This window comes from Streptomyces jeddahensis (assembly GCF_001642995.1).
Classification (GTDB): Bacteria; Actinomycetota; Actinomycetes; order Streptomycetales; family Streptomycetaceae; genus Streptomyces; species Streptomyces jeddahensis.
Map to the genome: position 1 here is coordinate 115343 of NZ_LOHS01000156.1, position 57671 is coordinate 173013.

At 69.3% G+C, this 57671-nt stretch carries 44 protein-coding genes and 14 pseudogenes (2 of these 58 running past the window's edge); 29 read left to right on the forward strand and 29 right to left on the reverse strand.

The genetic code is table 11. The features are described from left to right. The 4 genes and pseudogenes from STSP_RS31705 to STSP_RS38825 form a co-directional block, all read left to right on the forward strand. A pseudogene (locus tag STSP_RS31705) lies at positions 1-610 on the forward strand (transposase) (its annotated part extends 118 nt beyond the left edge of the window); the annotation flags it as partial. Beyond that, complete coding sequence (locus STSP_RS31710) at positions 607-996, forward strand: hypothetical protein (protein ID WP_067284455.1); 390 nt, start codon at positions 607-609, stop codon at positions 994-996. The pseudogene STSP_RS31705 and the gene STSP_RS31710, both read left to right, overlap by 4 nt. A gap of 144 nt (positions 997-1140) precedes the next feature. Next, a pseudogene (locus tag STSP_RS31715) lies at positions 1141-1884 on the forward strand (phosphotransferase family protein); the annotation flags it as partial. Next, positions 1873-2443 (forward strand): annotated as a pseudogene (locus STSP_RS38825) (IS5 family transposase); the annotation flags it as partial. The pseudogenes STSP_RS31715 and STSP_RS38825, both read left to right, overlap by 12 nt. Positions 2444-2507: 64 nt before the next feature. Here the strand turns inward: STSP_RS38825 and STSP_RS31725 are convergent. The 4 genes and pseudogenes from STSP_RS31725 to STSP_RS41055 all read right to left on the reverse strand — a co-directional run. Beyond that, positions 2508-3248, reverse strand: a complete 741-nt coding sequence (locus STSP_RS31725) for a class I SAM-dependent methyltransferase (protein WP_067284457.1) — start codon at positions 3246-3248, stop codon at positions 2508-2510. A gap of 934 nt (positions 3249-4182) precedes the next feature. Then, positions 4183-4374: pseudogene (locus tag STSP_RS31730) on the reverse strand (site-specific integrase); the annotation flags it as partial. 682 nt (positions 4375-5056) lie between these two features. After that, positions 5057-5890 (reverse strand): PIG-L family deacetylase, encoded by an 834-nt coding sequence (locus STSP_RS31735; protein WP_067284459.1) that lies wholly within the window; start codon positions 5888-5890, stop codon positions 5057-5059. Between the two features lie 322 nt (positions 5891-6212). Next, positions 6213-6446, reverse strand: a pseudogene (locus tag STSP_RS41055) (DIP1984 family protein); the annotation flags it as partial. Between the two features lie 220 nt (positions 6447-6666). Between STSP_RS41055 and STSP_RS31745 the strand changes: the two are divergent. The 4 genes and pseudogenes from STSP_RS31745 to STSP_RS31755 all read left to right on the forward strand — a co-directional run bounded on the left by STSP_RS31745 (position 6667) and on the right by STSP_RS31755 (position 8410). Beyond that, entirely contained in the window at positions 6667-7158 is a 492-nt protein-coding gene (locus STSP_RS31745; RefSeq protein WP_067284461.1) for a DUF2975 domain-containing protein, read from the forward strand. Further along, complete coding sequence (locus tag STSP_RS31750) at positions 7158-7379, forward strand: helix-turn-helix domain-containing protein (protein ID WP_067284462.1); 222 nt, start codon at positions 7158-7160, stop codon at positions 7377-7379. Before STSP_RS31745 ends, STSP_RS31750 begins: the two co-directional genes overlap by 1 nt. A gap of 111 nt (positions 7380-7490) precedes the next feature. Next, positions 7491-7559: pseudogene (locus STSP_RS40590) on the forward strand (hypothetical protein); the annotation flags it as partial. 41 nt (positions 7560-7600) lie between these two features. Then, positions 7601-8410: an ISAs1 family transposase gene (locus STSP_RS31755; RefSeq protein WP_067284463.1), complete on the forward strand. Its 810-nt coding sequence runs from the start codon at positions 7601-7603 to the stop codon at positions 8408-8410. Here the strand turns inward: STSP_RS31755 and STSP_RS31760 are convergent. From STSP_RS31760 to STSP_RS31770, 3 genes are all read right to left on the reverse strand, one after another. Continuing rightward, positions 8319-8735 (reverse strand): YeeE/YedE thiosulfate transporter family protein, encoded by a 417-nt coding sequence (locus STSP_RS31760; protein WP_067284464.1) that lies wholly within the window; start codon positions 8733-8735, stop codon positions 8319-8321. The genes STSP_RS31755 and STSP_RS31760 overlap by 92 nt on opposite strands. After that, positions 8735-9388: a YeeE/YedE family protein gene (locus STSP_RS31765; RefSeq protein ID WP_067284465.1), complete on the reverse strand. Its 654-nt coding sequence runs from the start codon at positions 9386-9388 to the stop codon at positions 8735-8737. Before STSP_RS31765 ends, STSP_RS31760 begins: the two co-directional genes overlap by 1 nt. A gap of 1496 nt (positions 9389-10884) precedes the next feature. Next, complete coding sequence (locus STSP_RS31770) at positions 10885-11094, reverse strand: hypothetical protein (RefSeq protein ID WP_067284466.1); 210 nt, start codon at positions 11092-11094, stop codon at positions 10885-10887. Between the two features lie 492 nt (positions 11095-11586). Between STSP_RS31770 and STSP_RS41450 the strand changes: the two are divergent. Further along, positions 11587-11763: pseudogene (locus STSP_RS41450) on the forward strand (transposase); the annotation flags it as partial. Between the two features lie 209 nt (positions 11764-11972). Here the strand turns inward: STSP_RS41450 and STSP_RS37785 are convergent. The 3 genes and pseudogenes from STSP_RS37785 to STSP_RS31780 all read right to left on the reverse strand — a co-directional run. After that, positions 11973-12173: pseudogene (locus tag STSP_RS37785) on the reverse strand (SpoIIE family protein phosphatase); the annotation flags it as partial. Between the two features lie 135 nt (positions 12174-12308). Next, entirely contained in the window at positions 12309-13796 is a 1488-nt protein-coding gene (locus STSP_RS31775) for a SulP family inorganic anion transporter (RefSeq protein ID WP_067284529.1), read from the reverse strand. 14 nt (positions 13797-13810) lie between these two features. Next, on the reverse strand, positions 13811-14392 hold the full coding sequence (locus STSP_RS31780) for a carbonic anhydrase (protein WP_067284530.1): 582 nt from the start codon (positions 14390-14392) through the stop codon (positions 13811-13813). 743 nt (positions 14393-15135) lie between these two features. Between STSP_RS31780 and STSP_RS31785 the strand changes: the two genes are divergently transcribed. Both STSP_RS31785 and STSP_RS31790 read left to right on the forward strand, forming a co-directional pair. Then, positions 15136-15351, forward strand: a complete 216-nt coding sequence (locus tag STSP_RS31785; RefSeq protein WP_067284467.1) for a hypothetical protein — start codon at positions 15136-15138, stop codon at positions 15349-15351. A 144-nt stretch (positions 15352-15495) separates the two neighbouring features. Beyond that, positions 15496-16169: pseudogene (locus tag STSP_RS31790) on the forward strand (LysR substrate-binding domain-containing protein); the annotation flags it as partial. An 18-nt stretch (positions 16170-16187) separates the two neighbouring features. On the opposite strand, the gene STSP_RS31795 reads toward STSP_RS31790, so the two are convergent. From STSP_RS31795 to STSP_RS31810, 4 genes are all read right to left on the reverse strand, one after another. Beyond that, entirely contained in the window at positions 16188-17489 is a 1302-nt protein-coding gene (locus STSP_RS31795; protein ID WP_067284468.1) for an amidohydrolase, read from the reverse strand. An 84-nt stretch (positions 17490-17573) separates the two neighbouring features. Beyond that, positions 17574-18869, reverse strand: a complete 1296-nt coding sequence (locus STSP_RS31800; protein ID WP_067284469.1) for an amidohydrolase family protein — start codon at positions 18867-18869, stop codon at positions 17574-17576. A gap of 267 nt (positions 18870-19136) precedes the next feature. Continuing rightward, on the reverse strand, positions 19137-19808 hold the full coding sequence (locus STSP_RS31805; protein WP_067284470.1) for a GntR family transcriptional regulator: 672 nt from the start codon (positions 19806-19808) through the stop codon (positions 19137-19139). A gap of 139 nt (positions 19809-19947) precedes the next feature. Continuing rightward, positions 19948-21087: an alkene reductase gene (locus tag STSP_RS31810; protein ID WP_067284471.1), complete on the reverse strand. Its 1140-nt coding sequence runs from the start codon at positions 21085-21087 to the stop codon at positions 19948-19950. 64 nt (positions 21088-21151) lie between these two features. On the opposite strand from STSP_RS31810, the gene STSP_RS31815 reads away from it, so the two are divergent. Beyond that, complete coding sequence (locus tag STSP_RS31815) at positions 21152-21544, forward strand: MerR family transcriptional regulator (protein ID WP_067284472.1); 393 nt, start codon at positions 21152-21154, stop codon at positions 21542-21544. A 332-nt stretch (positions 21545-21876) separates the two neighbouring features. Here the strand turns inward: STSP_RS31815 and STSP_RS31820 are convergent, their stop codons facing one another. Next, complete coding sequence (locus STSP_RS31820; protein WP_078067664.1) at positions 21877-23838, reverse strand: DUF2599 domain-containing protein; 1962 nt, start codon at positions 23836-23838, stop codon at positions 21877-21879. 295 nt (positions 23839-24133) lie between these two features. Between STSP_RS31820 and STSP_RS41370 the strand changes: the two genes are divergently transcribed. After that, the gene (locus STSP_RS41370; protein ID WP_408646391.1) at positions 24134-24682 is read left to right on the forward strand and encodes a DUF6093 family protein; all 549 of its coding nucleotides are present in this window, start codon (positions 24134-24136) and stop codon (positions 24680-24682) included. Positions 24683-24695: 13 nt separating this feature from the next. Here the strand turns inward: STSP_RS41370 and STSP_RS38845 are convergent, their stop codons facing one another. Next, a complete protein-coding gene (locus STSP_RS38845; RefSeq protein ID WP_067284474.1) occupies positions 24696-25211 on the reverse strand; it encodes a hypothetical protein in 516 nt (171 codons plus the stop codon). A gap of 388 nt (positions 25212-25599) precedes the next feature. Here STSP_RS38845 and STSP_RS39400 point away from each other — a divergent pair, with 388 nt between their 5' ends. Further along, on the forward strand, positions 25600-25812 hold the full coding sequence (locus tag STSP_RS39400; RefSeq protein ID WP_067284475.1) for a peptidoglycan-binding domain-containing protein: 213 nt from the start codon (positions 25600-25602) through the stop codon (positions 25810-25812). A gap of 306 nt (positions 25813-26118) precedes the next feature. Here STSP_RS39400 and STSP_RS31835 read toward each other — a convergent pair whose 3' ends face one another. Further along, a complete protein-coding gene (locus tag STSP_RS31835) occupies positions 26119-26826 on the reverse strand; it encodes an NAD(P)-dependent oxidoreductase (protein ID WP_067284476.1) in 708 nt (235 codons plus the stop codon). A gap of 121 nt (positions 26827-26947) precedes the next feature. On the opposite strand from STSP_RS31835, the gene STSP_RS31840 reads away from it, so the two are divergent. Further along, positions 26948-27685: a TetR/AcrR family transcriptional regulator gene (locus STSP_RS31840; RefSeq protein ID WP_067284477.1), complete on the forward strand. Its 738-nt coding sequence runs from the start codon at positions 26948-26950 to the stop codon at positions 27683-27685. Positions 27686-27752: 67 nt separating this feature from the next. On the opposite strand, the pseudogene STSP_RS31845 reads toward STSP_RS31840, so the two are convergent. The 4 genes and pseudogenes from STSP_RS31845 to STSP_RS40600 form a co-directional block, all read right to left on the reverse strand. Next, positions 27753-28573: pseudogene (locus STSP_RS31845) on the reverse strand (IS3 family transposase). Positions 28574-29014: 441 nt separating this feature from the next. Further along, on the reverse strand, positions 29015-31294 hold the full coding sequence (locus tag STSP_RS31855; protein WP_067284478.1) for a tetratricopeptide repeat protein: 2280 nt from the start codon (positions 31292-31294) through the stop codon (positions 29015-29017). A gap of 5 nt (positions 31295-31299) precedes the next feature. After that, entirely contained in the window at positions 31300-31749 is a 450-nt protein-coding gene (locus tag STSP_RS31860) for a hypothetical protein (RefSeq protein WP_067284479.1), read from the reverse strand. A gap of 133 nt (positions 31750-31882) precedes the next feature. Next, a complete protein-coding gene (locus tag STSP_RS40600) occupies positions 31883-32449 on the reverse strand; it encodes an ATP-binding protein (protein WP_232789868.1) in 567 nt (188 codons plus the stop codon). A 157-nt stretch (positions 32450-32606) separates the two neighbouring features. On the opposite strand from STSP_RS40600, the gene STSP_RS31870 reads away from it, so the two are divergent. The 4 genes from STSP_RS31870 to STSP_RS31885 all read left to right on the forward strand — a co-directional run bounded on the left by STSP_RS31870 (position 32607) and on the right by STSP_RS31885 (position 37486). Next, complete coding sequence (locus STSP_RS31870; RefSeq protein ID WP_067284532.1) at positions 32607-33431, forward strand: helix-turn-helix domain-containing protein; 825 nt, start codon at positions 32607-32609, stop codon at positions 33429-33431. Beyond that, positions 33428-33613: a DUF397 domain-containing protein gene (locus tag STSP_RS31875; RefSeq protein ID WP_067284480.1), complete on the forward strand. Its 186-nt coding sequence runs from the start codon at positions 33428-33430 to the stop codon at positions 33611-33613. Before STSP_RS31870 ends, STSP_RS31875 begins: the two co-directional genes overlap by 4 nt. Before the next feature lie 422 nt (positions 33614-34035). Then, complete coding sequence (locus STSP_RS31880) at positions 34036-34347, forward strand: trypco2 family protein (protein WP_078067666.1); 312 nt, start codon at positions 34036-34038, stop codon at positions 34345-34347. 7 nt (positions 34348-34354) lie between these two features. Beyond that, a complete protein-coding gene (locus STSP_RS31885; RefSeq protein WP_067284481.1) occupies positions 34355-37486 on the forward strand; it encodes a tetratricopeptide repeat protein in 3132 nt (1043 codons plus the stop codon). A gap of 153 nt (positions 37487-37639) precedes the next feature. On the opposite strand, the gene STSP_RS39405 is transcribed toward STSP_RS31885, so the two are convergent. After that, complete coding sequence (locus STSP_RS39405) at positions 37640-38566, reverse strand: hypothetical protein (RefSeq protein ID WP_067284482.1); 927 nt, start codon at positions 38564-38566, stop codon at positions 37640-37642. Between the two features lie 161 nt (positions 38567-38727). Here STSP_RS39405 and STSP_RS37795 point away from each other — a divergent pair, with 161 nt between their 5' ends. Continuing rightward, complete coding sequence (locus STSP_RS37795; protein WP_078067675.1) at positions 38728-38970, forward strand: helix-turn-helix domain-containing protein; 243 nt, start codon at positions 38728-38730, stop codon at positions 38968-38970. A gap of 192 nt (positions 38971-39162) precedes the next feature. On the opposite strand, the gene STSP_RS31895 is transcribed toward STSP_RS37795, so the two are convergent. Beyond that, the gene (locus tag STSP_RS31895; protein WP_232789869.1) at positions 39163-40485 is read right to left on the reverse strand and encodes a hypothetical protein; all 1323 of its coding nucleotides are present in this window, start codon (positions 40483-40485) and stop codon (positions 39163-39165) included. A gap of 374 nt (positions 40486-40859) precedes the next feature. On the opposite strand from STSP_RS31895, the pseudogene STSP_RS41375 reads away from it, so the two are divergent. Then, positions 40860-41276, forward strand: a pseudogene (locus tag STSP_RS41375) (AAA family ATPase); the annotation flags it as partial. Positions 41277-41836: 560 nt separating this feature from the next. Next, positions 41837-42028: pseudogene (locus tag STSP_RS41380) on the forward strand (hypothetical protein); the annotation flags it as partial. Positions 42029-42229: 201 nt separating this feature from the next. On the opposite strand, the gene STSP_RS31905 reads toward STSP_RS41380, so the two are convergent. After that, on the reverse strand, positions 42230-42979 hold the full coding sequence (locus STSP_RS31905) for a TioE family transcriptional regulator (protein WP_067284484.1): 750 nt from the start codon (positions 42977-42979) through the stop codon (positions 42230-42232). Positions 42980-43037: 58 nt separating this feature from the next. On the opposite strand from STSP_RS31905, the gene STSP_RS31910 reads away from it, so the two are divergent. Then, positions 43038-44240: an erythromycin esterase family protein gene (locus tag STSP_RS31910; protein WP_067284485.1), complete on the forward strand. Its 1203-nt coding sequence runs from the start codon at positions 43038-43040 to the stop codon at positions 44238-44240. Between the two features lie 411 nt (positions 44241-44651). On the opposite strand, the gene STSP_RS31915 is transcribed toward STSP_RS31910, so the two are convergent. After that, positions 44652-45275 (reverse strand): winged helix-turn-helix transcriptional regulator, encoded by a 624-nt coding sequence (locus STSP_RS31915; RefSeq protein ID WP_067284486.1) that lies wholly within the window; start codon positions 45273-45275, stop codon positions 44652-44654. An 81-nt stretch (positions 45276-45356) separates the two neighbouring features. Between STSP_RS31915 and STSP_RS31920 the strand changes: the two genes are divergently transcribed. Both STSP_RS31920 and STSP_RS37800 read left to right on the forward strand, forming a co-directional pair. Then, positions 45357-46271: an alpha/beta fold hydrolase gene (locus STSP_RS31920; RefSeq protein ID WP_067284487.1), complete on the forward strand. Its 915-nt coding sequence runs from the start codon at positions 45357-45359 to the stop codon at positions 46269-46271. 74 nt (positions 46272-46345) lie between these two features. Then, positions 46346-47365: pseudogene (locus tag STSP_RS37800) on the forward strand (IS5 family transposase). A 103-nt stretch (positions 47366-47468) separates the two neighbouring features. On the opposite strand, the gene STSP_RS31935 reads toward STSP_RS37800, so the two are convergent. After that, complete coding sequence (locus STSP_RS31935) at positions 47469-48644, reverse strand: CaiB/BaiF CoA transferase family protein (RefSeq protein ID WP_067284490.1); 1176 nt, start codon at positions 48642-48644, stop codon at positions 47469-47471. A gap of 162 nt (positions 48645-48806) precedes the next feature. Between STSP_RS31935 and STSP_RS31940 the strand changes: the two genes are divergently transcribed. Beyond that, entirely contained in the window at positions 48807-50687 is a 1881-nt protein-coding gene (locus STSP_RS31940) for a cellulase family glycosylhydrolase (RefSeq protein ID WP_107441467.1), read from the forward strand. Between the two features lie 26 nt (positions 50688-50713). Here STSP_RS31940 and STSP_RS31945 read toward each other — a convergent pair whose 3' ends face one another. Continuing rightward, on the reverse strand, positions 50714-51421 hold the full coding sequence (locus STSP_RS31945; protein WP_067284492.1) for a nucleotidyltransferase domain-containing protein: 708 nt from the start codon (positions 51419-51421) through the stop codon (positions 50714-50716). Positions 51422-51588: 167 nt separating this feature from the next. Here STSP_RS31945 and nhaA point away from each other — a divergent pair, with 167 nt between their 5' ends. Continuing rightward, positions 51589-53484 (forward strand): Na+/H+ antiporter NhaA, encoded by a 1896-nt coding sequence (gene nhaA, locus STSP_RS31950; RefSeq protein ID WP_067284534.1) that lies wholly within the window; start codon positions 51589-51591, stop codon positions 53482-53484. 46 nt (positions 53485-53530) lie between these two features. On the opposite strand, the pseudogene STSP_RS31955 reads toward nhaA, so the two are convergent. Both STSP_RS31955 and STSP_RS31960 read right to left on the reverse strand, forming a co-directional pair. Continuing rightward, positions 53531-54053: pseudogene (locus tag STSP_RS31955) on the reverse strand (DUF6250 domain-containing protein). Continuing rightward, complete coding sequence (locus tag STSP_RS31960) at positions 53980-57339, reverse strand: CHAT domain-containing protein (protein WP_067284494.1); 3360 nt, start codon at positions 57337-57339, stop codon at positions 53980-53982. The pseudogene STSP_RS31955 and the gene STSP_RS31960 overlap by 74 nt, the downstream one beginning before the upstream one ends. Positions 57340-57410: 71 nt before the next feature. Here STSP_RS31960 and STSP_RS31965 point away from each other — a divergent pair, with 71 nt between their 5' ends. Further along, complete coding sequence (locus STSP_RS31965; protein ID WP_157902952.1) at positions 57411-57572, forward strand: hypothetical protein; 162 nt, start codon at positions 57411-57413, stop codon at positions 57570-57572. Continuing rightward, positions 57569-57671, forward strand: partial view of a hypothetical protein gene (locus STSP_RS31970; RefSeq protein WP_067284496.1) — the 5' portion only. It continues 671 nt past the right edge of the window; the window shows 103 of its 774 coding nt (coding positions 1-103); the start codon lies at positions 57569-57571; the stop codon falls past the right edge of the window. The genes STSP_RS31965 and STSP_RS31970 overlap by 4 nt, the downstream gene beginning before the upstream one ends.

Genomic DNA, 57671 nt, shown 5'->3' on the forward strand with positions numbered 1-57671 from the left:
GGACGGACTTGACCAGCGGATCCAGGAACTCCTGCGCTGCCAGGTGCGGGAGAAGGCCCGCCGATTAGAGGACCCGTCCCTCGTGGTCATCGACACCCAGTGCGTGCGCGCGGCCGCGGGTGTGCCGAAGAGCACGACGGGGCTGGACGCGAACAAGAGGACGCCAGGCCGCAAGCGGGGACTGGCCGTCGACGTCATGGGACTGATTATCGGTGTGGTCGTCCTGGCCGCATCCGCCCACGACAACACCGCTGGCAGTGCCCTGCTCGAGCAAGCGGCCGAACGGTGCGGGTACCGACTGGAGAAGGCCCTGGTGGACCAGGGGTTCAAGGACGAGGTCATCATCCATGGTGCGATGCAGGACATCACCGTCGAGGTCGTCCGCCGCAACCGGGCCGGCCAGGACACCGGCTTCGTCCCGCACCCGGAAAGGTGGGTGGTTGAGCAGGTCAACGGCACCTTAATGCTGCACAGGCGCCTGGCCCGCGAGTACGACCACCGACCCGACAGCGCCGCCTCACGCGTCTACTGGGCCTCCACCGCGAACATGGCCCGCCGCCTCACCACGCCCGCACCTACCTGGCGCGATGACCTCCAGGTGACTGCGTGAACGTCATCGAACTCCTGGCGGACCTCCAGGCCCGCCACGACGAGGCCACCACTCGGGCCGGCGAACTGCGCGACCAGATCGAGCATCTGACTGCCGCCCTGGCCGAGACCGAGGCGCGTCTGGCCGAACTCACCACGACCCGGAAGGTCATCGCGGAACTCGCACCGACCCGGGCCGAACCCGAGCCGACTGCCGCTTACCAGGCCATCTTAAACGCCTTCAACCAGCACCCCGATCAGACATTCAGGGTCCGTGACCTGCATGAACTCCTCGGCATGCCCACCGACGACCCAGCCATGAACGTCACCCGCAGTCGCCTCGGGCGCCTCACCCGCCAGGGCTTCCCCACCCAACCCGGACGGGGCCTCTACCAGAAACGGACTTAGGACTCCTAACAGAAGTGGTGGGCTTGACCTGGTCAGAGTCTGTGTCGTTCACGAGGCCGCTGGGTAGCGGGACGCGGTCAGCCGCGTAATCGCACGCGATAAACCCGGCGACGTCGGCGAACGTCCCCGGGATACTGGTCGCCCATGGATGAGGTCAAAGTCGTCGTCGCCCATTCCGAGCGCGCGACTCTGCGCGTCGGCGACGTGTTCCTGAAGGTGGACGCCGATCAGGCGCGCATCGACGTCGAGGTCGAGACGATGTCTCTCGCGCCGGTCCCGACCCCGGAGGTCCTGTGGCGCAAGCCGCCCGTGCTCGCGATCGCCGCACTCCCGGGGACGACGCTTGGGCGCCTCGGCGGGCCGTCGACCGGGTCGCCGGCGGCGTGGGCCGCGGCGGGCGCCGCCATCCGGAAGCTGCACGAAGCGCCCCTGCCGCCCCGGCCGGGCCGGGCCGGCCGGAGCATCGTCGCGCTGGCGGCGGAACTCGACGACGAGTGCGAGTTGCTCGTGACGAACGGCGTCCTGCCCGCCGACCTGGTCACCCGCAACCGCCAGGTCGCCGAGGCCGCGCTCCGGCCGTGGACTCCGGCGTTCACGCACGGCGACCTGCAGATCGCGCATGTCTTCGTCGACGGCGACGAGGTCACCGGCATCATCGACTGGTCCGAGGCGGGCCAGGGTGATGCCCTGTACGACCTCGCCACCTTCACGCTCGGACACGAGGAGCACCTCGACGACGTCATCGCCGGCTATGGCATCGACATCGACCTCGACGTGATCCACGCGTGGTGGTCGTTGCGAAGCCTGCTGGCAGTTCGCTGGCTGATCGAGCACGGCTTCGACCCGTTCGCGCCGGGCTGTGAGGTCGACGTGCTGAGATCCCGGATGCATGCGGCGGGAGCGCGCAGGAGACCTCCGCGGGTGCCGGGAAAAGAAGCACGCCCCGGCACCACCGCCCAGACGAGGGACTCGGACGCTCCCGGGGCGGCCTGACCTGCAAGATCCACCTGGCCGGTGAGGCGGACGCCGTCCGCTGGCGCTGCTGATCACGCCGGGCCAGTGGGGCGACGCCCCGCAGCTCATCCCGGTCATGGAACGCATCCGTGTCCACCGCCCGGGTGGCGGGCATCCGCGCACCCGGCCCGACCACCTGGGCGGCGATAAGGCGTATTCCTCCCGGCGCAACCGCCGCTACCTGCGACGTCGCCAGATCAAGCACACCATTCCCGAGCCCCGAGATCAGCGGGCCCGCCGCAAAAGACGCGGCAGCAGGGGCGGACGGCCCGCCGGCTTCGACAAGACGATCTACAAACGCAGGAACGAAGTGGAGCGGACGATCAACGCGTTGAAGAACTTCCGGGCCGTGGCCACATGCTTCGACAGACGCGCCTACGTCTTCCACGGGGCCGTCACCCTCGCCTCGATCCGGCTCTGGCTCCGCCCATGATCAGCCGGACAGGCCCTAGGCCTGCCCGGCGAGGGGATGCCTTCACGTCTCGGCGCGTCGGAACTTACGGTTTGTGGGTTACCCAGAGCAGTTCCGCCGGCCAGCGGTGTGCCCAGTCGGGTGGGTCGGTTTCGTTGTAGCCGTTGGGCGTTCCGAGTTCGGGCCGCGGCTCGATGAGGTCGTCGATGATGAGACCCGCGCCGCGCAGGACCTTGACCCAGTCGCCGTAGGTGAGCTGATAGCTGGTCGCGCCGTCGTCTTCGGCGATGGTGTTCAGCCCGAAGTAGTCCTGCTGCAGCGTCGTGGTCACGCGGCTGGCGGCTTCGTCGTAGCAAACTTCGAACCATGGGCTGGCGACGTTGAACACCAGGCGCCCGCCTCGGCCCAAGACGCGTGCGGCCTGCGGGACGGCCAGGTGCGGGGGCGCCCAGCTGAGCCCACCGAAGTCGCAGAACACCAGGTCGAAGCTGTCGGCGGCGAAGGGGAGTTGTTCGGCGGCGCCTTGCACTAGCGGGTAGCGGGCCGCTCCCATCGCGCGGGCCGCTGCGGCGAGTTGGGCTTCGGACAGGTCGAGCCCGACCACGGTGGCGCCCTCGGCGGCGAGCGCCCTGGACCACTGGCCGGCGCCGCAGCCGAGTTCGAGGACGCGCTTGCCGGTGACGTCGCCCAGGGCGTGCAGGTGCGCGTCGGGGATGGAGTACATGCCCCACAGCCGGGGTGTGGCGCCGATTTGCGGGTCGTGCTCGTGCTGGTAGGCGCTGCTGATCTGGTTCCAAAGCCGCCGGTTGGCGGGGATGCTGTCCACGTGCCGACTCCAGCACTGCCTGCCGGGGGCGGTCAACACGATTAGGGCACTGGCCGGCCCTCGCCTCGGTCCGGCCCTGGCTCGGCCCATGATCCGCCGGACGAGCCCTAGTGCGGAGGACAAGGTGAGGGCGTTCAGGACCGTCTGGCGCGAGTGGCCCGCCTCGACGCCGTAGGCGGAAGGGGCGCAACGCTGAATGGCGGTTGGGTGATGAGCGAGTACACGGAAGGCGGAGACCCAACTGGGCGTTGCTCAGATGAATCCCGGTGGGGGTCATCACGGCCCCGGCGCCTATTGGAGGGTTGTAGGCCCTGAAGGGGACCTGGGAGGGATCATCCGGTGACCGGTGAAAATGCTAGCGGACTTTCGCCAGTGGAGTCTGGCCGTGTTGGGCCTGCTCGGCGCTACATCGGACCGTCAAGCGGCGTACTTGCAGGAATCGGGCGTAGGGGCGGATGAGCTTCTGCTCCAATTCGATGATGTGCTGCATGTGGCTCGCGCCAGGGCGGCCGATGGTTCACTCGCACAAGAGGACTTTCTCCTGCTTCTGGAAGTCAATGGACATCGACGGACCAGCAAACCTCGCCTGACCTGTGAAAGCGCAGGTAGGGAGGGGGTCGGCCGGCACACGTACTGTGTGCTGGCGGGCCTACGCCGGTTCTCGTTCACAACAGCAACTGCTCTCTCGGTCTGGACTGGGCTTCGCAGTCGGGTGCACGGATTGATCCGTCGGATAAGCAAGGGGAATACGCGACGGCATTGATGGCGGCGCTGATGGAGGTTTCCCGGGAGATGATCGAAGCAAAATAGGCAACAGCGAATCCGAAGCCCCGTCCTGGCGGGGCTTCGGCATGGGTAACGGCAGTAGTTGACGGCAACGTCAACGGACGAGGGCGGTGCAGGGCGGCGGTGCGGTTCGTCGCCGTCACTGTTGGCTGTCTCGGTGGTCGTGGAAGCGGAAGCGGCGGAGGTGGGCCTTGCGGAGGAGCGTGGTGAGGGCGCGGGTGAGGTTGGTCGGGTCGATCGGTCTGCCCTGCCCAGTGGTGAACCCGTGCCCGCTGTGCCGCCACGCGGTGCCTGCGGCCTCGCATTCGCGCTGTTGCTGTTCGTGGTGGTGCTTCACCGCCCACGTCACCGGTGGCAAGCTGGAGATCTCCGGACGAGTCCACCGAGCTTCGTGCCAGCGCGTGACCGTGTATCAGTTCCGCGGCATCTCTTCAGGGCCGGCGTCAGCAGCCATCCGCTCCGCCCACTCGCGCTGGGTCACGGCATGTTCTATGCGGCTGACGATGTCCTTCTTGATGATGGCGGAGGCGACTGACGGCGGTCGCGAGCTCGGAGTCTCACAACGGCGGTATAAGCGCCACCGTTGTGCCATCGCGGCTGAGACTGTGCCACGAAATCTGGGACCCCCCATGGCCTGTAGGGTCTCGCGGTTGGTGTCGGAGACCACCCTCGTGACCTGCTGCTTCTTCCGTTGCCTCACGGCTTGTCGGACATCGGAGCCTCAGCTTCGTGTCGCTTCCTCGGCGGTCTGTCTTGATCGGAGCAGACCGCCGGGCCGTGACCTGGGCTGTCGCGCACCTTCCGAGTCAGCAGCCCGCAGGGTCTCCCACCTTTGCGGCTGCCAGGTGGTTTGGGGACGAGCGCGGTGTCGGGTCGGAAGTGCGGGCACGCGTTGACGCCGCCGGCGAGGGTCTGGACGTGGGCTGCCGGAGCGGAACTCGTGTGGACAAGCCTCCGGGTGTGTGACCCGCTCGATAGCGCCGTGTGGTCGATGCGCTTTCCCGGCCGTTCGGACGGGCGGATCAGCGCAGTCCGGCGAAGAGATCGTTCTCGGGTATGGTCGCGCCGGTGGCGTCCTGGACACGTACGAAGGTCTCCATGCCCATCAACTCGCCGAACCTCTCCTTGCCCATCTTGAGGAAGAAGATGTTCTCGCCCTGACTGGCGTGCGCCGCCAACGCGTCGAACTTCTGACCGCTGAACCCGGTCGTGTCCACCCATGTGGTGATCTCATCGTCGGGGAGGCCGATCTCGGCCATCGCGGCGGCCTCGGCAGGATCCGGCTCCGGCATGTCCTCATGAAACTCGCGCATGATCTCGCCGAACCGCTGCATCATCGAGCGGGGCATCGTGGTCCAGTACACCTTCGGTGCCAGCGCGGTCATCTCCAGCGCCGCCATCGTGATGCGGTGGGCCTGGATGTGGTCGGGGTGGCCGTAGAAGCCGTTCTCGTCGTAGGTGACGACCACATCAGGTCGGTAGTGCCGCATGAGTTCCGCGAGTCGGGCCGCGCCTTCCTGCACGGGGGTCTGCCAGAAGGATCCGGGGGCGTCGTTGCTCGGCCAGCCCATCATCCCGGAGTCGGCATAGTCCAGCGTCTCCAGATCGCTGACCTTCAGGACGTCACAGCTCGCTTCGAGTTCTTGACGCCGCATCAAGGCGACCGCCGCCGGATCGTGGCTGGGATCGCCCGGCTTGACACCTCCTGGTCCGTCACCGCAACCGCCGTCGGTACACGTCACGAGAACCGTGCGGATGCCTTCCGCGGCATACCGCGCAAGGATCCCTCCGGTTCCGGTGGCCTCGTCGTCGGGGTGGGCGTGTACTGCCATGAGCGTCAAGGGCCGGTCAGTCATGAAACAGTCCTCCTGCAGAAATACGTCTTGGTCCGGGTGTGCGGCGGGCGTACCGCGATCCTGGGGGCCCGGATCCTGGTGGGGCGGACGACCTTGTGGTCTCCGTGTTCCCGCCCATGCGGCGCCGATCCCTCGGTCGATGCAACCGTGCCGCCGGACCGGCTGTTCCCGGCGCGGCCGCTTGGCCTTCCAGGCGTCGGCGTTCAACGCGAAATGAGGTACAGGCGCGAGCTGCATTGTCCTGTCGCAGTGCGTCTGGCGTGTGGTGGACTGCTGACCTGCGCGGCTGCCAGGTCGTTTGAGACCGTCGTGGCCAGCGTTCTCAAACGACCTGGCTTCGCGGAAGTCTCGTTCGCGATAGATGCAGGGGCGCCGCCAAAATCGCCAGCTGGATCCGCACATCGACCTCGCGGATCTCCCGGGCGAGTGCATCCGCCTGACCACGCAGTTCCGCGACCGGAAGCGCGGAAAGCATCATCAGCTCGGACCGAAGCTGCCGGCCGTATCCCCTCTCGCCCTTACCCGCCGCCGCGTCCGCCGCCGCGGTGACCGGTGACCACAGAGTCAAGGCTTCGGCGTAGTCGGATGGCGTCCGGTTTGTGGCCTAGCGAGGCCAACTTCGACGAGATCAAGAACCTTCGCGTGCACGCCATGCCATGGGAGGGGGCGGCGGTGTTCCGCCATGGCGCGAGACCGCCGTCCACCTCCGTACCGGCCCTTGCTTCACTTATCGAAAGTCGATAGATTCCCATCGCAAATCGATGGGAGGATGGATCATGGGAAAGCTGACAGTGGGTGCGCTGCGCGCCGTGCTCGTGGTGATCCTCGCCGGCACCGTGTTCGTACAGGCCGGGATGGTGTGGGCGTTGGTCACCGGGAGCGATCCGGAGGACGGGTCGCTTCCGCTGACCCCGCTGCGCGTGATCACGATCCTGGGCATGGTGTCGGTCCAGGTCGCCGTGGTCTGCGTATGGCGGCTGGTGTCGATGGTGCGACGCGGAACCGTGTTCTCCCATGCCGCCTTCCGGTACGTGGACATCGTGATCGGCGCGACCGTCGCGGCTGCCCTCGCGTGGTTCGCGGTCACGGCCCTCAATGCGCCGGGCCAGCGGGACGACCCGGGCGTCACGGTCATCATGGGCGGGGTCGGCGTGGCCATCCTGGGAGTCGCGCTCATCGTGCTCGTGCTGCGGATGCTGCTCGCCCAGGCCGTCGCGCGCGACGTCGAAGCGGCGCAGATGCAGGCCGAGTTGGACGAGGTGATCTGATGCCGATCGTCGTCGACATCGACGTGATGCTGGCCAGGCGGAAGATGTCCGTGGGCGACCTCGCGGACCGCGTAGGGATCACGCCCGCCAACCTGGCGGTACTCAAGAACGGCCGCGCCAAGGCGGTGCGCTTCGCGACGCTCGCCGCGCTCTGCGAGGTGCTCAAGTGCCAGCCAGGCGACCTGCTGCGCTGGGAGGCCGAGGACACCGCGGGCGAATGAACCGTGCCTACCGACGCGTCATCGCCGATCCCGCTTGCCTTTGACCAACTCCGCGAGCATCCCGGGGCCGTACCCGAGGAGATCCCGGGGCTGCTGGAGCGACTGGCCGAGGTGCCCGACCCTCGTGATCCGCGCGGCGTACGGCACGCTCTGGTCGTCGTGCTTGCGCTGACCGCGTGTGCGGTTCTGGCCGGAGCGACCTCCCTGCTGGCGGTGGGTGAGTGGATCACGACGCCCCGCCGTCCGTCCTGGAGCGCCTTGGCGTACGGCCCGATCCGCTGTCCCCGAAGCGGTGCCTGCCCGCGGAGGCGACGGTGCGGCGGCTGCTTGGCCGCATCGACGGCGACGCGCTGGACCGGGCGGTGGGCCGCTGGCTGGCCGACCGGCGCGCTGGGGCCGACGGTCAGCTGCACGCAGTGGCGGTCGACGGCAAGACCCTGCGCGGAGCCGCCAGGGCCACGGGCCGCAAGATTCATCTGCTCGCCGCCTGCGACCACCTCTCCGGTTTGGTCCTGGCCCAACTCGACGTTGGCGAGAAGACCAACGAGATCACCTGCTTCCAGCCTCTGCTGGAGAGCCTCGCCGACCTGGCGGGCGTGGTCGTGACCAGCGACGCCATGCACACCCAGCGTGAGCACGCCAGCTACCTGCTCGGCTGGGGCGCGCACTACGTCGTGATCGCGAAAGGGAACCAGAAGAAGCTCCACAAGCAGCTCAAATCCCTTCCCTGGAAACAGATCCCGCTGCAGGGCCGCACCCGCGACACCGGCCACGGCCGCGGCGAGACGAGGGCTCGACCGCCCAGCGGCGCTCCCTCGACCAGGCAGCCCGCCCAGGCCAGCGGCGACAACGCGGCCGTCCGCGAGTACATGCAGGGCGGGGGAGATCGCCAAAAAGGAGAGCTCCTGTTTGGTGGCCGTGTCGGTGGGGCGCCCTTGGTTATAGCCCGCAGGAGCCGCGGTCGAGGTGGAAGTACCGGGCGTTGGCCCAGCGGCACAGCCGGATACCGACGACGACGCCGGCGACGGTGACCAAGGCGGGCAGGTACCCGCTGGCGACCTGGATGATCGGGATTGCCGGGCACCCACCTGAGATCGCCCAGCCCGTACCGAACAACACCGCCCCGGGGATCACGCCGACGTGGATGCGCCCGGGGTTGCGGCGGACCCGCAGCAGAGCGAACACGCAGACGATGATCACGACGGCGCCGGCGAAGGCGAGAAGCATGCGCAGATCCTGGAAGGTGAACATGCGGTTCAGTTCGGCGTAGTCGCCGAACCCGATGTTGGTGACGGTGTAGCCAAGGGCCAGTCCGGTGATGATGTTGGTCAGCAGAACTGCGCCCCGGGTACGCATCAGATCACCTTCCACAGCAGGAACGACACCGCGACGGCGGTACCGAAGAACACGGCGGTCGCGACGATGCTGACCGGGCGTAGCCGGCCGCAGCCGCTGAGTCCGTGGCCGGAGCTGCACCCGCCGGCCAGTCGCGTGCCAAAGCCGACCAGTACACCTCCCACGAACAACAGGGCGATCATGACGGTCGGGTTGGCGGTGACCAGGTTCCGAAAACCCGGGCCCATATCGAAGCGGAGCTGGAACCGCCCGGAAGTGACCGCGGCGATCCATCCGCCGATGAAAATCGACACCAGCAGGGCAGCCTGGGTGACGACCGGGACCGGGCGCAGGCTCGTGACCGAGGGGCTCTCACCCGCCGTCTCCTCGACGTCCGGGCGCGGCTGTGTCTCCCCATACGGAACCTGCTGCGCGGTGGGTGCGCCCGGTTCCGTTCCGAAGTGCTCGGCGGTGGCTGCGGCGAGCGCGTCGGCGAGAGCCTGATCGTCGGTGAACTGCTCCTCCAGCCGCTCGAGGTGGCGTTCGCTGCGCCAGTGCAACACGCGATCCCACGCCGACGACACCCCGAAAGATCGATCGGTGGCGAGGGTGTAGGCGATGGTGATGAGAGCGAGCCCGATAGCGCCTGCCCACCAGGGCCAGTAGGTACTCATGCGGGGCCCTTCATCCATTCGACGAGCCGCGCCCACCAGCCGCGCTTCGAGCTGGGCGCGTGCCGTCTGTGTGGAGCGGGGTGATCTGGTGGCTGGCTCACGTGTGTGGGTGGTGACGGTTGGTGATGCCAGGCCGGTGGCGGGGGTGCCGTTTCAAACTGGGCTGTGCTCTCCGGTGCCGCGGTTCCAGGTCCATACGGCTCTGGTGGTCGGGCCGGGGCCGGTTGGGACCAAGACGCGGTCTCTGATGACCAGGGATGGGGCTGTGACGGCGGGGCCTGCGGGGGTGTCTGCCTTGGGTTGGCAGCGTCGGACCGGTTCTCGTCGGCCTCGCCTCTGAGGTGGTGCGCGTGGTGTCCGTTGGGCAGCAGGCTGATGGGCACGCGCTCACCTCTGAGTGAAACCTGGTAGCGGGCACACTCGCGCCACCGATCCTCGCTGTCGCAGTAGTAGTCGCGCCATCCCTGCAAGCTCGCCCTAAGTAGGGGGAAAAGGGGACATTCTACGGCGTGCGAGCAACCCACGTTGCTCCCTTCTGGCCGGCGCACACCGCCGGTCCGGGGTAGGCGGTTGCCGTTCTCGGTTCTCGTCCTTTGTTGCGCCGGGGCGACGATCTCCAAGTGTTGGCGATTACGGGCATGGCTCTATGTGGTGACTGACCGTCACCGCGTCGGCGCGATGCAATCATCATTCGGGCGTCGCAAGCAACATGGGAAGGCTTTTCCCATCGAAGTACAGGACGGTTGGCAGCACTTAGCGAGATGCGGGCGATGGATGTGACTGTCCACCCCCAATGTCTGGACATTTGCCAACCGACAGCAAACCTATCGATGGTGGCTCGATCTCTCGGTGGCAGCCTCAATTGGTGCGAGTCAGTTGATTGCGGAGACGTGTGAACTCCGCCGGGCGCCAGGTACAGGGCGTGAGTAATCGCAGTTCGTACCCGAGCGTTCTGTCCGATGCCCGTTGGGAGTTGATCGAGCCGATGATTCCGCCTGGCGGGCCGAGGTCGTTGACGCGGCATGAACATTGGCCGCCCACCCCGGCACGACCGGGCACCATCAGGGATGCGATCTGTATGCAGACGGGACTGGTGTGCTGTGGCGCTACCTGCCGCGCGACTTCCCGCCCTAGGGATGTTTACGGCTACTCCGCCAAATGCCAGAAGGATGGCGTGCTCGAGCAGCTCAGCGGCCTGCTGTGCAGCCTCTTACTTCAACAGGAAGGGTGCGACACGCAGCCGTCGGCCCATGTGATCGATGCCCAGAGCTGAAGACCTTCACCAGCGTGCCCGCCCCCGGCCAGGGCGCGGACGCGTCGAAGAAGACATCGTCGGCCAGAAGCGGAGCATCGCCATCGACACGCTCGGACTGCTGCGGGACGTGCTGGTCACCGTCGCCAACATGCCGCACTCCGTGGCGGCACCCGCCGCGCGCTTGCGCGCGGTAGGTGCCCTTGGGGGACAGTGCCCCCTGCCCCGGCGTTCGGGCCTCCAATCAGAGGGAGACGCTGACGCTGGCGTGGTTGTACTGGCCAGCGGCGCTCAGGACCTCGTTCTTGGCGGCGTCGACCTGGGCCAGGACGGCCGAGTCGCTGACCGCGGCGGGGCCGGCGACGACGCTGGCGTGCGGGCTCAGGCCGCCGGAGATGTTGTCGAGTTCAGCGTCGGAGATCTCAAGGGTCTCAAACTGGTGAGCGGAGTTCATGATGAAACTTCCCTTCGTATGGATGATCCACAAGGGGGGGGCGGCCCCGCTGGGGACAGGTAGCGGGCCTCAACCGCGGGCGTGCGGCACCCGTTTCCGGAAACCTTCGTGCGACCCCGCGGTGCGAAGGATCAAAGCACGGAGCTCCTCCGGGTATCCAACCAACCATCGCTCCCACCACGGCAGTTCAACGTAAGGGCGACTCATTGGTGCAAGCCTGCACACGACTTGGGGGTGACTTCTCCACATGCCACACGGCGCCGGGACGTGACCGGTATTGCCACCGCGATTCCTAACAGGACACTCCGGATCAACAGGCATTATGGGGCGAGCCCTTGTGTAGATCCATCACACACCTTGCCGTGGTTGTGCATGCGGTGTGCAGATTTCACTGGAGGCAGACTGCCGCTCCACTTTGGGAACTGACCGCTTTCGATCGGTAGCGGTTCGTATGCGCCATGCCGGTCCGGGCGCCCGGAATCTCCGCGAGCGGGGCACCGCCAGATCCTCGGACTGATGGTCGGCGACAGCGAGTCCAAGCCGTTCGGGACCAAGTTCCTGCGCTCACTGCGGTCCCGTGGCCTGAAGAACGCCCAGCACCACGGGGCAGCCGCTGCCGCTACGCGTCGAGGCCGGGACGGTGTGGCAGCTGTCCGACAGCGGCAGCATGGACGCTTTGGGCTCCTCCGCGCAGCTCGCCGAACTGCGCCAGCGCATCGACCACATGCTGGATCGGCTCGCCGCCAACACCCGCCTGACCACCGCGGGGCTGGGCAGCCTCGACCCTGCTTCGGTGCCGTCCGGGTATGCGCTGCAGCTGGCCCCCGGCCCGCTGGACTCCCTGGTGGGGGCGATGCGTCTGGCCCGCGCCCACAAGTACCGGCCTGGGGGCGGGGGACATGGTGCTCGCGGGTGCCGCGTGGCGGATCGGTGGCCTGGTCCAGCAACTCGCAGCTCCCGTCGGAGTGGAGCAGGACGGGCGGCGGGTGCCCGGCGCGGCTGTAGATGGTCAGCCTGTTGCGGGGGTCGATGAGTACCTTGACCGCGGTTGAGGCCGTCGAGCCTTCCAGGGACCAGGCAACTGGAGCAGCCGATTACGGGCACTAGCGCGTCGCCTACGACGAGCGCGATCGGCCTCGCCGGCATGGGCGGGTATGCCGGGCGGTACGCGCCGTGGTTCGCGTACCGCCCGGCCGTCGGGCCATCGGGCGGCGTCAGGCGCCCGATGCGACCTCCGCGGGTTCGGCGCCAGCCGTGACCTTCACGGGCTCGGTGCCCGGGGCACTGTGCTGCGCGGCCCAGTTCTGCAGGGCTGTGCGGCAGGCGTGGTCGAGGTGGTGCAGTCCGGACAGGTCGAGCTCGACCGGGCGGTCCTGGGGCAGCGCCTCCAGGCTGTCGAGGATCTTCGGCAGCCGCAGGAAGGTCGCGTTGCCCGAAAGGTATGCCTGGACGGGCCCGGCGCCCTTGTCGATGACCTCCAGCTTGAGGTGCGAGGCCTCCCAGGCGGTCTTGGCGATCGACAGCGCCAGACCGATGAGCACGCCCTCGAACATGTTGACCGCGACGATCGCCACGGCCGTGACCACCAGGATCAGTGCCTCGCCCTTGTGCTCCCGCCACAGCGGGGCGATCTGGCGGAACGGGATGAGCTTCCAGCCCGCGTGCACGAGGATGCCGGCCAGGGCGGGGATCGGGATCAGCGCCAGCGCGGACGGCAGCGCGGCGGCGAACAACAGCAGCCAGACGCCGTGCAGCACGCGGGAGGCCTTGGTCTTCGCGCCGGCGTTGACGTTGGCGGAGCTGCGCACGATGACCGCGGTCATCGGCAGCGCGCCGAGCAGACCGCACACGGTGTTGCCCGTGCCCTGGGCGAGCATCTCCTTGTTGTACTGGGTGCGCGGACCATCGTGCAGCCGGTCCACGGCCGCGGCGCTGAACAGGCTCTCCGCCGAGGCGATCAGCGCGAAGGCGATGATCGTGCCCCAGATGGCCGGGTTGGCCAGCTCACCGAGGGCCTCGGATCCGGGCGGCTGGATGACGCCGAGCAGGCCCTCCACCTTCACGGTGGCGACCGGCAGGCTCAAGGCGAGTGTGGCGACCGTGGCCAGCATCACCGCCGCGAGGGCGCCGGGTACGGCCTGCACCTGCTTCGGCAGCTTCTTCCACAGCACGATGACGGCGATGGTGCCCGCGCCGATCGCGAGCGAGGCCAGGGCCTTGGTGTTGCTCAAGGCGTCGATGAACGCTCCTGGGAGCCCCATGATCTTGCCGATGCCAGTTTCCGGGGCCTTCAGGCCCGCGGCCGCGTAGATCTGGCCGGCGATGATCACCAGACCGATGCCGCAGAGCATGCCCTCGACGACGGAGACTGAGATGGCCCTGAACCAGCGGCCCACCTTGAGGAAACCCATGGCGAGCTGGAGCAGTCCGGCGATGAGCACGATCACGCCGAGCGTGCCCACCCCGAACTCGCTGACGGCCTCGAAGACCAGCACGGTCAGGCCCGCGGCCGGACCCGACACCTGCAGGCTGCTGCCGGGCATGAGCCCGGTGACGAGGCCGCCCACGATGCCGGTGATCAGGCCCAGCTCCGCGGGGACGCCGGAGGCGACCGCCACGCCGACGCACAGCGGCACGGCGACCAGGAAGACGACGATGGAGGCGAGGAAGTCCTGCCTCAGGTAAGGGAACTTCGACAGCATGGTCATCAGTTCCCTCAGAGCGTCTCGAACGAGTCGTTCTCCGCGCGGTGTTCCCGCACGGTTCCGGTGTGGATCTCGTAGTACCAGCCGTGCAGCTGGAGTTCACCCGACTCAATGCGCTTCTCGATGCACGGGTAGGAGCGCAGCCGCAATAGCTGGGTGAGGACGTGGTTCTGCACGGCCTCGGCGACCGTCGGGTCGGTGGGGTCGGAGCACTTGGGCTCGTCCGCCGCGTGCGCGAGCCAGTCGCGTACGGCGGGGACGGCGGTCAGGTCGTCGTGGCGCACCACCGCTCCGACCGCGCCGCAGTGGGAGTGGCCGCACACCACGATGTGCTTGACGCCGAGCACCTGCACTGCGTACTCGATGGTGGCCGCCTCTCCCGTGGGGGTGCCGGAGCCGTATGGCGGGACGATGTTGCCCGCGGTGCGCAGCTCGAAGAGCTCGCCGGGCCGGGCGCCGGTGATCAGGGCCGGAACGACCCGGGAGTCGGAGCAGGTGATGAACAGGACCTCGGGGGACTGACCCTCGGCGAGGCGAGCGAACTCCTCAGGGCGCTGTCCGAACGTGCGGGCGTTGTCGATGAGGGGTTGCATGTGTGGTGATTCCTCCTGGCGCGCCGTGGGGGCGCGTCGGGCTGACAGGACAGAGAGGTGGGGGGTCTGCTCTGCTGCTGCTCTGCAGCGGAACGCCTGTGGTGCGGCCGGCGAGTGGGCTGACGTCCATCTCGACGCGCGGTGGTGCGCGACACGGGGCATGGCCGGATCCGACACGGTGGAGACGGAGGGCCTCATGATCGGGTCGGGAGCCCCGGGCGCCGAGTGGGCGGTGCGGTGCCGGTCGCGGGTGCGCAGGGGACCGGTCGGGTCCCCGAGGGCACCGGAGCCCGCATAGGTAGCGGGCTCGTCGCGCGATGCCTTCCCGGAGGGCTTGATTCCGGCAAGGGCCTTGGCCATGGCGTGACACACCGTATGTGCGGATGCGAACGACGCCACGGATGCGAAGAACTGGAGGATGCGCAGGACGGCGCCGAGAAGCTGAGCACGGTCCGGGCCGTCGTACATCGGAACATGCGCCCCCTCCAGGCAGTTCACTATCTCTCGCGCGAACCAACGAATGGTCAATGACCAGTCAAGGAACACTTTAACCCGGCAAAGTCGTTTGCAGGGTTAACCCAACGTTTCGAGCCGAGGAGAGCATGTAAGCCGAAGTGGACTTGGCGTAAACCTTGCAGTGATCGGCGGGGGTCACGTGGACACTGATCCACACCGAAGCCCTGCAGTCACTGGCCGCCTACTCCTACGCCGACTTCCTGCGCCGCTCCCAGGAGGAGCAGGGGATGGCGTCCGCGTTCTACCGGGCCGTACGGGAGGCGGCACGCCGGGAGGTGCCGCTGCTCGCTGCGGGGAACACCACGGCGCTGCAGGCCGCGAAGGCGCTCGCCGACCGGCTCGCCGCTGAACGCTCGGTGGAGGATGCGGCAGCGTGGCCGATCTCCCATCCCCGGTGCCAGCGGGTGTTCGGGCCGCGCCCCGACGTTAGGCGGGCAGGATGATGGCGGCATCGTGACTCGGGCGGTCCCACGCGACGTAGGCACGAGCACTTGGCATCGCTCCTCATCCGTTGATCGCTGGGCCTCACAATCCTCCCGCGCTGGACGAAGAAGCCGTACACCGCCGGCTAGCAGATCGAGCAAGAACGGCCCGGGAGCCGCGCGCTGCGCGTCGACGTGATCGGCCGCCGCCGGACTGGTGAGCGGCTTCCACGGCGCCCGCCCCGACGTCGCGCTCGACGTCGTCACGCTCTTCGACGCGGATGCGGCGATCGCTGCCGTACGCCCCGGCACCATCGACGCGACGGTCCGCGCCCTGACCGTGCCACGCCCGACAGCTGCCCGACGGCATCGAGGCCGTCCGCGTCCACGACGAACCGCTGCAACTCCTGACCGGCCCCAGGCACGCGTTCTCCGCCGCCCGCTCCGTCACACCCGAATAGCTCGCCGGGTTCCGCATCTGGATGCCGGGACTCGTCGCCGGGACCGAGTGGGCCGTCTACTACGACGACCTGGCCGCCGCGTTCGGGCTCACCATCGAGGCGACGGGGCCCGACTTCGGCACCGAACCGCTGCTCGACACCATCGCCGACCTGCCGGAGCTCGCCACTTTCGTCGGTACGCAGACGCGGCTCGTCTGGCCCGTCGAGCAGGACCTGCGCCGCGTCGACCTGCACGGACCGACGCCGCTCTACCCGCACTCCCTGATCTGGCGCGCCGGCAACCCGCACCCGGCGCTCGCCACGCTCCGGGACCACCTCGTCGGGCTCCGACCGGAGCCCGACGAGACGCGGATGTGGCTGCCCACCTGGGCGCGGTGAACCCCGGGGGCGCGGCGACTACACCAGCTCGCCGTCCCGCGCCACGACCCGGCCGCCGTGCACGACGAGGTCACGCTGCGGCATGTCCACCACGACCTGCGGCAGGCACTCGGCCCGTACGAGTACGAAGTCGGCGGGAGCGCCCGGCCTGAGGTCGGCGCGGTCGAGGTGCATCACGTCGGATCCGCCGTGCGCGGCCACCTCGTAGCAGTCCGACAGCTCGTCGTCGAGGCGGACATCGGTCACCCAGCCCAGGATGTGCGCACGGTGCAGCATGTCGGCGTTGCCGAACGGACTCCAAGCGTCGCGCACACCGTCCGAGCCGAGCCCCACGCGTACGCCGTGCTCCTGGAGCTTGGCGACGGGCAGGACCAGCGACTCATTTGGGGCGACCGTCGTCAGGGAGATGTCCAGATCGCTCAAGTCGCTTGCCATCCGGCCGAGTTCACCGTCCGACAGACGCGGAAGGCAGAAGACATGGCTGACCGTGACCTTGCCGTGCAGGGACAGCGCCCGTGTGCGGTCGATGATGGCGCGCATCACCTCCAGGCCCTTCTCGTCCCGGTCGTGCAGGTGGATGTCGACGCCGATGCCGTGCCGGTCCGCGAGCCCGAAGACCAGGTCAAGCTGTTCGTCCATGGCGTGGTCGAAGCTGATCGGGTCGATACCGCCGACCATGTCGACAAGCCCGCCGCGGGCCGCCTCCTCAAGGAGCTCCGCCGTACCGGGCGTACGCACCACGCCGTGCTGCGGGAACGCCACGATCTGCACATCGAGGGCATGCCCCAGCTTGTCGCGCGCCGCGGCCACGCCCTCGACACCGGCCAGGTCGTAGGCGGGCGCCACATCCGCATGGGCCCGCATCGCGCGGGTGCCCCGGGTCACGGCGTGCGCCATCAGGCCGTACGCGCGCTCGCCGACGGAACGGCTCTGGCTCGTGAACAACTCCACGTCCTGCGCGACGTAATCGGCTATGCCGCTCGCGGGTTTACGGGTCACCCAGTCGCCGCCCCAGGTCGTCTTGTCCGGGTGGATGTGCGCGTCCACGAGCGAGGGCAAGGCGATCCGCCCACCACCGTCGACGACCCGCGCGCCGTGCGGTGCCGGGCCGTCCGTGATCCGGCCGTCGACGACGGTCAGCTCCACCGGCTTGCTCGCACCGAACGGGCGGACGTTGCGGAAGACCACGTCCTTCGCGGGGCGGTCGCCCTCGGGCCCGCGCGCGGTGGCGGAGGCGGCGGTGCCGGACGACAGGGGGGTGGCCGTACCGGCCAGGGCGGCGGCGCCGACGATCATGCCGCGACGGGACAGAGGCGTCATGGGAGTCTCCTTCGGTGAACGGGGACGTACGGACGGCAAGACGGGGGGAGGGGGCGGCGACCAGCGGCCCCCTCCCCCGGGGCATCAGAGCGCGATACCCGAACGGACCACGTGCACAGGAGACTTGAGGACCGTCACGTCGGCCAGCGGGTCGCCGTCCACGAGGACCGCGTCCCCGGCGAAGCCACGGGCCAGACGGCCCGCGGTGCCCTCGATGCCGAGGAGCTTCGCGGCGCCCGTGGTGGCCGTGCGGATCGCGTCGAGCGCGGGCAGGCCTGCCGCCCGCATCAGCTCCACCTCGCGGCCGATGGGGTCGACCTCCCCACCGGACGAGTCGGTGCCCGCGGCGAGCGGCACACCCAGCTCGTGCGCGGCGAGCACGGCGTGCTCGAGGGCCGGCAGATAGGTGCGGCCACGCTCGGCGAGCACCGGGTTCGAGGACTCCGCGAGACCGGCGATGGCGGTCAGGGTCGGCGTGAAGTACGTGCCCCTGCGCCGCATTTCGTGCAGCGTCCGCTCCCCGACGAACACACCGTGCTCCACCGACCGCACGCCCGCCATGACCGCGTCGTGGCAGCCCTTCTCGCTGTAGCTGTGGCACAGCACGCCGCTGCCGCCGCGCCGGGCGGCCGCGACGACGGCGGACAGCTGCTCCCGGTCGTACACCTGGGCGAGCGGGTCCTGCTCGGGCAGCCCGGCGCGTTCGTTGACGCGGGTCTTGATGACGTCGGCGCCCCGGTCGAGGTTGACATCGACGACGCGGCGCAGCGCATCGAGGGAGCGCACGCCGTTGCGGAGCTTGGCGAGCGGGGTGAGGTCGGGGTCGGCGAGGATCGTGTCGCCGAGGTCGGGCGTGACGAAGATACCGGCGGCCCGCATCCGCGGCGCCAGCTGCGGCACCTGCCGGGCCAACTCCCGTACGGCGATGTCCTGGTAGAAGTTGGTCGAGCCGCTGCGGGCGCTGGTCGCGCCCTTGAGGACGGCCTCCTTGGCCTCGTCCGCGGTGTTCAGGTGGATGTGCGCCTCGACGAGACCGGGCAGGATCCACCGGCCGTGCGCGTCGAGCACGTCGACACCCTCCGGCACCTGCGTCCGGCTCCGCGGCCCGGCGGCGCGCACGACACCGTCGACGATGACGACCACCGCGTCCTCGGTGACCTCGCCGGTCGCCGGGTCGAGCAGCGTGCCGCCCTCGATGACCAGGTCGCCCGTGGTGGCTCGACCGGAGTCCGCGGAACGCCCGTTCCGCTCGGCGGCCGCGGCGGCGCTGGTCCCGGCGGCGGAGAGCGCGGCCGTGGTGCCCGCGAGCGCCGCCGCACCCGCGAGGATGCCGCGCCGGGTGAGCCGGGACGGTGGGGGCGGGGTGTTCTCGACGCACATGGGCGGCTCCAGGACGGGGAGGGACGGGCGGACGAACAAGAGCGGAGGGACCGCGTCCGCCAGTTTGTATACCGAAGTGGGGGCTGCCGCAAGGAGTGGTGAGGATGTTTGGTGTTATTGCACGGGTGTTGCCGGGAATGTTCACCGGGATCGGTAGGCTTGGTATACAGATGCAGTTGGCAGGCGCCTCGCGCGATGCGGGCTCGGCGTCCAGGCGTGCGGAGCCTGGTGCTCAGGACTCAGAGCCCTGGCTCTCCTCAGCTCTCCTCAGTTCTCCTCGAAGAGCGACCGCAGGGCCACGGCCCGGCTGTCCCGTACATGCAGCAGCGTGCTCGCCGCAGCCGTCTCCTCGTCGCCCGCCGCGATGTGCCGGAAGATCAGGTGGTGCTGGGCCCGCATGTGGTCCGGTTCGGAACGCATCCCGAACAGCAGTTGGAGCTGCCAGCTCAACTGCTCCATCATTCGCTCCAGGAGCGGGTTGCCGGCCAGCGCCACGATGCCCTCGTGGAACGCGGTGTGTGCGGCGACCTCGCTCGCCGCGTCGTCGGACTCCGAGGCCGCATCGGCGTGTTCGAGCGTGGCCCGCAGTCGCGCGAGCCCCGGCGGTTCCTTCGGGGCGTGCTCCGCCACGCGCCGGGCGGCGAGCCGCGAGGCCTGCACGGCAAGCGGCTCCCACACCTCGTAGAGATGGTGTACGTCGGCGCGCTCCAGGCGGCGCACCCGAACCCCGCTGTGCGGCAGCAGTTCGAGCAGACCTTCGGCGACGAGGGCGCGCAGGGCCTCGCGGACGGGGACGCGGGACATCTGGAGCTCTTCGGCGACCTCGCGCTCGACGAGGCGTGCCCCGAGAGCGTAGCGGCGGTCGACGATGCGCTGCCGGACGGCTTCGCGCGCCTGGGCGCTCAACGACGTTCGTTCCGTACTTCCCGCCACGTGCACCGTCCTCCGTTCACCTGTCTGCCCCGCTGTGGAGGATACGGCGCGGGCGATCACCCCTGGCACGCGTCAATGGCACGCGTCACGAACCGGGCCACCCACAGGAGTACCGCTTCCCTCGCAGGAGTGCCGTCCACGCTCCTCAGAGTCCTATGGGTTCGGGCGTCTCGGGGCGAGGGCGGCTGGCGGCCAGGGTGGGGTAGTCGGTGTATCCGGTTTCTCCGCCTGTGTACATGGCGTACTTGTCCCGTACGGGATTGAGTGGTGCGCCGATGCGCAGTCGTTCGACCAGGTCGGGGTTGGCCAGGAAGGCACGGCCGAGCGCGATCAGGTCGGCTCCGGCAGCCAGGAGCCGCTCGCCAGCGTGCCGGCCGCCATCGGCGGGCAGTGGTCCTCCCCATCCGAGCACCGGGTTGGCGATCAGCGTGCCCGGCCAGGCCTTGCGGATGTCCTGGAAGAGAGGCTGGTCTGGGTCGGCGAATACGATGTGCAGGTAGGCCAGGCCGGTGTCCGCCAGCGCGCCCACGAGTGCCGGGTAGATGCTCTCGGTGTCACCTTCCTCGATGCCGTTGACGGTGATTCCAGGGGAGATGCGCAGGCCCACCCGTTCGGGCCCGATCGCGTCGGCGACGGCCTGGACCACCTCGACCACGAACCGGATCCGGCCGGAGACCGGGCCGCCGTAGGCGTCGTTGCGGTGGTTGGTGCCCTTCGCCAGGAACTGGTGGAGGAGGTGGCCGTTGGCCGCGTGTACCTCCACTCCCTCGAAGCCCGCGTGGATGGCATTGCGCGCGGCTGTGGCGAAGTCGGCCACGGTGGACCGGATGTCGGCGATGGTCATCTCGCGCGGCACAACGGAGGCCTGGCGCCCGCTCGGGGTGTGGATCGTCTCGGGGAGCGGGACGGGTGAGGGGGCGACCGGCGTCAGCCCGCTGTTGTCGGGGTGGCCGACCCGTCCACCGTGCTGCAACTGCAGGAACATCCGACCGTCGGCGGCACGTACCGCGTCGGTGACGCGGCGCCATCCGGCCACATGGGCCTTGTCGTGGATCGCGGGGATGTTGGGATAGGTCTGCCCCACGACATTCGGCGTGGTGGCCTCGGCGATGATCAGCCCTGCGGATGCGCGCTGCGCGTAGTAGGTGGCCATGATCGGCTGGGGTACACCGTCTGCTGCGGCGCGGTTGCGGGTCAGCGGCGCCATCACCAGACGGTTTGGCAGTTGCAGGGGCCCAAGGCGGGCGGGCTCGAAGAGGCTGGACTCAACCGGTGTGTTCGTCATGCCGGTACGGTAGAAGTTGACATCAGTGTCAGATTCAAGCCCTGGTTCAGCATGCGAGGTGGGAATGCGGATCGGTGAACTGGCTCGGCGCAGCGGGGTGAGCGAGCGTTCCCTGCGCTATTACGAGCAGCAGGGACTGCTGCGGGCCGAGCGCACTCCCGGTGGTCATCGGGACTACGGAGAATGGGCGGTCGACCGTGTTATCCGTGTCCAGGCGCTCTACGCGGCCGGGCTGAACAGCAAGACCATCGCACGGCTGCTCCCCTGCATGCGGGACGCAGACGGCGGCCCGAACGAGTTCGCCACTGCGCAGCTGGTCAATGAACTGATCGGGGAACGGGACCGCATCAATCGAGTGATCGCCGACCTGACCCGCTCCCGAGACGTCTTGGACGAAGCCATCGAGACCGCATCCGTTGGTCTGAACGCCCCACAGATTCCGACGCCGACACCATGATGTCCATGCGCGGGGTACCGCCCGCCCGGCCGAGGCGAGGTAGTCCTCCAGCAGCTCGGGAAACGAGGCACCGTGCGGTGCGGTCATCGGACGGCCTTTCTCGGAGATCTTGAAGCGTTCTCCCGGAGGCTCAGCCGATGACCGCTGCCTCTGCCCCACGCCACCCGCGTGCACGCTCAAACCACCCCGACCAGCGACGACCTCAACGCCTCTCCGTACACCACGTCCGTGGACGTGACCCTAACCGGGCGACCGCGACCGATCCCACCGATCACGACCTCCCGGCCAGCCGCCGGTTACCGAGACATGCTCCTAGTCGTGCGGTGCGCGGGTCAGGCCGCCGTGTCCCCGTGCAGGTCCAGGCGGAGGGTCGGCAGGGTGTTGAGGAGGTTGCCGACCGTGTCGCCTAGCGGGGCCGGGAGCTGTGGCAGGCCCGGGAGCCAGCCTGTGTCGATCACGGTGAGGCCGGTACGGAGGGGTTTCGGCTGCGCCTCGTCCAGGTCCCAGCTTGCGCCCGGGGTGCTGTCGTACGTGGGGGCGGCGGGCGGGGTGTTGCCCTGGGTGAGCGGCCAGGTCACGCCGCGGAAGCGGCCCGACTCCAGGTAGCCGAGGAAGCCGTGGGTCGCGGAGCGGCCCTTGACGGCGGCCTTGGCGTCCGGGGTGATCACCAGCCAGTCGAGGTCGGTGGAGACGATCGTGTGCCGACCGGTTGCGGTGGGCACGGAGAGCTTGACCGCCCCGGCAGGCACAGTGGAGCCCGCCGTCGGGTACTTGGCCAGGGCGGTGAAGCCCAGGCCGTCGCCCAGGGTTCCGGCGCCGGAGGCGAGGCCGGCGCGCGGGTCGTAGACGACGACCATGCGCTCCGCGTCGTCCGTGCCGCCGTCGTCGTCGGTGACCTCGACGGCGACGGTGTCCATGCCCGCGTGGTCGTAGACGTGGCTGGTCTCGCAACGGCCGTCCTTCGCGGGGAAGTCGGAGGTGCTGCCGTCGTCCCAGGTGACCTTGCAGGTGTGGGTGTCGTTGCTGCCGGGGTCGGTGAAGGAGGCCACCACGGGGACCTCGGTCTCGACGCGGTGGACGTCCCATTCCTTGGGCGCGGTCACGTCCAGCGTCGGGGCGACGTTGCGGACGGTGACGGTGGCGCGGTCGCTGACGGGCTGGTTGACGCCGTCGTCGGCGGTCAGCTTGACCGTGTACGTGCCGTCGTCGGTGCAGGTGAGGGTGGTGCGTGGGGCGGTGGGCTCGGCGAAGGTGCAGGTCGCGCCCTCGTCGACGTCATCGCCACGGGTGTACGTCCACTCCGTGGCAGGGGTGCCACCGTCGTCGGCGGCCGTGCCCTTGAGGGTGACCGCGGAGCCCTCGTCGACACTCACGTCGGGGCCGGCGTCGACCATGGGGGCGAGGTTCTCGGGGTCGCCGCCGTCGGTGGGCGGGCGGCTGAACCAGCCCTGGTCTTCCGTCGTGCCCCAGTTGCAGCCGTGGATGGCGATGTCCTCGGTCACCAGCTCCCAGTCGATGTTCGGACGCTCCGCCTCCAGGTCCCAGGTGTGGCCGCCGCGGATGCCGTAGGCGTTGAACCTCACGTGGCACCACAGCTGCTTGTAGAGCGACTCCGCCTGGTCGTCGGTGACGGATCCCGGCCGGGGAAGGCGCGTCGTCACGTGATCCCAGATCTGTGCGGTGTAGGCGTCGACGATGGCGGCGACGTCGAGGCCCTTCGCCTTGTCCGTGGGGAGGATCGTCACGACCAGGGTGTCCCCGCCGGTGTCGTACTCGTCGCGGTAGAGGCTGGCGTGCGTGTACAGGTCGCTGCCGTCGTCGGTGTAGGAGCCGGCCCAGTCGTGCTTCACGTCGGTGCTGCCCAGCTGGTTGCCGTCGGCGTCCTTGGCAGCGAGGTGCCACTGCATGGAAGCCATGGCCGGCTCTTCGTAGCCGGTCTCGACCGCATACAGCTTGAAAGGGAGAAGAGAGCTGCTGGTGCAGTCGTCCGCGCTCCAGCCGTCGACGGCCCGGCCTTCGATCGTCCAGGTGACGACGGGACTCTCGCCGTCGTCGCACTTGTCCATCACCTGGAAGAAGTTGGGCTTGTCAGGGCTGGCGTTCTCGTGCTCGTGGTAGTAGTGCAGCCCGGAGTTGAAGGAGGCCGCCATGACGACGTCGCCGTCCTTGTTGTAGATCTTCCCGTTGCTCGTCGCAGCCTGGGCCTCTTCCACGACACCGGGGCCGAACGGGACGGCCAGCAGGCCTAAGCCGAGGGCGAGGACGGTGCCAAGGCGCAGTAATGCTCTTCTCATCGCGAGAGTTCCCCCGTGGACTCTGGCCGCGCGGGTACGCCGTGCCGGATGGCCGGGTCCTGTGCGCGTGCGGGAGGATCGTAGGAGGAGACCGGGCAGTTGTGGGTGTGTGAGGCGTGTGACTCATGCGGGCATTCTGTGTCAACTGCGCTGCGGGGCACAGGAGTTAGGACCGCACATGGGTGACGGCGCGGGTGAGATTGTGCAGCCGAACCTGAGATCCCACATGAGCGTCGGGCGGGCACCCGGCGGCGCCTCTTCCGCCCCGGCCCGCTGATCCTGGACCCGGACTCCGGTGAGTACGTGCAAGCCCGGACACGATCGTTTACGGGGGTTCCGGGGCGATCTTCTCCGCCGGCGGGCCAGGCCTGGTGCTTTCCTTGGAAGGGCAGGCGTACGCCGACGACCCCGCAACCGGTACCGGCTGCTGACGCCGCTGGGCGTGCCGCTGGCTTCGCGGGAGGACAAGGTGCGGGTCATCGTCGCCACCCAGGACCCTGGCCTGCGCAACCGGACGTGGCGGGTTCTGGACATCTCGGAAGCGAACTCCCTCGCGGTGGTGCGCACGACATGGCTGGATGAGAGGTCGTCACCGAGACGGGCGGCCTGGCCGGCCGCACGTGGCTGGCCGATGACACCACGGAGGCATCCACGGTGGAGATCTGCCGCTCCACCCGGCTGTTCGAGCGCATCACCACCGCGCCCGCCGCCATCTGAAGCGGAGGGCGGTTCCCGGCCGGGGCCGACGTCAGCCCTGGTTTTGCTTAGGGCTGCTCGCCGCCGCCACGGCGTGAGCCACCGCCCCTTCCTGGTGGCCTGGTGGGGCCCTGCTGGAGTGCCGTGAGGCGCCACCAGGCTCAGCGGTAGTCGTCGGGGTGGTCCTGCATCCAGCCGTTGATCCGGTCGCGGACGTCGATCAGCTCTGTGCGGTGGGTCTCCAGGTTCTCGGTGGAGGTGTCGCCGTCGAGAGTCTTGCGGAGGTCGGCGATCCACGTGATGGGCTCCGGGAAGTGGCCTGGGCCCTTGGGGTCCGCCTTCATCGCTGCGTCGAGGCCCATCAGTTCTTCGTGGACCCTTCCCAGGAAGTACGCACAGTCTCCCGACCCTGGTGTGCAGGTGTCGTCGAGCGTGGCCTGGAGGCCGGCGAAGGCGTCGCGGACCAGTTCCGGTCCCGGGGACGCCGGTGGGGTCGGGTTGGTGGAACCGGTCTCCTGCGGCGCCGCGTCCGCCGGTGCCGAGGCGGACGAGGAACGGGAGGTGTCGCGCGTCCCGGTGCCCTCGGAGGTGTCGTCCGCGCCCGCGGAACAGGACAGCAGACAAGCCGCGAGCACCGCGGTGACGATCGCCGTACGCCGGACACGTCGGATCTGCACGAGGCCCCCCTCTTGTGGTGATCATGGCGACTCTATCGCGGGTAGGGGTGGCCGGGTCTCTGACGGCTGTCCGATACTCGGCCTGGCTGTGCCATCTCATGAGGTTGGTGCCACGGCCGCCACCCTGCGGTCGTACTGGTCGCAACTCGCGGGCCTTGCCGAATGTGGGGAGGATGGGGCGTACCCATCGACTCCAGACGCGCCGCAAGCCAGTGGCCGGGCCGGAAGGAGCGGCATGAGAGAGCGCAGACTGGTCGCCTGGGGTGCGGCGCTATGGACAGCCGCATCGCTGGCTCTTGCTGTGCCACAGGTCGCCGCGGCCGTTCCCAGGGAGTGTTCTTACATCTCAGCGACGTCTCGCCCCATACTTACGGACGGTGACACCGGCGTGGCGGTCAAGCAGGCGCAATGCCTGAGCAACATGTGGGGAGGCCAGCCGCCCAAGCTCACCCTCGACGGGGTCTTTGACTCTGTCATGCTGAAGAAGATCAAGTGGATCCAGGGCTGCCACGGTCTGCCGGAGAGCGGCGTCATCGAAGCGCGCACCTGGCAGGTCCTCTACCACCCGGCCCTGGACTGCTACAACCCCTATCCGGCCTGATCAGCCCTCGCCGACTTGCTGAACTACTACAACCGCGAGGGCTCGCACCCCGCGCTCGGAGGCCGGGTGCCCGCCATCGCCCTGTCTTCCAGTCCTTCAACCTCTTCGCCCACAAGACGATCCTCGCCAACGTGGCCCTTGCCCCCGGCGGATCCTCGGACTGAGCAGGCAGGCCGCGGAGGAACGGGCGAGGGTGGTGTCGAGCTGAGGGAGAGACGTGACCACCATTGCCGTCACCGGGCACATGGACTTGACGGACGCCGGCATTCCCTCGGTACGGGCCGCCTTGGATCTCGGACGTGGCTTTCAGTAGCCGATCGTGAAGCGGCGCTGGACGAAACGCGGCAGCTCCGCCTCGTCGATCAGGGCGACAGCGGCGTCCTCCGCCGAAATGCGACTGCGTCCGTCGGCATCCAGGACGGGCTGGTCACCGCCGATCCGGAAGCGACCGGTGCGCTCGCCGGGGGCGATGTCCTCGGCGGGGCTGAAGTAGGTCCAGAGCCGGTTCGAGGTGCGCAGGACGTTCAAGGCGTCCCGGTGGCCGCGCACCGCCGCCGCGTATTCGCGGGGCAGCCCGAGCTGGTCGAGGCTGGCGTGCAGAAGCTGGTCGGAGTCGGCGCGTACCACTCCGGGCTCGACCTCCAGGCTGCCGGCGCCGCCGATCACGATCAGCCGGGTCCTGGGGTGGCTCTCCAGCGCCGTCAGGAGGGCCCGCGCCGCGGTGGCGTAGACCGTGGGATCGGCGATCGAGCGCCGCACGGTGTCCGCGATGTCCTTGGCGGCATTGCCGGGCTGGAACCCGCTGATCAGCACGTCGAGGCCGGGCAGGACGGCGGCGATGCTCGTGGGTTCCAGGATGTCGACGCTTGCCCAGGTGATGTTCTCGCGCTTGTCGTTGATCTCCGCCTGCGAGGCATCGCGGCTGAACGCAGTGACGTGATGTCCCCGGTCGAGGGCTTCGGTGACGACCCTGCTGCCGATGGTTCCCGTGGCTCCGATGACTCCGATGTGCATGGCTCTCCCCTATTCATGCGGACATGAGTGCGCGCCGACAACTCGGTGACACGGTGCAGATACTATACGCCGTGAAGTTTAGATACGGCCATCAATGGCGGTGACGCTGTAGAGTGTCCGGGTGGCAAGTACAGGGAGCAGGGGGCGGCGCGAGCGGCTACGGGCTGAGACGACGGCCGAAATCAAGAACGTGGCACTCGAGTTGATGGCCTCGGGCGGACCCGACGCCATCACGCTGCGGGCCATCGCCCGCGAGATGGGCATGACCGCCAACGCCATCTACGGCTACTTCGCCACCCGCGATGACCTGGTCACCACGCTCATCAACGACGTGTACACCGCGCTGGCCGACGCCGTGGACGCCGCCTGGGAAGCAGCCCCCGCCAAGGAACCGGCCGCCCGGATCCAGGCGTGGGCCGGCGCCTTCAGGAACTGGGCGCTGGCCAACCCCGAGGGCTTCCGGCTCATCTACGGCGACCCCGTTCCCGGCTACCACGCCCCCGAGGGCGGCGCCGCCCCGGACGCCGCACGCCGGGTCTGCACGGGGCTCACCGCCCTCGCTGCAGCCGCCTGGCCCCATGCAGAACATCTCTATAAAGGCAGCGAGTTCGAGTGGTCGGACTTCGACCCCGGGCTTCTCGACAAGGTACGCCCGGCCTTCCCGGAACTGCCGCCCGCCGCCGTTGCGCTCGCACTGCGGATCTGGGGACATCTGCACGGTCTGGTGTCCCTGGAGGTCTACGGCCATATGCACACCCAGACGGTCAGCCCGGACAAACTCTTCCGCGAGGAACTGACCGAGCTCGTACGGGCATTGGGCATCACCGTAGGGCTGACGGACGGTACGCCCGCAAGCTGAGCCAGCTGTTGACCCTTTACGCCCCCACAGGGAGGCGATGTGAACCGCTCCGGGATTGGTGGAGGCTCTATGCGTTGACTCCAGCCGCCGATTGGGGCTGGTGTTGAGCGTAGTTGTTGGTCTCGTGTTCGTGGGGCGGGATGTTTCGGGTGGCGCTGTGGAGGCGCTGGCTGTTGAACCAGTCGCCCCATTCCGCGGTGGCGAGTTCGACGTCGGCGAGGCCGTGCCAGGGCTTGCGGGGCTTGATCAGCTCCGTCTTGTAGAGGCCGATCTGGGACTCCATGAGCGCGTTGTCCAGGGCGTCGCCGACGGTGCCGACGGAGGCGTCGATGCCGGCGTCGAGGAGGTGGGCGATGAACGCAAAAGACGTGTACTGACTGCCCGCATCCGAGTGATGAATCAGCTTGGTCCGGCGGCGGTGCCTGCGCGGTCGCGGCGCCATAAGGCGATGTCGAGGGCATCGAGGACGAGCTTGGCCCGCTTGCTGGTGGATGCGGACCAGCCGACAACCGCTCTGGAGAACACGTCCACGACGAATGCGACGTAGACGATGCTGGACCAGGTGGCGACGTAGGTGAAGTCGGCGACCCACCGCTCGTTCTCGTTCGGACGAGACGCGGTGATCTCGTTGGCCCGCCTCAGCTCGGCGTTCTCCGCCCTCAGCCGCTTGATCTCCGCGGCCTCCTCGGACGTGACACCAGGCCGTTGGCCGCCGTCGACCTCGGCCTTGTGAACCCATGTCCGCACCGTCTCGGCGGCACCAATGACCAATTTCGCGACGACCGCCTTCATCGCGGCCCACTCAGTTGGGTAGTTGGGGCGGATCTCCGCGACCATGCGTACCGCGCGCTCGCGAAGCTCGGCAGGGTAAGGGGACGGACGGGCCATGACTCGATCCTCTCGGGGAATCGAGCCTCCATCAGACCCGGAGCGGTTCAACTCCAGTAGACCCGCAGATCGTTGAAGTGTGCAGGTTCGGTCATGGGTTTCGTAACGCTCTGCCTGTCTACCGGCAGCGGTGAGCAGATCAACTACTCACGCCCAACGCTGCTCCCTCTGGCTCCCGGTAACTAGCGCATACCGAGAGCCACGAGGTCCTGGCAACGTCGGCCTGTGACGTGTTGGTGGCTAATGCTGCTCCCGTACGACTGCGGCGGTCCTCCATGCAGTTGTGATCAGCGATGCCATGGATACGAGGGCGTTATCTGCGGAACAACTTCAGACCCGTCCGTCCGCCGACGCTTTGTCAGCCGCCACCAGGGCCGAGGCCAACGAAGGCTTAGCGCACGATCTGACACGGTATTCTCAACCCCTTGGGCGCCGATGGCCTCACCGAAACCGGCGGACCTCCTGCAGGGCATCGTCAAGGTTGTTGAGCGCCATGGCTTCGCCGCGGCGATCGTCGCATTCGCGGAAGGCGGCGGCGGCCTGGGTGTGGGCGTCGACGGCCTCATCGAACCGGCGCACGTTCCGCAGGGCGACGCCAAGGTTGTCCAGCGCCCCGGCTTCGCGGTGGCGGGCGCCGTACTCGCGGTAGACGGCGGCGGCCTGGGTGTGGGCGTCGACGGCCATATCGAACCGGCGCACCTCGACCAGGGTGCTGCCAAGGTTGTTGAGCGCCATGGCTTCGAGGTAGGGGGCGCCGTACTCGCGGAAGGCGGCGGCGGCCTGGGTGTGGGCGTCGACGGCCTCATCGAACCGGCGCACGTTCCGCAGGGCAACGCCAAGGTTGTCCAGTGCCATGGCTTCACTGGGGCGGTCGCTGAGCTCGCGGAACGCGTCGGCGGCCTGGGTCAAGGAGTCGATGGCCTTATCGAACCGGCGCAGCTCGACCAGGGCGCTGCCAAGGTTGAGCAGCACCGTGGCTTCGCCGTAGCTGTCGCCGTGCTCGCGGAAGGCGTCGGCGGCCCGGGTCAAGGAGTTGATGGCCTTATCGAACCGGCGCGCCCCCTGCAAGGCATTGCCAAGGTTGTTCAGCGCCCTGCCTTCGCCGCGGCGGTCGCCGCATTTACGGAAGGCGTCGGCGGCCTGGGTGTGGGCGTCGACGGCCTCATCGAACCGGCGCACCTCCTGCAGGGCGCTGCCGAGGCTGTTCAGCGCCCTGCCTTCGCCGCGGCGGTCGCCGCATTCGCGGAAGAGTGCTAAGGCTGTGGTGGTGACGTTGATCAAGTCGTCGAAGTAGCGGCGGAGTTCGAGGTATTGGGCGAGGGCGAAGGCGAGAGCGGTACTGGTGTCCGGGTGGCCGAGCGGTGGGGGTGCGGTGGCGGTGGCGACCAGGTTGAGGCGTTCGTCGTCCAGCCAGGCCAGCGCGTGGTGGCGGTCGGCGAATCGGGGGGAGCGGGTGCCGGGCAGGGTCTGCAGGTGGGTGTCGGCGGCCAGGGTGGAGTTGCGGTAGTGGTCGTGCAGGCGGGTCTGGGCGGCAGCGCGCTGGTCGGTGTCGGCGTGGATGTGTCCGTGCTCGTTGGCGTAGAGGCGCACCAGGTCGTGCAGGCGCCAGCGGCCCCAGATGTGTCCGGGTTCGATCAAGTGGGCGCGGGCGAGGTCCTGTAGGAGCTCTTCTGCCGTGGGTTGGTCTGCGCCGATCAGGTATGAGGCGGATTCGGTGGATAGGTTCGGGCCGACGTTGAGCGGCAGCAGCCGGAACAGGCGACCGTGGTCGGGGTTGAGGTGCTGGTAGGACAGGTCGAAGGCCGCACGCACCGCACGGTCCTCGCGGTGTAACCGGTCCAGCCGGGTGTGCGCCGCCTCCAGGGCCTGTGCCAGGGAGGCCAAGGGGCGGTTGGGGGCGTCGGCGAGCAGGGCGGCGGCGATGCGCAGGGCCAGGGGCAGGCCCGCGCACAACCGGGCGATCGTGGCGGCGTGCTCGGCGTCGTCGGTCACCCGGGTGTCGGCGGGGCCGCGGGCTTGCAGGAGAGCTTGGTGGAGCAACTCGACCGAGGCGCGCTCGCTAAGGACGTCCAGGTCGTGCAGGCGGGCGTCAACGTCCAGGGTGTGGCGAGAGGTAAGCAGGGCCGCGGTGGTGCCGTCAGTGGGCAGCAGCGGGCGGGCCTGCTCCGCGGTGGAGACGTTGTCGATGACGACCAGGACCCGGCGGCCTTGCTCCGCGAAGCCGGCCAGCACGCTGCGGTACAGCCGGGAGCGGTCCTGCAGCTCGGCGGGGATGTGCTCGCCCGGCATGCCCAGCGCGCGCAGGAGGCCGTCGAGGGCCCGTTGGGGGGACAGTTGGCGTTCTGGGTCATAGCCGAACATGTCAACGAACAGAACTCCGCCGGGAAACCAGCCGGGCTGCTTGAGTGCCCGGGCAGCGGTCTGCACGACCAGTTCGGTCTTACCGACCCCGGCCAGTCCCGCCACCGCCGCCACCATCACCGTCTGTTGCGGCCCCCGGCCCGGTGCCAGCACCTCAAGCAGCTCCTCGACCTGTTCGTCGCGGCCGGTGAAGGTGGCCGTGGCGGTGGGCAGGCCGGACAGTGCCGGGGTGATCTGCGGGGGCAACTGCACAGTGATGTCCCGGCCCTGGATCACCGCGTGGAAGAAGACACCACCGCTGATCTGGTTCTCCACCGGCGAGCCTGCGTCGTCCGCGCCGCCGGAGTACGTATTGGCCATGCAGGTCAGCTCTGTGTGGAGGGTGTATCGGGGCCGCGGTCGGCCGGAGGTGGGGGCGGGGTGGTGAAGGAGATCCTGGAGAAGGTCTGGCCCTGGAGCGTCGGCCCGTGGAAAGTGCCGCCGCTGATCGTGTTGTGCACCTCACCGTCGCCGGTGCGCACCAGCCTCGCCTGCTCATTCCATTGCTCCAAGCCGGCGCGGAAGTCTGCATCCACCGCCGCCCGCACCGCCAGCGCGGTACTCAACCTCTGCGCGGGCGCCGGATCGGCTGGGGCCCGCTCCAGCTCTGCCAGCTCTGCCACCCCCGAACTCACCGCGGGAACATCCTCGGTGTCCTGGCCGCCCCGGAACGGGCGCCGCACCAATTCACTCAGCGCTGCCCACGCCTGCCGACCGATCTCACCACCCACGCCACCTGCCAACGCCGCCAGCAGCCCCACCGATACCGGATCCACCCCGCAACGCTCCCCATCTACACGCCGAACGGAAGTAGACACGCTACGAGATACCGTGCCTCCGCCGCGGGTAAACCCGACCTGCCGTCCACCACCACAGATGTCGTCACAGCCAACTCGTCCGACGCCGTGTTCAAACGCGCCAGGACCGGATGAGTTCGGCGCAGGCGTAGACGTTGGTGTGGCCTGCGCGGGCCTCCTTGGCGAGGTCGATGAAGCCGCCGTACGGCGGGGCGAGTCCTTCGCCGGAGGCGTGCATGTAGGAGATGGCGACCATCGCGGCGAAGGCGGGGTTGCGTGCCGGCAGCGGGCGGACGCTGACGATTTCGTGGAAGAGCGCGGCCGCGCGCCAGGATGCATCTGGGACGTATCCGAGCTTGGGGGTGCTGACCTTGTGGCGGGCGGTGGCATCCGACACGGCGATGCACAATACGCCGCTGTCGGGTGCGAGCGTCAGCCGCACCTCGAAGTCCCGCCCCGGTACGCGCCCGTGCGTCACCGCGTTCGCTGCGAGTTCCGCCACGATCAGGGCGGCGGAGTCGGAGAGGTCGCTGCCGTACTCGATGCCCCACGAGCTGAGTTGTTCGACGGCGAGGAGACATACGAGTCGTGCACCTCGACGGGTGGAGCTGAACCGTTGCCTGAACGCACGTACGGTAGTCGGCAGTTGCGTCTCCACGGCGTCCACTGAAGATGTCATGCGTCCACCGTGTCGGTATCGCCGCAGTTCATGCGATGACGACAGCTCGTACGGAGAGCAGCGTACGAGCTCACCCTCTGGACGGTACGGGTAACCGACCGTGAGCATGGGCCGTTGCACCTGCGACGAGTGCGGCAAGCACGACGAGGGGGTCGCCATGGGGAACAGCAGCTGTGAACCCGAACCGTCCGACAGCCTCAAGGCGTTCGGGGCCGTTCTCAAGGTCTTCCGCGAACGGGCCTCGCTGACGCAGGAGCAGTTCGCGCTGCTGGTCAGATACTCGGCGCACTTCGTCGGCTCGATCGAGCAGGGGCGGCGCCTGCCGCCCGGCGACTTCGTCGAGCAGGCGGAGGAGGTCCTGGACGCGTTCGGTGTGCTGCGGGCGGTCGCCAAGCATGTGTCGCGGCAGCGCGGGCTGGCTGCCTGGTTCCGGCTATGGGCCCAACTGGAGGCGGCGGCGGTCAGCCTGTGTACGTACGAGTGCCGAGTGGTGCCGGGGTTGCTGCAGACGGAGGCGTACGCGCGGGCCGTGATGCTCAACGTCCCGCCGCCGCCCACCGAGGAGCAACTGGAGGAGCGGATCGCGGCGCGTCTGGAACGGCAGAAGCTGCTGACCCGCAAGCCGCCGATCGCGTTCAGCTTCATCATCGAGGAGTCGGTGCTGCTGCGGCGCACGGGCGGCGACGACATCACGCGCGAGCTTCTCGACCACCTCATCGCCTGTGTGGGGTTGTGGAACGTCGAGTTGCAGATCATGCCGCTCACGCAGCCGCACCATGCCGGGACGGACGGTCCGATGCAGTTCCTTGAGACGCCGGACCACAAGTGGCTGGGCTACTCGGAGGGGCAGCAGACGGGCCAGCTGATCTCCGGCCCGAAAGACGTCAGCCTGATGCAGATGCGCTATGCCAAGATGCGCTCACAGGCCCTGTCCCCGGCGGACTCGGCGGACCTGTTGAAGCGGATGCGAGGAGCGCTATGAGCACCAGCGACGAGCTGAACTGGTTCAAGAGCAGCTACAGCGGCTCCCAGGGGGACAGCTGCGTGGAGGTCGCTCACCGGCCCGACGCGGTCTACGTCCGTGACTCCAAGGAGAAGGAAGGGCCGCGGTTCGCGGTTGCCCCGACGGCTTGGGTGGATTTCATCCGGTATGTAGCTTTCTGATACGGCCGAGAGGTCTGGAGTCCGCAGGGGCGTGGGCGCATAGTTCACGCCATGTTGGTCTCGAACGCAGGGAGTTGGCATGAGCCTCAGCTTCCATCGCAACGCCGACGGTTCGACGGCCGTAGGCGTGGCCTTGCCCTCGCCGTCGTGGTTCAGCCGAAGCTCCCATGCGTTCAGAACGTGCCCGCAGCCAAGGTGAGTTGACCGAGTCAACCAGGGGGACGCCTGGAAGCTGCCGCTATGATCCGCGTGGGAGTTCAATCGTTCGAGAACGTGGTGAATGTGCTCCGTGCGACGCCTTTGCTCGGCCTGCGTCCCCCGTGTCACAGATGGGCTGCAAGAGTCAATTGCCCTGGGGTTGCCCGGTGATGATGTGGCGGAGCATGTGAGCGGTTTGTCGGGCACGTTGATAGGGGCTGCTGGTGGATGACGCGGTCGAGTTGGCGGACATGATCTGGCAGCTTCGCCAAGAGTTGAGCAAGGCGATGTGGGCCGGGGCCCACACCGACCTGCGGTTCAAGGCGGAGAAGCTCGAGCTGGAGCTGACCGTGGGGGTGGAGCGGACCGCCGAGCCCGGGGTGAAGGTGCGTTTCTGGGTGTTCGACGCCGGTGCCACGGCACGGCGGTCGGCCATGACCACTCAGCGGATCACGCTGACGCTGCAGCCGGTACGCGCGGACAGGCCGGACGAAGCGGCGCTGATCTCCGGCGACGAGCTGCCCGACGAGGACTGACCAGCTCATGACGGAAACGCAGCCGATCCCGGGCGAGACGGGGGAGCCGATCCCGGGCCGGGCGGGGCAGCCGACCCCGGACCAGGCCGGGCAGTCGACCCCTGGCCGTCCGGGGCAGCCGATCCCGGGCCAGGCCGGGCGGCCGGTGACCGCACGGCCGACCGATGTCGGACTGGACGCGCACCGCATTGCCGAAATCATCGTCGTCACCTCTGCCGGTGGCGGACGGCGCGGCTCGGGGTACCGGGTCACGGACACCGCGGTGCTGACCGCAGCGCATGTGGTGGCCGACGCCGACGGCGTGCAGATACGTTTCGATGCCGACCGGCCGGGCCAGTGGATGGTGCCGGCGTCGGTGGCCTGGTCGGACGCCGACACCGATGTGGCCGTCCTGGCCTTCGCGCCGCCGCCGGGTTCCGCGCCCGTCGCGCCCGCGCGGTTCGGCCGTATCGCCGACGACCGTCACGCCGTCGTCGACGTGCACGCCGCGGGGTTCCCGCTGTGGAAACAGCGCCGCCGCCCCGACGGCCGGCGGTTCCGTGAACTGCATCAGGCCGACGGCACCGTGGCGGCGCTGTCCAACCTGAGAACCGGCACCCTGGAGATCACGGTCGCGGCGGCGGCCGCCGACCCGGATCCGCACACCTCGCCGTGGTCGGGAATGTCGGGGGCGGCGGTATGGGCGGGCAGCCACATCGTGGGGGTGGTCGCGGAACACCACCGCTGGGAAGGGGCGGCCCGGCTGACCGCGGCCCGTATCGACCACATCCTGCGCCGGGTCGGCGAACCGCGCCGGGCGGAGCTGGCCGGGTTGTTGGGGATTCCCGACCTGCAGCCGCTGCCCGAGGTGGGAGGCGCCCCGGCGGGTGTGGACGCGACGGGCGGTGCCACGAGCGCGCACTCCGGGATCTCCGACGAAGGTTCCAAGGTCATCGGGCTGCCGGTCGCGCATGGGCTCGAACTGTTCAAGAACCGCACTCACGAACGCGAAATGATCGGCCGTCACCTCGCCGACCCGGCCTTCCGCATGGTGACGGTCACAGGACGGCGCGGCATGGGCAAGAGCGCGGTCGCCGCCAAGGTCATGGAAATGCTGGAGGGCGGCGAGTGGCCGGGCCACCTCCAGGCGCCCCCGCCTTCGGGGCTGGTCAATCTGAGTACGCGGACGTCGGGGATCTCCCTGGAGCGCATCTACTTCGACTGCGCCCAACTCCTCGGGCGCGAACAGGAAGCGCGGCTGCAGGGCATCTGGGCCACGAATCGCTCCGTACACGACAAGGTCGGCGAATTGTTCGCCGCGATGGGGGACCGGCTCTTCGTTATCCTGCTGGACAACCTCGAAGACCTGCTGCAGGACGACGGCCGACTCGAGGACGAGGAACTCACGATCTTCCTCGACTGTCTCTTCCGGGCCAGATCCACGCCGCGGCTGCTGGTCACCTCGCAGGTGCCGCTACGGCTCGCGCCCGAGCTGCGCCGTTTCGCCGCAGAGATCGAACTGTCCGAAGGGCTGCCTCCCACCGAGGCGGTCGCGCTGCTGCGCGAACTCGACCAGGACGGCAGCCTGGGCCTCGCCGAGCTGTCCGACGAGCAGTTGCTGCAGGCGGCGGTCCGTGTCCACGGGGTCCCGCGCGCCCTGGAGCTGCTGGTGGGCGCGATGGCCGACGACACCCTGGTGCTGCCCACTCTCCACGAAGTGCTGGAGAGCTTCACCCTGCGCGGCGACGTGGTCGCGGGCCTCGCCCAGGACCGGTACCGCCGGCTCGACTCCGATAGCCGCGCCGTCCTGAACGTCCTCGCCGTGCTGCGCACACCCGTGACCAGAGAAGCGATCGAGTGGATCGTGGCCGGCCTCGACCCCGGTCTCGACGTCGCACCGATCCTGTCCCACCTGGTACGGGTGCGCATGCTGTCGGTCGACCGGACCACCCGTACCTTCGCGCTGCACCCGATGGACGCCGACCTCGCGTACGGCGCCATGCCACGGGTCGGCGTGCTCGGGCGGCAGTCCGTGGAGCGGCGGGCGGCCGACTGGTACGCGAGCGTCGCCCCGCCCCGCTCGGACTGGCGGACGTTGGACGACATCCAGCCGTACCGGCGCGAATTCAGGCACCGAGTGCGCGCCGGACAGTTCGACGAAGCCGCTCTGGTCCTCGGCGGGATCAGCGAGTGGATGGTCTGGGCAGGCTCAGTGCTGACGGCTCTCTCGATGCATCTCACTCTGGAGGGGAAGTTGAGCGACGAACGGGCACGTCTCGCGCACCTCATCGGCTTCGGGCACGCCCGGCTCACCGGGGGCCCGCTCCCGGACGCCGCCGAGCTGTTCCGCGAGGCCGCCGACCTGGCACAGCGCGTCGACGACCGCCAAGCCCTGCAGAACGCCATGTTCGGCCTCGGTGACACCTACCGGCAGCTGGGCCGCCTCGACGCCGCCGTGGAACCCCTGGGCCGGGCCGGCGACCTGGCCCACGAGAACGGCGACGCGGAAGCCGAGGTGCACGCCATCCTGAGCCTCAGCCTCGCCCAGAGCACTCTGGGCGACGGTGCCGCGGCCCTCGACGCCGCCGATCGGCTGCACCGACTGGCCGCCGCGACCGGGGACGCGCTCACCGAGGCCCGTTCATGGAACGCCCGCTTCACGGCCCTGCTGTCCATGGGCCGCTGGGAGGAGACGATCGCAGCCGGCGACCGCGCGGTACGCGCCTACAAGGACGCGGGCATCCCGGAGGCGACCGACTACGCACTCAACGCCAAGGGCGTGGCCCTGCTTGCGCTGGGGCGGTTCGCGGAGGCGCTGACAGCTCTGCAGGCGGCCCTCAAGGCAGCGTCGCAGATGGAGAATCCGCGCACCGAAGGAGTCTGCCTCCACAACCTGGCGTGGGCGTACTGGACCGACGAACAGTACGGGCAGGCGGCTGAGACGGCCGAGCGCGCTGCGACGTCGCTGCAGCTCGCCGGCGCATCGGAAGCGGCGGCGCCGAAAGCGCTGGCAGAGGCCGCCCGCGCCCGGGCCGCCGACGACACCCAGGCGACGGCCGACGCGCTGATCCGCGCCGCCGACGGCGTCGGGCGCAACGTCGAGATGGTCGGCGCGACCTGGCTCAGCGCGGAGGCGGAGCGCTTGCGCGGCGAGGCCTGACGCATCACGACAGTCCTTCGGCCGAGTTCGGGGCCCGGACCAGGGCCCCGAACTCGACCTGGGCGCACTCGACCTGGGCGCACTCGACCTGGGCGCGCCCGCGACCTGACGGCGCGGCCGACTGGCCCGGATCGGCTCAGGCGCCTCCCGGCCTCATCCCAGCCAGGTCACGCCGCCGCTCTGCGTACCCGCGAGGGACTCGTCGCTCCAGGCTGCCGGGGACGTGTCGTCCAGCGTCACCTCCACAGCGGTCACATAGGTGCCCGGCTCCGGTGGGGTCACCGTGAACGGCCCGCAGCGCGTGGGCTTGGTGTCGATCGCCATGGAGCAGTGCCGCAGCGCGTGCTTCTCCTTGGAGTCGACGTTGTACAGCCAGACCCAGATCCACCTGGTGACCGGCTTGTCGGCGGTCACGATGTCGCCCCGCACCTTGACGTAGAGCGACACTGCGCGATCCGACCTGGTGATGCAGGGATCGAACAGGATGTCGTGCTTCGGCACGGGGGCCCCTCCACGACAGGAGGTCACCGATGCCGCAGCGGGCCCGTCGGCCGATGGAGCGCCGCTGCTCGACGGCCTGTCCCCGGACGGGGCCGCGTCGGTCGTCGAGGGCGAGGCACCGGACGACTCACCCGGTGCCGCGTCGCTCACGTCGCCCTGGCCGTCGCGTTCTCCGCCCAGCCACTGCGGCGCCACCCCGGAGATGAGCAGCATGGCCATCACACACAGGGCGGACAGCGAACCTGTACGGATATTGATGACCGTCTGTCTGATGTGCCCGGTGTTTCCGCTGGTACGGTCGGTCGTCGCCGAGCCGATGTTCACCGTGGTGTTCCGGTCACCCGAGCCGGACGGTGTCAACTGCTCCTTGATCACGGACACAGTGGGATTCGGCCGATTCCCTCGTTGCTGTGCGTAGGTCAGCCACTGCATCACCAGAGCGGCCAGCGCCACGACCAGGCTGAGCACTCCGGCCAGCCGGTCCGCGTCGTCCAGGCCCATCACCTGCAGCAGCAGGTACAAGACCACCGGCAGCAGCGCCAACCCCACCCACACCGCACGCCTGAACCAGATTCCCATGCGCCTGTCTTTCTTCTCCGCCAGGACATCGGCCCGCCCCCGTGACGGGCCGTTCCCGCCAGTCTCGACCTGGGTGTTGTTGACCTCGACCCGCCCCGGTCTGGTAGGACAATCGCTCATCAAAATCTGGTCAATGACGGGTGTGGCGGCAGGGGAGCGCGGTGGGAAGGCCCGAGTCGGAGCTCGATCCGGCAGCTGGTCCGGTCGAGGAGTTCGCCCACGAACTGCGCCGGTTACGGGAGCGCACAGGCCGGACGCCCTATCGCGACCTTGCCAAGCGCGCCAACTTCTCGGCCTCGGCGCTGTCCTCGGCAGCGGCGGGGCAGCGGCTCCCGAGCTGGCCTGTCGTGTCGGCGTTCGTGCGAGCGTCTCTGATCAGCCTAGCGATCTCATGTCAGATATAGCGTCTTGCATGGGTTCTGCCCACCGTGGAGGGGTGGCGTGGGCGTGCAGGTGGAATCCCGCGCCCAGTGCTGCTCCTCGTGGCCGGTGTCGGCGGGTGGTGGGTGTGCTGATCGTCGTCACGCCCTGGTGCCGGTGGGCTGCGCGGGGCAGCCGCCTCCGGTCCGTGTGAGCGTGTCCCTCCGGACGCTTGCCTACCGGGCCGCATGGGCCGGTGGGGGAGGGTGCCCTGCGTCGCCTGGGCGCGGGGCGTGTGGATCGGGGCCGGGTGGGTCCGGTCTTGGACCGGTCCCGGCTGGTCTTCTTGAGGGTAGGGGTGACCACTGCTGTGGCTTCGAGCGTGTCGACCACCGAGCGGATAACCATGGTGCTGGTGATGCGGTCGACGACGGTCTTGGCCTGGTGGGTGAGGCCGCGTGCGGCGATGCCAGAGAGTCGTTGAGGTTCGACCGGCGGGCGGACACGTGCCGGATCTCGTCGGTGAGGAGCTGGTGCCTGGCGGCCAGTCGGTGCTGATCGTCCCCGGCCATGAGCCGCTGGTACTGGTCAGTCTTGGCATGCAGAAGCTCGGACAGGCGGCGCAGGCGGTGCTGTTTCGCCAGGACGCCGGCGGCGCGGAGCATGCCCCCGCTGCCGAGGGCAGTGATACGCCCGTTGTCGTGGAGTCGGACAGCCCCGGCGGACAACAGTGTATTGAGGCCCCAGTCCACGCCGAGTGCGACCGAGTGCCCGGTTCGCTGCGCCTTCGGGACAGCGTGGGTGTAGGCGAGATCAGCCCGCACTCTGCCCAGGTGGATGCGCAGGGTAGGCAGGTGCAGCACCGCATTGGCAGGGATGGTGGGCGGCAGCGTGATAGGGCAGGCGACCCAGGTCCAATCCCGGTAGGAGCGCGGGTCGGGGCGCGTGGGCAGTTGCAGGCGCAGCAGTGCCCGGCCCGGCTCGTCGCCGCGTTCGAGCGTGGCCTGCTGTCCGTCGCACGCCGACAGCAGCAGCATCCGGGCGGTCCGGGGTGCGGGCTTCAGCTCGAACACGTCGACCGGCAGACGGCCGTGCTGCCTCGCGAAGGCCAAGGCCTGCCGTGTGCGGGACTTGATCACACTGGACGGCAGGAACTGACCCCTGGGCACCGCTTCACGGACGGCATCCCATTCCTCACCCGTACGCTTGGCCGGATCAGCGGGCCAAGTCGCGAGCACCCCGGCGGTGAGGTCGGCACGCCACTTCGCCGCCCGCAGCATGCGGCCGGCCTGTTCCTGAGCCATGCGCACGATGCGGTCGTTGACCTTCACACCCGCGGGCGCAACGGTGGTCCAGCCCAGACGCCGCAGGGCCGTCCAAGCGTTCGACGGCAGCTTTCGACCGCCCGCGTCCTCCCCAGAGGCGAGCAGGCCCACGTCGGTGGTGTTCCAGTGCTCGGCAAGCAGCGCACCGACCATGCCGGAGACCAGACCGGCAGCCCAGCCGACCCGCTCCGCCAGCACCGATGCAGGCAGCAGCTCGCCGGTCTTCTCGTCCACTGCGGTGCGCAGGACGGCACGAGCACATGCGGTTCGGGCAGTCTCGCCCTCGGCGAGCGGCAGTTTCCGGCTCATCGATGCCCCCTCCCCACCCGCGATGCTGTCATCCGATCAACGACACCCCCACGAAAGGGTCACGCATTCGATCTACGCACTCAGATACGACGCCAACGCTGACTCCGGACACACAGCATGACTCCGACCGGTGACACATCACTACGGATACCAAAGGAAGAGCGTGAGCCTGCGGGGTGACCGACGAGGCGCCGTGGCTGCGGCGCTGGGAGGAGGTCTCGGGGCTACGGCGGCCCGGCCCGCCCTCCGCGGTTGCCTCAGCTGCCGCCGCGACCGGACCAACGGCTCCGACCGGTTCGATGGCCGGACGCCTCCCGGCGGAGACCACGTCGTTCGTGGGGCGCGAGAACGAACTCAAGGAGATCGAACAGCTCTTGGTGACAGCCCGGCTGGTCAATCTGACCGGTCCCGGTGGCGTCGGCAAGACCCGGCTCGCCCAGCGGGCCGCCCGCTCCGGCCAGCTCGGCTACCGGGACGGGATCCGCTGGGTGGAACTGGCCGACGTCACCGACGCAGACATACTGCCCCACAAGATCCTCACCGCTCTCGACGCCGCCGCACGCGACCAGGCGCGCCCGCCCGTGGACCGCGTTCTCGGCGCCCTGACCGAGCGGGAGATGCTGCTCGTACTCGACAACTGCGAACATCTCTCGGACGCTTGTGCCCGGCTGATCAGGCAGATCCTCTCCGGCGCGACCAGGGTTACGGTGCTGGCAACCAGCCGGCGGGCGCTCGGTCTGCCGGAGGAACACCTTCTCACCGTCGGACCACTGCCGGTTGGATCACCAGACGGAGCGGTGCCGCTCGGATCATCGGCCGACGGCTCGGTGAGCGAGGCGGTGCGGCTGCTCGTCGACCGTACGCGTGCCGTGTGCCCCGACTTCGCACCCGTCGGGCGGGACGCGGCCCTTGCGTTCCGGGCCTGTGAGCGCATGGACGGGCTGCCACTCGCCATCGAGTTCGCTGCGCGACGGCTGCGTACGCTGTCGCTTGAGCAGTTGGTGCAGCGGCTGGACGAGCGGCTTGCCCTTCTCAGTAACGGCGACCCGTCCGCGCACCCGCGGCACGGCTCGCTGCGGGCCGTACTGGACTGGACTTTCCGCCTGTGTTCCGCTGCCGAACAGCGTGTCTGGCGCCGTCTCTCGGTTTTCGTCGGCCGGATTCCGCTGGAAGCGGCCGAAGCCGTCTGCGCGGACGAAGCCGTCTGCGCAGACGAAGCCTTCGAGCCGGGCGACGTCCTGAACGCTGTGGCGGGCCTTGTGGATCATTCGGTGCCTCGGTGTTCGACACCACAAGCGAGCAGGTCGACACCGACACCGGGGAGATCACCCCGCCGAGGTGGAGACCCGGAGGCGATGTGGGAGCCCATCGAGCAGGTGGCGCCCGGCACGAACTGGCCGCCGCGATGGCCGCGCTGTTCGAGCCGACGCCGCCGCTCGACTCGGACGCGGACCAGGCATGGCGGGCCGACGCGCTGAAGTACGGCCGCCTCTCGCACGTCGACCAGGTTCCGGCTCCCCGATCTGCCGTGGCCTGCGGCCCCTGGGTGATCCGGCTGCGGTCGATGAGGAGTAGGGCTCAGCCCGGGACGAGGCCGACATCGGTGGACGGGTCACCGGAGACGGAACCGCCTGTGACTCTTGTTTCTCTTCGGCTGGCGCCCGACGTCTCATCCGCGCTCGCGGAGATACGCCTCCAGCTCTGCGGCCCCGGTCAGCATCGCCCGCCCACGGGCAGACAGCCGACCGTGCCAGTCGCACAGCGCGGCCTCCAGCGGCTCCAGCCCGCCGGCCGCCCGCACCTGGGCGATCAGCGGGGCGATCTGCTCCAGCAGGTAGCCGCCCCGCCTGAGCTGGTGGGCCAGCCGGGCGTCCCGTACGTCGGCCTCGTCGTAGACGCGGTACCCGGTCCGCGGGTCGCGGCACGGGCGCACCAGCCCGGCGCGCTCCCATTTGCGCAGCGTCGCGGGCCGGATTCCGAGCTTCCCTGCCAGCGGCCCGATGAACGTGCCGCCGGGCCCGGACACCGGAGCTGGCTCAGACCCCACACCAGGATCGGGCGCCGTGGTGGGCTCCAGGTCGCGGAGGGCGCTCTCCACGGCCTGAACGGTGCGCCGGTCGTCGAGGAGCTGGGCGTGGCTCTCGTCGATGAGGCGGAACGCCTCATCGACCGCGCCCTGGTTCACGGCCCGCATGATCGACGTCGCCGTCTGGTGGCCGTGCCCCGGGACCAGGGCAAGAAACGCGCGCAGGGCCCCCGCGTGCAGCGAGGTGTAGGTGCGGTAGCCGTGGGGTGTGCGACCGGCGGCCGGAAGGATGCCGGCCTCCTCGTAGTTCCTGATCGCCTGCGTGGACAGACCATGCCCGCGCGCCAGATCAACCGGCCTGAGTCGCTCACCGTTTTGAAGGTTTCGGCCCATGAGCCGAGGATATCGCGGAGAAAGTTTCAATCGAAGATTCAACGATACCGTTGAAGGCATGGCTACTGACATCAAGGACGCCGCCCATGCCGTCGAGGCTGCCGCCGTCATGAGGCTGCTCCCGGCCCGGCCCCGGTTGCTCGCCCTGGGCGAGCCCACCCACGGCGAGGACACTCTGCTCGACCTGCGCAACGAGCTCTTCCGGCAGCTCGTCGAGCAGGAGGGATACCGGACGATCGCGATCGAGAGCGACTGCATGATGGGCCTGGTCGTGGACGACTACGTCACCTCGGGCACGGGCACTCTCGACGAGGTCATGGAGCACGGATTCAGCCACGGCTGGGGCACAGCCGCGGTCAACCGCGAGCTCGTGCGCTGGATGCGCGCCCACAACGACAGCCGGCCCACGTCCGAGCGGCTCCGCTTCGCCGGTTTCGACGGCCCGCTGGAGATCACCGGCGCCGCGAGCCCCCGGCAGGCCCTCACCGCACTCCACGGCTACCTCGCGGCCCGGGTGGACGCGGACCTGCTCCCTTGTACCGGAGAAACGCTCGACCGCCTGCTTGGCGCCGACGACCGGTGGACCAACCCCGCCGCGATGATGGACCCGACCCAATCCATGGGGCAGTCGGCCGAGGCCAGTCGACTGCGGCTGCTCGCCGACGATCTGGTGGCGCTGCTCGACGCGCAGACGCCGCACCTGATCACGGCGACCTCGCCGGACAACTGGGACCGGGCGCGCCTGTACGGGCGCACCGCGACCGGCCTGCTGCGCTACCACTACTGGATGGCCGACACCTCACCGGCCCGCATGACCCGGCTGTGCGCGCTGCGGGATTTGATGATGGCCCACAACCTCCTTGCCATCGCCGCTCGGGGCCCGGCACTCATCCACGCCCACAACTCTCATCTCCAGCGGGAGAAGAGCACGATGCAGATGTGGCAGGGGCCGGTGGAGTGGTGGAGCGCCGGCGCGCTGGTGAGCGCCCAACTCGGCGAGGAGTACGCCTTCCTGGCCACGGCTCTCGGCACGATCCGGCACCAGGGAGTGGACACGCCGCCGCCGGACACCGTCGAAGGACTCCTGTACGAACTCCCGGAGGACCGCTGCGTCATCGACGCCCCGCGGCTGGCCACCGCCCTCGGCGACACGCGGCCCGCCCCCCGCGTATCCCCCTGGTTCGGCTACTCCCCGCTTGACCCGGCCCACCTGGCGGCCAGTGACGGCATCGTGTTCGTCAAGGACGTCCCGCAGAGCTAGGCCCTGTCGTCAGGCGACGCGGGGCAGGCGGGAGTTTGACGACAGGGCCTAGGGCCTGTTTTGAGTTCTGACCATGTGACTGGTCGGAGGCTGTGGATCCAGGTGATCGCGCCCCGTAAGTGCAGTCCGCCTTGGTGGCTTTCGGGGTCTGGTCATAGCGGCCTGGCGAGGCCTCGCCAGGCTTGATCTTGTTGATGCAGCGCTCCAAGAGCACCTACGCCCAGTACATCGCCGCTGCACGCGACCAGCGACCGACCTTTTGAACCCGGACCGACGTCACTCCCTCCCTCAGTGCTGCGGCCCGCCGTCGGACAGGCAACGAACGCTCCACCTGACTCACCAGGACGTGGGGGTCTCCGCGGTGATGGCCATCTCGGGTCCCGCCGCCCGCGGGGCACGCCCAATGGCGCGTCAGACACCGAAGACGGCGCGCACGGCCGTCTCATCGCCTTCAATGTCGACGATCCCACGGACATCATCGAGGGCGAGTACGCCAGCCGCCAGGCCGAGAACGATCGCGGCGTCAGCGCGGAGGACTGCGTCGAGATCTCGGCCATCATGTGGGCCGACCTCTACGCCCGAGCCTGTCGACCGTACCTGAAACAGCCGGCCGTCGACCCCAACCCCCATCGCCGATGAAGAATCGGCAGCCATCCTGCTGCCGAGCAGGGCCGGAAGGGCGACGACGAACCACTCTGCGCGGAAACGGTCACCGCCGGGTCCACGCACCATGAGCGGCGTGGACCAACGGATAAGCCCCTCGATTGGCTCCCGCAGCTCGGCGCCCCAGGGAGTGAGGGCGTACACAACGACATTGCCCTCTTCGGCCAACCGCCGCTCGACCACACCGGCGGCCTCAAGATCGCGGAGCCGATCGGAGAGCAGGTTGGTGGCCACGCCAGGGAGCCCATCCAGCAGCTCGCGGTAGCGGGCGGGAGCCGTGAGGAGCTGGCGGACGATGAGCAGATTCCAGCGGTCGCCCACGACATCGAGCGCCCGGGCGAGACCGCAGTACTGGCCGTAGCTTCGACTCATTTCACCCGCTTGACAGACCTGCTTGACATTCTCAAGTGTGCTTGAGTGAATCAAGTCTAGCCGCCAGATTGAGGTGTAGTCATGACTGACGCGGAAAGGCCTGCCTGGGTCGACGACGGACTGTTCCCGTTCGAGAGCCACTTCGTCGCCATCGAAGGGCACACCATCCACTACGTCGACGAAGGCTCAGGGCCCACGCTGCTGTTGCTGCACGGCAACCCAACCTGGTCGTTTGTGTATCGCGACGTCATCCGCGCCCTGCGAGACGAGTTCCGCTGCATCGCACTCGACTATCCCGGCTTCGGACTGTCATCGGCCCGCCCGGGCTACCGGTATCTGCCCGAGGAACACGCCCAGGTCGTCACTGCGTTCGTCGACATCCTGGGCTTGAGCGGGGTCACCCTCGTGGCCCACGACTGGGGCGGACCCATCGGCCTCGCCACCGCAGAACAGCGGCCCACCGCCTTCGAGGCGCTGGTGCTGACCAACACCTGGGGCTGGCCGATCGCCGGCGCGCCCCACGTCGACATCGCTTCCCACCTGATGGGCGGGCCTCTGGGGCGCTTGCTGATGCGGCAGTTCAACCTCTTCGTCAACGCGATGATCCCTGCCGGGCACCGGCTACGGAAGCCGACCGCCGAGGAGATGGCCCACTACCGGAACGCTCTCGCCACCCACGACCGGCGTGAGGCAACGGCCGTACTACCCAAGGCAATCACCGCCAGCCGCGCCTTCCTTGCTGATGTCGAAGCCGGACTCCCCGACCTCGCGTCGCTCCCGACGCTGATCATCTGGGGCGACGCCGACTTGGCCTTTCGCAGCAAAGAGCGGCAGCGGTGGGAGCGAACCTTCGCCGACCACCACACCGTGATTCTCGAAGGCGCCGGCCACTTCGTGCAGTCCGACGCGCCAGACCGGTTCGCGGCAGCGATCCGCGACTGGCGCACGCCCCCGACGACCCGTGGCGCCCGGCGCGAAATGCCAACAGAGCCGTAGGGTCTGTGCGGGGTCGGATCACTGGATCGGTGACGCCCGCTCCGAGAGCGTGTCGGCTGCAGTAGACCGGGCGCGTGACGCGTGGCGAGCTGACCGATGCAGGGTGGGAGTTGGTTGAGCCGCACATGCCGCTGGGGGTGTCCGGGCCGATTCCCGGCCTGCGCCGCTACTTCAACGCGGTGATGTGGAGGTTCCGGACCGGCAGTCCCTGGCGGGACGTGCCGGAGAGCGACGGCTCCTTCCTGGTCGACGGTCTATGACCGGTTCCGGCTGTGGGCGAATTCCGGGGTCTTCCAGGCGCTCATGGAGGCGATCGCCGAGGCGGCGGCCCGCGGTGATATCGATCTCGGTCTGGTCAGCGTGGATTCCACAGTCGCCCGCGCACATCACCATGCGGCCGGGATGGTGGTCGACGTGGAGCTCCTCGACGAGCTGGAGAAGGCCGTGGTGGAGGAAAAGGGGCTCCAGCGAGGGGGCAAAACGACCCGGCAGGCGAGGCGTCCGACGAGCCGGCAGAAGCCGAGCGGGAACGGCGCCGTGCCCCGCGTCGGCGCCACCGTGCACGACTGCGGGCCGCAGAACTGGGCCGGTCTCGGGGCGGGTTGACCAGTAAGGTCCACCTCGCCGCCGACCGACGCTGCCGCCCGCTGTCCATCATCCTCACCCCCGGACAGGCCGCGGACAGCCCGCGCTTCGTTGCGGTCCTGGAGAAGATCAAGGTGCGTGGGCGCGTCGGCCGCCCCCGGACCCGGCCGGATGCGGCCGCCGGTGACAAGGCGTACTCCTCCCGCGCCAACCGCGCCTATCTGCGCAGACGCAATATCAAGGCGGTGATCCCGGAGAAGGCCGACCAGGTTGCCAACCGCAAGAAGAAGGGACGTTCAGGGGGCCGCCCGGTCAGCCGCGACACCGCGCTCTACAAGGACCGCAACACCGTCGAACGCTGCATCAACAAGTTCAAGGAATGGCGAGGGCTGGCCACCCGCTACGACAAGACGCCCGAGAGCTACACCGCCGGGCTCCACCTGCGCGGATCCGTCCTATGGCTACGCAGCCTGCCAGCCCTCCCATTCTCAACCCCGCACAGTCCCTAGTGCCGCCATCAGCAGTCCTGTCTGTCGGGCGCCCCGAATGCGCGGGTGGCGTCCCGGCCCTGGACGGGGCGTGATCTGAGCGAGGGCTGGTGAGGCGAACCGCTCACACCACCCCGTCCCGGCGCAGCGCATCCGCCTCCTCCTCAGGGACCCCGAGTTCGGCGAGGATCTTCGCCGTGTGCTCGCCCACGTCCGGGATGGGGTCCATCCGCGGCGAGGGGTCGACGAGGCCCGGAGGAGCGAGCGCCGGGAGCGGGCCGGATGGTGATCCGACCTCGTGCCAGCGGCCGCGGGCCGCCAGCTGGGGGTGGTTCCACACGTCCGCCAGGGTGTTGACGTGGGCGTAGGCGACGGGGACGGCCTCGAGGAGCGCCGCCGCCTCGTCGCCGGTCAGCGCAGCGAAGCGCTCGGCGATGATCCGGCCGAGCGCCTCGCGGTGCGCGTTGCGGTTCGCGTTGCCCGCGTAGTCGGGGTGGTCGGCGAGCTCGGGCCGGCCCAGGAACCGGTCGCAGAAGGCCCCCCACTCGCGCTCGTTCTGGATGCTCATCATGACGACCTTGCCGTCGCCCGCGGTGAACGGGCCGTAGGGGTAGATCGTCGCGTGGGCCGCCCCGGCCCGCGGCGGCGGCTCGGCGCCGTCGTAGGCGTAGTACAGGGGGAAGCCCATCCACTCGACGGTCGCCTCCAGCATCGACACATCGACATGTGAACCTTTGCCGGTGGTGGACCGTGCGAGGAGGGCGGCGAGGATCGAGCTGTAGGCGTACATCCCGGCGGCGATGTCGGAGACAGCGATCCCGACCTTCGCCATCTCGTCACCGGACCCGGTGACGGACAGCAGCCCCGCCTCGCTCTGCACCAGCGCGTCGTACGCCTTCATCGACTCGTACGGGCCGCCCTGCCCGTACCCGGAGATGTCGCACACGATCAGACGGGGATGCGCCTCCTGCAGCTCGCCGGCGCCCAGGCCCATGCGGGCGGCGGCGCCCGGTGCCAGGTTCTGGAGGAAGACGTCCGCGCTGGCCAGCAGTCTGCGCAGGACGGCCATGCCGCGGGGATCCTTGATGTCGAGGGTGAGCGACTCCTTGTTGCGGTTGACCCAGACGAAGTGCGAGCTCAGCCCCTTGACGCGGGTGTCGTAATGACGCGCGAAGTCGCCCGCCCCCGGCCGCTCGACCTTGATGACGCGCGCCCCGAGATCGGCGAGCTGGCGGCTGGCATACGGCCCCGCGATGGCCTGCTCGAGGGATACGACGGTCAGTCCGCGTAGGGGTTGCACACGTCCTCCATGGTCGGTCAGCGGTCGGTCGGACTCGGTCTGCGGTCGGTCGGAGGTTCAGTGTGCTGCACGGGACGGCGAAAGCCCCCTGCGGGTGCCTGCGGTGATGGGCGGTGATGGCGGTATTGACGGGCACAAGGTGGGCGCAGGAATGTAATGGACATGGCGAAGAACACGGTGGCATGGCGTCTGATCGGTGCGCTGGTGCTGCTGGCCGGGTTGCTGACAGCGGCCGGTTCGGGTGCGCCGTCGTCGGCCGCCGCCGACGGCCTCCCCGGATCGCTGTGGTTCGACGGACCGGCCGCCGCCGTGCTCACGGCGGACGACGGAGGCTTCACCGACGGCCTCGGCCGCGAGGTCGTGCTGCGCGGCTACAACGTCTCCGGCGAGACCAAGCTCGACGAGAACCGCGGCCTGCCCTTCGCGTCCGTTGCCGACGCCCGCAAGTCCGCGGCCGCGCTACGGGCGCTCGGCGGCGGTAACACCGTGCGCTTCCTGCTGTCCTGGGCGTACGCCGAACCGGTGCGCGGACAGGTCGACACCGCGTATCTCGCCGCCGCCACCGACCAGATGCGGGCCTTCCTCGACGCCGGGATCCGCGTCTTCCCCGACTTCCACCAGGACCTCCACTCGCGCTACCTCTTCGACGAGGACAGCTGGTACACGGGGGACGGCGCACCCAAGTGGGTCGTCGACGCCGGCGACTACCCGGACGAGTTCTGCGGAATCTGCCTCTTCTGGGGCCAGAACATCACCCAGAACGAGGCGGTGAAGCAGGCGTCGTACGACTTCTGGCACAACGCCCGCGGCGTCCAGGACGCCTTCCTCGACACCGCGCAGACCACGATGACCTACCTGGCTCAGCACCTCACCGCCGAGCAGTTCGCCGGCGTCGTGGGCTTCGACCCGTACAACGAGCCGCATGCCGGCACGTACGACCCGGGGCAGACCAGCCGTATGTGGGAGCGCGACGTGCTCTGGCCGTTCTACGAGAGGTTCCGGGACCGGATGGACAGGGCCGGCTGGCAGAACAAGCCGGCCTTCGTCGAACCGAACCTCTTCTGGAACGCCAACCTGGCCTTCCAGAAGCAGGAGGGCGGCCTCCTCGACGCGGGCACGCTCGGCCCGCGGTACGTCTTCAACACGCACTTCTACGATCAGAAGGCGATCTCAGGGATCTTCATGCCTGGCAAGGCGGGCGACGGCCAGTACGTCGCCGACTTCGCCGCCGTACGCGACCGGGCCGACGCCGCCGGTACGGCGGCGGTCGTGAGCGAGTTCGGCCACCCGCTGTCGGGAGCGGTCTCGGACAAGGCGCCGACCGTCCTCAAGGCCATGTACCAGGCACTCGACTCCCGTCTGCCCGGCGCCGACTGGTGGTCGCGGCCCACCGACTCCGGAGCGGTCCTGTCCGGCACGCAGTGGCAGTGGGACATCTACAACGGGCGGCACCACGAGCTGATGAACGGGAACCCCGACAAGGTGCAGACCGAGGGGGACGCCTGGAACGACGAAGACCTCTCCGCGGTCCGGCTCGACGACTCGGGCCGGGCGGTGCTGCGCCAGGACGCCCGTCTCCTGGACCGCCTCTATCCCAGCGCCACCGCGGGGGACACGGTCGCCTTCACGTACGAGGACCGCTCGCGCGACGGCTCCACGACCCTGACCTGGAACCCGGTACCGGATTCCCTCCCTCGCGTCGCCGAGCTGGTGGGCTCGGGCCAGTACGGCCTGCTGCTCTGGCGTTCGGACGGCAACCCCGCGCCCACGGAGCTGCACCTCCCGGCGTCCTTCCCCACCTCCGCGACCACCGTCGTCTCCGACCTCGGGACGGTCACCGGCCCGCCCGCCTACGCCGAGAGCGCTCCCATCGCCGTGGCCCCGGAACCCGGCGGCACCGGAAGCCGCCGCCTCCTGCTCACTGCCCCCGACTCGGGCACCCTGCACTACGCCCTGGTGACCAACCGTGCGACGGAGCCGTCCGCCGCCCTGCTGAGCGCGGCCCGGGCGGAACTGGCCGCCTGGGCCGCGGCACACTCCTGAACCAGCTGCCCACCGGGCCTCAGGCCTCAGGCAGTGTTGAACCCGTCCCACAAGCGCCCGCCCACGCTGTCCAGCACCTCATCGACCAGCGCGACCAGTGCCTCGGAGCGACCCTCGAGGGCGTCGCGCACCGCCGCTTCCAGGCGCCCGGCAAGACCGGGCTCGGCCGCCTGCAGGCGCCGGGCGAGCCACTTGCCGGCGCCGAGCCAGCGTCCGCGGACGAGCAGCACCAGTTCGGCGGTGCGCTGGGCCAGCGTCGTGACGATGAACAGGCGCTCGACCGGATCGGCGCATCCGGCGAGATCGTCGAGGACATCCGTCAGCACGTATCGGCAGTGCTCCAGCTCGTCCGGGGCGACCGGCGGTGGCCCGGCCGCGACCCGTTCACCGGCCTCCTCGGCGAGCCGGGCGCCCCTGCCGTCCCGGTCGAGAACCAACCGGCCCTGGGCGCACATGAACAGCAGCGGTGAGCGCCGGTTCGCCGTCTCGCGCTCGACGAACTCACACCAGGTCTCCTCGGTGTGCACGAACATCTCCACAGGCCAACCGGCTTCGACGAAGCTGCTGCGGTACGGGGCGGGCGCGCCGCCGTCCAGCACCACCACGAGGTCGAGGTCGGAGTACGCGGTGCGGCGCTCGGTGAGCACGCTCCCACACACGAAGGCGGCCAGGGCTTCCGGGTAACGCTGTTCCGCGATCCGTCGCGCGGCTTCCACGGGTCCGAGTCTGTTCATGGGCCCTCATCTTCTCGGAGCGCACCGGTCCTGGCACGGGGATTTCGCTGTGCCCAGGACCGGGGATTTCGCCGTGCCCAGGACGTGCCCATGACGTGCCCAGGAAGTTGACCGGCCGGAACACCCCGAACCATGCCCTGATCGGGAATGCGAGGCACAATGCCGTGGTGACGGACTCCGACTCCACGGCCCCCTCGTCCTCCGCCGGACGCGTCTCGGTCAGAGGCGCGGCCAGCACGCCGCTACGCGACTTCCTGAGGACCGAGACCGGCAGCGCCATGGTGCTGCTGGCCGCCACCCTCGCCGCCCTCGCGTGGGCCAACATCGCGCACGCGTCGTACGAGGACTTCTGGCACACGCGGTTCTCGGTCACGCTCGGCGGCCGGGGCGTCTCGCTGCCGCTGCGGGAGTGGATGAACGCCGGACTGATGACGTTCTTCTTCTTCGTCGTCGGTCTGGAGGCGCGCCGCGAGTTCGACATGGGGGACCTGCGCGACCGGCGCCAGCTGTCGCTGCCGGCGATCGCGGGGGTGTGCGGCATGATCGTGCCGATCGCCATCTATCTCGCCATCAACGCCGGCCACTCCTCGGTGCACGGCTGGGGCGCCGCGATGTCCACGGACACCGCGTTCGCGCTCGGCATGCTCGCGCTGCTGGGGTCGCGCTTTCCGGAGCGCCTGCGCACGGTCATCCTGACGGTGACGGTCGTCGACGACTTTCTCGCGCTCGGGGTGATCGCGGTCGCCTACAGCGAGGACGTCGACCTGCCCGCCCTTCTCGCGGGCCTGTGCATCTTCGCTGTGATCCTGCTGGTCCGCGCGGTGGGGGTGCGCCACGGTTGGGCGTACGCGCTGCTCGGCGCGGCGGCCTGGGTGGCGCTGCTCAAGTCGGGTGTGGACCCGGTCGTGGTGGGCCTGGCGCTCGGTCTACTGACCTATGCGTACCCCTCGCCACGTAGTGAGCTGGAGCGGGCCACCGGCCTGTTCCGCGCCTTCCGTGAACAGCCGACGCCCGAGCTCGAGCGGTCGGTACGCCGGGGGCTCAGGTCGGCGGTATCGCCGAACGAGCGGCTGCAGCAGCTCTACCACCCCTGGACCAGCCATGTGATCGTGCCGTTGTTCGCCCTGGCGAACATGGGCATCGTGATCAGCGGCGACCTGCTGGCCCGAGCCTTCACATCGCCCGTGACCCTGGGCATCCTGTTCGGCCTGGTGGTGGGCAAGCCGATCGGCATCATCGGCGCGGCGTGGCTGACCAACCGCCTCAGCCGCGGCCGTATGACGCCGCAGGTCGGCTGGGGAGCCGTGGCCGGGGGCGGCACGATCGCCGGTGTCGGCTTCACCGTGTCCCTGCTGATCTCCACCCTCGCCTTCCAGGGCCGCCAGCTCGAGGAGGCGAAGATCGGCATCCTGAGCGCGGTCGTCTGCGCCTTCGCCGCCACCTGGGCGGTCGCCCTCGTCATCTGGGCCCTTCCGCCACGCCGCCGGGCGCGGGCCCTGATCGGCACGGCCGAGACCATGGTCGACCTCGCCGTCCCGGTCGACCCAGACCGCGACCATGTGCGCGGCCCCGCGGACGCGCCGGTGACCATCGTGGAGTACGGCGACTTCGAGTGCCCGTACTGCGGGCAGGCCGAACCGGTCATCCGCGAGCTGCTCGCCGGGCACGCATCCGTGCGGTACGTCTGGCGGCACCTGCCGCTGACCGACGTCCACCCCCATGCCCAGCTGGCAGCCGAGGCGGCGGAGTGCGCGGCCGAGCAAGGAGCGTTCTGGGAGATGCACGAGCTGCTCTTCGCGCACCAGGGTGCTCTGGAAGCCCGCGACCTCGTGCGCTACGCCGAGCAGCTCGGCCTCGACACGGACCGTTTCCGCCAGGCCCTGCGCGACCGCACCTGGGCCACCCGGGTCGCCGAGGACGTGGAGTCCGCGGACCTGAGCGATGTCTCCGGAACCCCCACCTTCTTCATCAACGACCGCCGCCATCTGGGCGCCTACGACATCGAGGCCCTCTCCGCCGCCGTACACGCGGCCAAGACGCGCGCGGTGCTCAGGTCGGGGTGACGGGCTGCGTCCGCCCGTGCAAGCAGCAGCGCTCGAACAGCAGCGCTCAAGCAGCAGCCGTCGGCGACCGCCGCACCGCGCACCCGGTGACGCGGAAGTGGCTCCATACCGTACGGAAGGCGAAGTGGCCGCTAGTGTACGGCTCCGGGTCCGTGTAGTCGAAGACCAGCCGGCCGTTGTTCCACCACGGGGGAGCGGACATCGGTCGCGTTCCAGAAGTTGTTGAGGCCGGAGACACGGTCGTTGGCGCCGTCCGCCGAGACCGGTGTCGCGGTGTACTCGAGGACGTACGGGCCGTGGAGCCGCTCCCGGAACCACACGGTCGCACCGCCCGGCACGTCGATGTCGAGCACGCCGCGCTCCGCGTTGACGCTGCCGCCGCTCTCCAGCCCGACCGCCCACTTGCCGAGGCCGTGCCGGAAGTCGTCGTGAGCGATGCGGCGCGCAAGGTTCCGCACATGTTCCAACACGAGCCCTTCGTCGGCCTGTTCGGGGTCAGGCGCCGTAGAAGGCGAAGGCCCCCCACGCCGCGGCGCTGGGGAACACCCGCTGAAGGTAGCCGTCGCCAGCGGAGGCCAGGTGTCGTTGCCCCCACCAGTCGAAGGCCTGGCCTTCCTGTGTCGTCCCCTCGACGCCGCCGGAGTGGGCGGACCAGCGGTCGCACTCACCGTGGTTGCCCGCCCTGCGGTGGGCGAGGGCCAGTGCGGCGAAGCTCAGACGGTCGGTGTCGGCGGACCGTCCGGGCGACTCCAGCCGTGAGCACGCCCAGTCGATCAGGTCGGCGGCGGTCCACGAGGCCATCCGGCGCTGGGCACCGGCCAGCGAGCCCGCGACGGTGTCCGCGTCCCAGGCCGGTTCGGCGGCCAGCGCCTCGTAGAACAGAGACATCAGAATCGCCGCGTCACGATCCACCACCGGCCACATGCTCACGACCAGCCCGCGCGCCCCGGCGGACAGGAGCGCCCGCCCGAGCCCGACCAGCTCGTCCCGCTGTCGCACCTGGTGGCGGCCGCTGCTGCAGGCGCTCAGGGTGACCAGCGCGCCCGTCCAGTCCATGGCGGCCAGGCGTTCGGTCCGCACGACCTCGGTCGTGGCGGATCCGGAAGGTCCGGCGAGGAACAGCCCACTGCGTTCGGGGCGCTGCTCGTCGAACGTGCCGTGACAGGCGAGATGAACCAGGGAGAGCCGGTCCGCCGAATTGACCGCCGTCTCCAGCCAGTCGGCGGTGGCCGCCTCGTCGAAGTGCGCGGTGCCGCCGAGCCGGTCGACGACTTCGGCGCATTCGCCGCGGTAGTACGTGAGTTTCCTGGAGCCGGTCCCCGGAAAGCCCCCGGCCAGAACTGTTCCGTCCCGGTGCCACGCGCCACCGCCGGTTCTGAGCAGGGACGCGGACGGCAGGTATCGCGTGGGCCGGCTCTGACGGTCCGGCTCGGGCTGCGTCTCCTGGGCGTTCGACGGCAGATGCAGCGGCACCGTGTGCAGGAGACCGTGGGGGACGACCAGAACCGGGGTGCCTGGGCCGCCCACGGTCTCCACCACGTCCCGCACCGCCTTGTGCAGGGGACTGCGCACGATCGTGTCGAGGGCCGCCGACTGGTCCTCCACCGAGTTCGCCCCAAGCAGAGCGCGTACCTCGTCGGCGTACTGGTGCCGGCCCAGCGCCTCATGGCCGCCCAGCGACACCAGCACGGGCTCGGTCCGTCCCGCCTCCAGCACGAACGCGTACAGCGCATCGCGGCCGACCCAGAACTCGACCAGTGCGGAGGCACTGGAGCGGCCGAGCAGGCGTGCCGCCTCCGTCGCGGTGATCGGCTCGGCCATCCGGCGGACGCGGACTTCCGGGTACTCGGCAGACAACCGCTCCCAGAGTCCGGTGAGCTCCTGACGCACCTCCTCCAGGCGCTGTTCCCACCCGATCAGGCGCCGTACCCGAGCCTCGGTGTCCTCGCCCTCGGGACGCGCCGACAGTTCCGCGCGCAGCGCGCGCTGCCTCTGCCACAGCTCCTGCTCGCGGGCAAGCAAGCCGTGGTCGGTGCTGTCGACGGCGGATGCCGATCCGGTGTGCCGTACGGCGTCCAGCAGCGACCGGCCCTTCGCCCGTTCCACCAGGTCGAACGCCTGGGCGACGTGGCCGAGCGCCAGGGCGGTCTCGACCGCCTCCGCGTACGGCGGGGCCAGGAACGTGCGGAAGTCTGCCAGCGGACCGAGGTCGAGGGCCCTGCGGCGCAGTTGTTCGTACGCGTCGCACGCCGCCACCAGGTGGTCGAGCAGTGCGGGGCTGCGCTCCCCGGTCTCGAACCGGTACCAGCCGATCGCCGTGTGCGCCGTCATCACCGTCTGGTCGTCCGGCCGGCGGTCACCGAGCGCGGCGAGCCGCTCCATGGTCTTGGCCGCGGCCTCGGTCCGTCCGGTCTCCTTAAGGATCCGCAGCCGGACGGCCAGCCGGACCGCGAGCCGGTGCGAGAAGCGCTCCTCTGCCCGTTCGGCGGCGGCCAGGGCGCGCTCGCTGTAGGCGTCGGCGAGCTCCCAGGCTCCGTAATGAGCGCATATCTGGGCGAGCTTGCCGTCGATCACTCCGCCGTCGATCAGGATCCCGCCGTCAGGAAGGGCCGCCTCCGGCAGATCCGGGGCGACCTGTGCGAGCCGTCGCCGCGCCGCGAATCCGCTCAGCGCACGCGCCCGCAGGAGCAGACCGAGCTCCTCCTCCTCGCCGAGCCCGAACCGGCTTCTGACCATGGCCAGATGCCTCAGCGCGAAGCACTCCCGCAGGGCATCGCCGAGGGCGTGGGCCAGATGCCGGGAGCGGGAGAGCACCGACAGCGCGCGGCCGGGCGCTCCCGCGTAGAGGTGGACCAGGCCCAGCAGATTCCACACCTGGGGCATGCAGTGCGCCGCCCGCAGCTGCTCCCAGTGGCTCTCGGCACGGATCAGCAGCGCCTCCGCGGCGGCCAGGTCGCCCTCCTCGAACCGCTGTTCCGCCGTGTCGACGAGCCGGCGCCCCATGGTCGCGTTGAGGCCGATCTCCAGGGCGAGATCGGCTTCCGAGGAGATCTGCTGGCGCAGGTGGGTCTCGGTGAGCGCCTCGATCTGCGCGATCCGTTCGTCGTGCAGACGCCCGTAGTGCTCGTCGTCGACGTGGTCATGGATCCGCTTGAGCAGGTCGTGGGCGTGGGTGAAGGCGGTCCCGCTCTCGGCCTCACGGCCTGCTTGCCGGCTGATGTCCGCCAGATGGCTCCACGCCTTGACGGCGTCGAGGTCGGCGCCCGCGTCGGTGAGTGTCCGCGCCGCCTGGGCGGCCAGTTCCGCGGCTTCGTCGAGGCGGCCCTGGCGGGCGAGTTCGTGCGCGAGGTTGTCGGTGATGACGCCACGCAGGGAAGCGGTGATCCCTTGTACGGCCAGGGCGCGGCGCAGCGGTTCCTCGGCGCCTTCGAGACCGTGGGCGGTGACGATGTTGGCGTGGTTCTGCAGTACCGCCGCGTAGCCCGCGGAGTCTCCGGCGGCGCGGGCGGCGTCGGCCGCGTCCCCGAACAGGCGGACGGCTCGCTTCAGTCTGCCCTCTGCCGCAGCCGTCAGGGCGAGTCCCTCCAGCGCGGCACTTTTCAGGGCATCGTTGTCCGCGACCTCCCGGCATTTCTCGTAGTGGGCGGTCGCGTCGGCCAGGCGGCCCTCCGAGCGTGCCGTCTGGCCGAGCAGCCGATGGAGCATGAAGTGCAGTTGGACGTCGGCGACATGCGCGGACGCTGCTTCCACTGCGACGAGCACACGCTGGGCTTCAGCCAACCGGCCCTGGCCCAGCAGACCATGGGCGTACATCAACCCCTCTAACAGGCCCGCGAGTTCCGCGTCGTCGGACATGGGCCCTCCCCCTGTTCTCGGACGCCGGAATGCTACCCATGCACCGGGTCACGCCAGACATACTGGAGCTCATGGACACCTCCGACAACGCCGAGCCGGTGATCGGTGACACGCGCATCGGCAGCGACGGCGCACTGCAGCACTGGGACGGCCGCCAGTGGCTTCCGTACAAGCGGCAGGTCGAGGCCGAGGACCACACGTTCCGTCACGAAGAGGATCCTGAAGACTGTTGACCTCCTTCCTCTCCTCGCCTGCTCAGGAGCCCGCCGATCCCGTCGTCACCGGGCCCGCCGACGCGGTCGCCGATCTCCGCACCACCGCTCGCTGGACGA

Excerpts from the sequence above, each read along its gene's own strand:
- STSP_RS31735 (WP_067284459.1), bottom strand. The coding sequence starts at position 5,890 with ATGACTGACCGGCCCTTGACGCTCATGGCAGTACACGCCCACCCCGAC.
- STSP_RS31745 (WP_067284461.1), top strand. The coding sequence starts at position 6,667 with ATGGGAAAGCTGACAGTGGGTGCGCTGCGCGCCGTGCTCGTGGTGATC.
- STSP_RS31750 (WP_067284462.1), top strand. The coding sequence starts at position 7,158 with ATGCCGATCGTCGTCGACATCGACGTGATGCTGGCCAGGCGGAAGATG.
- STSP_RS31760 (WP_067284464.1), bottom strand. The coding sequence starts at position 8,735 with ATGCGTACCCGGGGCGCAGTTCTGCTGACCAACATCATCACCGGACTG.
- STSP_RS31765 (WP_067284465.1), bottom strand. The coding sequence starts at position 9,388 with ATGAGTACCTACTGGCCCTGGTGGGCAGGCGCTATCGGGCTCGCTCTC.
- STSP_RS31770 (WP_067284466.1), bottom strand. The coding sequence starts at position 11,094 with ATGAACTCCGCTCACCAGTTTGAGACCCTTGAGATCTCCGACGCTGAA.
- STSP_RS31775 (WP_067284529.1), bottom strand. The coding sequence starts at position 13,796 with ATGCTGTCGAAGTTCCCTTACCTGAGGCAGGACTTCCTCGCCTCCATC.
- STSP_RS31780 (WP_067284530.1), bottom strand. The coding sequence starts at position 14,392 with ATGCAACCCCTCATCGACAACGCCCGCACGTTCGGACAGCGCCCTGAG.
- STSP_RS31785 (WP_067284467.1), top strand. The coding sequence starts at position 15,136 with ATGGCGTCCGCGTTCTACCGGGCCGTACGGGAGGCGGCACGCCGGGAG.
- STSP_RS31795 (WP_067284468.1), bottom strand. The coding sequence starts at position 17,489 with ATGACGCCTCTGTCCCGTCGCGGCATGATCGTCGGCGCCGCCGCCCTG.
- STSP_RS31800 (WP_067284469.1), bottom strand. The coding sequence starts at position 18,869 with ATGTGCGTCGAGAACACCCCGCCCCCACCGTCCCGGCTCACCCGGCGC.
- STSP_RS31810 (WP_067284471.1), bottom strand. The coding sequence starts at position 21,087 with ATGACGAACACACCGGTTGAGTCCAGCCTCTTCGAGCCCGCCCGCCTT.
- STSP_RS31815 (WP_067284472.1), top strand. The coding sequence starts at position 21,152 with ATGCGGATCGGTGAACTGGCTCGGCGCAGCGGGGTGAGCGAGCGTTCC.
- STSP_RS31820 (WP_078067664.1), bottom strand. The coding sequence starts at position 23,838 with ATGAGAAGAGCATTACTGCGCCTTGGCACCGTCCTCGCCCTCGGCTTA.
- STSP_RS31835 (WP_067284476.1), bottom strand. The coding sequence starts at position 26,826 with ATGCACATCGGAGTCATCGGAGCCACGGGAACCATCGGCAGCAGGGTC.
- STSP_RS31855 (WP_067284478.1), bottom strand. The coding sequence starts at position 31,294 with ATGGCCAATACGTACTCCGGCGGCGCGGACGACGCAGGCTCGCCGGTG.
- STSP_RS40600 (WP_232789868.1), bottom strand. The coding sequence starts at position 32,449 with ATGACATCTTCAGTGGACGCCGTGGAGACGCAACTGCCGACTACCGTA.
- STSP_RS31870 (WP_067284532.1), top strand. The coding sequence starts at position 32,607 with ATGGGGAACAGCAGCTGTGAACCCGAACCGTCCGACAGCCTCAAGGCG.
- STSP_RS31875 (WP_067284480.1), top strand. The coding sequence starts at position 33,428 with ATGAGCACCAGCGACGAGCTGAACTGGTTCAAGAGCAGCTACAGCGGC.
- STSP_RS31885 (WP_067284481.1), top strand. The coding sequence starts at position 34,355 with ATGACGGAAACGCAGCCGATCCCGGGCGAGACGGGGGAGCCGATCCCG.
- STSP_RS39405 (WP_067284482.1), bottom strand. The coding sequence starts at position 38,566 with ATGGGAATCTGGTTCAGGCGTGCGGTGTGGGTGGGGTTGGCGCTGCTG.
- STSP_RS31905 (WP_067284484.1), bottom strand. The coding sequence starts at position 42,979 with ATGGGCCGAAACCTTCAAAACGGTGAGCGACTCAGGCCGGTTGATCTG.
- STSP_RS31910 (WP_067284485.1), top strand. The coding sequence starts at position 43,038 with ATGGCTACTGACATCAAGGACGCCGCCCATGCCGTCGAGGCTGCCGCC.
- STSP_RS31915 (WP_067284486.1), bottom strand. The coding sequence starts at position 45,275 with ATGAGTCGAAGCTACGGCCAGTACTGCGGTCTCGCCCGGGCGCTCGAT.
- STSP_RS31920 (WP_067284487.1), top strand. The coding sequence starts at position 45,357 with ATGACTGACGCGGAAAGGCCTGCCTGGGTCGACGACGGACTGTTCCCG.
- STSP_RS31940 (WP_107441467.1), top strand. The coding sequence starts at position 48,807 with ATGGCGAAGAACACGGTGGCATGGCGTCTGATCGGTGCGCTGGTGCTG.
- STSP_RS31945 (WP_067284492.1), bottom strand. The coding sequence starts at position 51,421 with ATGAACAGACTCGGACCCGTGGAAGCCGCGCGACGGATCGCGGAACAG.
- STSP_RS31960 (WP_067284494.1), bottom strand. The coding sequence starts at position 57,339 with ATGTCCGACGACGCGGAACTCGCGGGCCTGTTAGAGGGGTTGATGTAC.
- STSP_RS31965 (WP_157902952.1), top strand. The coding sequence starts at position 57,411 with ATGGACACCTCCGACAACGCCGAGCCGGTGATCGGTGACACGCGCATC.